The sequence below is a fragment of the Asanoa ishikariensis genome (assembly GCF_900107455.1).
Lineage (GTDB): Bacteria > Actinomycetota > Actinomycetes > Mycobacteriales > Micromonosporaceae > Asanoa > Asanoa ishikariensis.
Window position 1 is genome coordinate 2,275,758 of the sequence record NZ_FNQB01000001.1, and the last position, 57,671, is coordinate 2,333,428.

General features: G+C 70.0%; 42 protein-coding genes and 2 pseudogenes (2 of these 44 cut by a window edge). 17 read left to right on the plus strand and 27 right to left on the minus strand.

All coding sequences use genetic code 11. From position 1 onward, the window contains the following. Together rox and BLV39_RS10760 are read right to left on the minus strand one after the other, a co-directional pair. Positions 1–274, minus strand: the start of a protein-coding gene (rox, locus tag BLV39_RS10755; protein WP_090789786.1) for a rifampin monooxygenase. It extends 1,166 nt beyond the left edge of the window; only the first 274 of its 1,440 coding nucleotides appear in the window; its start codon is at positions 272–274; its stop codon lies beyond the left edge, outside the window. 44 nt (positions 275–318) lie between these two features. Continuing rightward, positions 319–1,167 (minus strand): SDR family oxidoreductase, encoded by an 849-nt coding sequence (locus BLV39_RS10760; RefSeq protein WP_090789789.1) that lies wholly within the window; start codon positions 1,165–1,167, stop codon positions 319–321. A gap of 135 nt (positions 1,168–1,302) precedes the next feature. Between BLV39_RS10760 and BLV39_RS10765 the strand changes: the two genes are divergently transcribed. Continuing rightward, positions 1,303–1,920 carry a TetR/AcrR family transcriptional regulator gene (locus BLV39_RS10765; protein WP_090789792.1) on the plus strand — a complete coding sequence of 206 codons (618 nt, stop codon included), beginning with the start codon at positions 1,303–1,305 and terminating at the stop codon, positions 1,918–1,920. Positions 1,921–2,841: 921 nt separating this feature from the next. Here the strand turns inward: BLV39_RS10765 and BLV39_RS10770 are convergent. Both BLV39_RS10770 and BLV39_RS10775 read right to left on the minus strand, forming a co-directional pair. After that, on the minus strand, positions 2,842–3,600 hold the full coding sequence (locus tag BLV39_RS10770; protein WP_090789793.1) for an NAD(P)-dependent oxidoreductase: 759 nt from the start codon (positions 3,598–3,600) through the stop codon (positions 2,842–2,844). A gap of 64 nt (positions 3,601–3,664) precedes the next feature. After that, a complete protein-coding gene (locus BLV39_RS10775) occupies positions 3,665–4,285 on the minus strand; it encodes a DUF4389 domain-containing protein (RefSeq protein WP_239083960.1) in 621 nt (206 codons plus the stop codon). A 682-nt stretch (positions 4,286–4,967) separates the two neighbouring features. Here BLV39_RS10775 and BLV39_RS10780 point away from each other — a divergent pair. The 6 genes from BLV39_RS10780 (at position 4,968) to BLV39_RS10800 (ending at position 9,135) form a co-directional block, all read left to right on the plus strand. Then, positions 4,968–5,867, plus strand: coding sequence for an ABC transporter ATP-binding protein (locus BLV39_RS10780; RefSeq protein WP_090789797.1), 900 nt, complete (start codon positions 4,968–4,970; stop codon positions 5,865–5,867). Beyond that, positions 5,864–6,667, plus strand: a complete 804-nt coding sequence (locus tag BLV39_RS10785; RefSeq protein ID WP_090789799.1) for an ABC-2 transporter permease — start codon at positions 5,864–5,866, stop codon at positions 6,665–6,667. The genes BLV39_RS10780 and BLV39_RS10785 overlap by 4 nt, the downstream gene beginning before the upstream one ends. Before the next feature lie 78 nt (positions 6,668–6,745). Next, complete coding sequence (locus BLV39_RS44085; RefSeq protein WP_239083959.1) at positions 6,746–6,883, plus strand: hypothetical protein; 138 nt, start codon at positions 6,746–6,748, stop codon at positions 6,881–6,883. Further along, the gene (locus tag BLV39_RS10790) at positions 6,880–7,251 is read left to right on the plus strand and encodes a DUF4386 domain-containing protein (protein WP_239083958.1); all 372 of its coding nucleotides are present in this window, start codon (positions 6,880–6,882) and stop codon (positions 7,249–7,251) included. Before BLV39_RS44085 ends, BLV39_RS10790 begins: the two co-directional genes overlap by 4 nt. 226 nt (positions 7,252–7,477) lie before the next feature. Further along, the gene (locus BLV39_RS10795) at positions 7,478–8,260 is read left to right on the plus strand and encodes an alpha/beta fold hydrolase (RefSeq protein WP_090791374.1); all 783 of its coding nucleotides are present in this window, start codon (positions 7,478–7,480) and stop codon (positions 8,258–8,260) included. 86 nt (positions 8,261–8,346) lie between these two features. Further along, complete coding sequence (locus BLV39_RS10800; RefSeq protein ID WP_090789801.1) at positions 8,347–9,135, plus strand: oxidoreductase; 789 nt, start codon at positions 8,347–8,349, stop codon at positions 9,133–9,135. Positions 9,136–9,169: 34 nt separating this feature from the next. Here BLV39_RS10800 and BLV39_RS10805 read toward each other — a convergent pair whose 3' ends face one another. From BLV39_RS10805 to BLV39_RS10830, 7 genes are all read right to left on the minus strand, one after another. Next, complete coding sequence (locus tag BLV39_RS10805) at positions 9,170–9,745, minus strand: ATP-binding protein (RefSeq protein WP_176984840.1); 576 nt, start codon at positions 9,743–9,745, stop codon at positions 9,170–9,172. A 138-nt stretch (positions 9,746–9,883) separates the two neighbouring features. Beyond that, a complete protein-coding gene (locus BLV39_RS42290; protein ID WP_143049721.1) occupies positions 9,884–10,417 on the minus strand; it encodes a hypothetical protein in 534 nt (177 codons plus the stop codon). 202 nt (positions 10,418–10,619) lie between these two features. Then, complete coding sequence (locus tag BLV39_RS10810; protein ID WP_176984841.1) at positions 10,620–11,420, minus strand: alpha/beta fold hydrolase; 801 nt, start codon at positions 11,418–11,420, stop codon at positions 10,620–10,622. An 89-nt stretch (positions 11,421–11,509) separates the two neighbouring features. Beyond that, positions 11,510–12,808 carry a Na+/H+ antiporter NhaA gene (gene nhaA, locus BLV39_RS10815; RefSeq protein ID WP_090789807.1) on the minus strand — a complete coding sequence of 433 codons (1,299 nt, stop codon included), beginning with the start codon at positions 12,806–12,808 and terminating at the stop codon, positions 11,510–11,512. Between the two features lie 96 nt (positions 12,809–12,904). Then, the gene (locus BLV39_RS42945) at positions 12,905–13,255 is read right to left on the minus strand and encodes a hypothetical protein (RefSeq protein WP_176984842.1); all 351 of its coding nucleotides are present in this window, start codon (positions 13,253–13,255) and stop codon (positions 12,905–12,907) included. A gap of 617 nt (positions 13,256–13,872) precedes the next feature. Continuing rightward, positions 13,873–14,484, minus strand: a complete 612-nt coding sequence (locus BLV39_RS10825) for a DUF4394 domain-containing protein (RefSeq protein WP_090789811.1) — start codon at positions 14,482–14,484, stop codon at positions 13,873–13,875. A gap of 143 nt (positions 14,485–14,627) precedes the next feature. After that, complete coding sequence (locus BLV39_RS10830) at positions 14,628–16,949, minus strand: transglycosylase domain-containing protein (RefSeq protein ID WP_090789813.1); 2,322 nt, start codon at positions 16,947–16,949, stop codon at positions 14,628–14,630. 369 nt (positions 16,950–17,318) lie between these two features. On the opposite strand from BLV39_RS10830, the gene BLV39_RS10835 reads away from it, so the two are divergent. Then, entirely contained in the window at positions 17,319–17,930 is a 612-nt protein-coding gene (locus BLV39_RS10835; RefSeq protein WP_090789815.1) for a TetR/AcrR family transcriptional regulator, read from the plus strand. Then, positions 17,927–18,724 carry a maleylpyruvate isomerase family mycothiol-dependent enzyme gene (locus BLV39_RS10840; protein ID WP_090789816.1) on the plus strand — a complete coding sequence of 266 codons (798 nt, stop codon included), beginning with the start codon at positions 17,927–17,929 and terminating at the stop codon, positions 18,722–18,724. Before BLV39_RS10835 ends, BLV39_RS10840 begins: the two co-directional genes overlap by 4 nt. A gap of 68 nt (positions 18,725–18,792) precedes the next feature. Here BLV39_RS10840 and BLV39_RS10845 read toward each other — a convergent pair whose 3' ends face one another. Then, positions 18,793–19,134, minus strand: coding sequence for a hypothetical protein (locus BLV39_RS10845; protein WP_204082928.1), 342 nt, complete (start codon positions 19,132–19,134; stop codon positions 18,793–18,795). A gap of 173 nt (positions 19,135–19,307) precedes the next feature. Then, on the minus strand, positions 19,308–20,219 hold the full coding sequence (locus tag BLV39_RS10850) for a LysR family transcriptional regulator (RefSeq protein ID WP_090791377.1): 912 nt from the start codon (positions 20,217–20,219) through the stop codon (positions 19,308–19,310). Positions 20,220–20,312: 93 nt separating this feature from the next. On the opposite strand from BLV39_RS10850, the gene BLV39_RS10855 reads away from it, so the two are divergent. Together BLV39_RS10855 and BLV39_RS10860 are read left to right on the plus strand one after the other, a co-directional pair. Further along, positions 20,313–21,050, plus strand: coding sequence for an SDR family oxidoreductase (locus tag BLV39_RS10855; RefSeq protein WP_176984843.1), 738 nt, complete (start codon positions 20,313–20,315; stop codon positions 21,048–21,050). An 80-nt stretch (positions 21,051–21,130) separates the two neighbouring features. Beyond that, positions 21,131–22,519, plus strand: a complete 1,389-nt coding sequence (locus tag BLV39_RS10860) for a hypothetical protein (protein ID WP_090789818.1) — start codon at positions 21,131–21,133, stop codon at positions 22,517–22,519. Positions 22,520–22,570: 51 nt separating this feature from the next. On the opposite strand, the gene BLV39_RS10865 is transcribed toward BLV39_RS10860, so the two are convergent. From BLV39_RS10865 to BLV39_RS10880, 4 genes are all read right to left on the minus strand, one after another. Further along, the gene (locus tag BLV39_RS10865) at positions 22,571–23,785 is read right to left on the minus strand and encodes a hypothetical protein (protein WP_143049723.1); all 1,215 of its coding nucleotides are present in this window, start codon (positions 23,783–23,785) and stop codon (positions 22,571–22,573) included. Further along, positions 23,730–24,251 carry a SigE family RNA polymerase sigma factor gene (locus tag BLV39_RS10870; RefSeq protein ID WP_090789821.1) on the minus strand — a complete coding sequence of 174 codons (522 nt, stop codon included), beginning with the start codon at positions 24,249–24,251 and terminating at the stop codon, positions 23,730–23,732. Before BLV39_RS10870 ends, BLV39_RS10865 begins: the two co-directional genes overlap by 56 nt. Positions 24,252–24,369: 118 nt before the next feature. After that, entirely contained in the window at positions 24,370–25,083 is a 714-nt protein-coding gene (locus BLV39_RS10875) for a copper homeostasis protein CutC (protein WP_090789823.1), read from the minus strand. 31 nt (positions 25,084–25,114) lie between these two features. Further along, positions 25,115–25,861 (minus strand): helix-turn-helix domain-containing protein, encoded by a 747-nt coding sequence (locus tag BLV39_RS10880; RefSeq protein ID WP_204082927.1) that lies wholly within the window; start codon positions 25,859–25,861, stop codon positions 25,115–25,117. Positions 25,862–25,925: 64 nt separating this feature from the next. Between BLV39_RS10880 and BLV39_RS10885 the strand changes: the two genes are divergently transcribed. Further along, positions 25,926–26,495 (plus strand): TIGR03086 family metal-binding protein, encoded by a 570-nt coding sequence (locus tag BLV39_RS10885; protein WP_090789825.1) that lies wholly within the window; start codon positions 25,926–25,928, stop codon positions 26,493–26,495. A gap of 11 nt (positions 26,496–26,506) precedes the next feature. Here BLV39_RS10885 and BLV39_RS10890 read toward each other — a convergent pair whose 3' ends face one another. Together BLV39_RS10890 and BLV39_RS10895 are read right to left on the minus strand one after the other, a co-directional pair. Next, complete coding sequence (locus tag BLV39_RS10890; protein ID WP_090789828.1) at positions 26,507–26,953, minus strand: nuclear transport factor 2 family protein; 447 nt, start codon at positions 26,951–26,953, stop codon at positions 26,507–26,509. A gap of 38 nt (positions 26,954–26,991) precedes the next feature. Beyond that, positions 26,992–27,483 carry a MarR family winged helix-turn-helix transcriptional regulator gene (locus tag BLV39_RS10895; RefSeq protein WP_176984844.1) on the minus strand — a complete coding sequence of 164 codons (492 nt, stop codon included), beginning with the start codon at positions 27,481–27,483 and terminating at the stop codon, positions 26,992–26,994. A 114-nt stretch (positions 27,484–27,597) separates the two neighbouring features. Here BLV39_RS10895 and BLV39_RS10900 point away from each other — a divergent pair, with 114 nt between their 5' ends. Both BLV39_RS10900 and BLV39_RS10905 read left to right on the plus strand, forming a co-directional pair. Next, positions 27,598–28,245 carry an FMN-dependent NADH-azoreductase gene (locus BLV39_RS10900; protein WP_090791387.1) on the plus strand — a complete coding sequence of 216 codons (648 nt, stop codon included), beginning with the start codon at positions 27,598–27,600 and terminating at the stop codon, positions 28,243–28,245. A gap of 43 nt (positions 28,246–28,288) precedes the next feature. Further along, on the plus strand, positions 28,289–28,714 hold the full coding sequence (locus BLV39_RS10905; RefSeq protein ID WP_176984845.1) for an NUDIX domain-containing protein: 426 nt from the start codon (positions 28,289–28,291) through the stop codon (positions 28,712–28,714). Here BLV39_RS10905 and BLV39_RS10910 read toward each other — a convergent pair. The 6 genes from BLV39_RS10910 to BLV39_RS10935 form a co-directional block, all read right to left on the minus strand. Then, the gene (locus BLV39_RS10910) at positions 28,668–31,928 is read right to left on the minus strand and encodes a Tc toxin subunit A-related protein (RefSeq protein WP_090789830.1); all 3,261 of its coding nucleotides are present in this window, start codon (positions 31,926–31,928) and stop codon (positions 28,668–28,670) included. The two genes, BLV39_RS10905 and BLV39_RS10910, sit on opposite strands and share 47 nt — an antisense overlap. Beyond that, complete coding sequence (locus BLV39_RS10915; RefSeq protein WP_143049724.1) at positions 31,906–38,691, minus strand: neuraminidase-like domain-containing protein; 6,786 nt, start codon at positions 38,689–38,691, stop codon at positions 31,906–31,908. The genes BLV39_RS10910 and BLV39_RS10915 overlap by 23 nt, the downstream gene beginning before the upstream one ends. Positions 38,692–38,708: 17 nt before the next feature. Then, entirely contained in the window at positions 38,709–46,091 is a 7,383-nt protein-coding gene (locus tag BLV39_RS10920) for a SpvB/TcaC N-terminal domain-containing protein (protein ID WP_090789834.1), read from the minus strand. 3,186 nt (positions 46,092–49,277) lie between these two features. Further along, complete coding sequence (locus BLV39_RS10925; protein WP_176984846.1) at positions 49,278–52,202, minus strand: AfsR/SARP family transcriptional regulator; 2,925 nt, start codon at positions 52,200–52,202, stop codon at positions 49,278–49,280. Between the two features lie 251 nt (positions 52,203–52,453). Further along, on the minus strand, positions 52,454–53,098 hold the full coding sequence (locus tag BLV39_RS10930) for a VOC family protein (protein ID WP_090789839.1): 645 nt from the start codon (positions 53,096–53,098) through the stop codon (positions 52,454–52,456). A 60-nt stretch (positions 53,099–53,158) separates the two neighbouring features. Then, entirely contained in the window at positions 53,159–53,455 is a 297-nt protein-coding gene (locus BLV39_RS10935) for an antibiotic biosynthesis monooxygenase family protein (RefSeq protein ID WP_090789841.1), read from the minus strand. A 124-nt stretch (positions 53,456–53,579) separates the two neighbouring features. Here BLV39_RS10935 and BLV39_RS10940 point away from each other — a divergent pair, with 124 nt between their 5' ends. Beyond that, positions 53,580–54,014 (plus strand): macro domain-containing protein, encoded by a 435-nt coding sequence (locus tag BLV39_RS10940; protein ID WP_090789843.1) that lies wholly within the window; start codon positions 53,580–53,582, stop codon positions 54,012–54,014. On the opposite strand, the gene BLV39_RS10945 is transcribed toward BLV39_RS10940, so the two are convergent. Then, positions 54,011–54,388, minus strand: a complete 378-nt coding sequence (locus tag BLV39_RS10945) for a nuclear transport factor 2 family protein (protein ID WP_090789845.1) — start codon at positions 54,386–54,388, stop codon at positions 54,011–54,013. The two genes, BLV39_RS10940 and BLV39_RS10945, sit on opposite strands and share 4 nt — an antisense overlap. A gap of 62 nt (positions 54,389–54,450) precedes the next feature. Between BLV39_RS10945 and BLV39_RS10950 the strand changes: the two are divergent. Together BLV39_RS10950 and BLV39_RS44090 are read left to right on the plus strand one after the other, a co-directional pair. Continuing rightward, a pseudogene (locus BLV39_RS10950) lies at positions 54,451–55,368 on the plus strand (RNA polymerase subunit sigma-70); the annotation flags it as partial. A gap of 40 nt (positions 55,369–55,408) precedes the next feature. Beyond that, the gene (locus BLV39_RS44090; RefSeq protein WP_090789851.1) at positions 55,409–56,236 is read left to right on the plus strand and encodes an MIP/aquaporin family protein; all 828 of its coding nucleotides are present in this window, start codon (positions 55,409–55,411) and stop codon (positions 56,234–56,236) included. Between the two features lie 144 nt (positions 56,237–56,380). Here BLV39_RS44090 and BLV39_RS10960 read toward each other — a convergent pair. Next, positions 56,381–57,671 (minus strand): annotated as a pseudogene (locus BLV39_RS10960) (alcohol dehydrogenase catalytic domain-containing protein); its annotated part runs 188 nt beyond the window's last position; the annotation flags it as partial.

A 57,671-nucleotide genomic window follows, 5' to 3' on the forward strand; every position in this document is an offset into this window, starting at 1 on the left:
ACGCATGTGCGGTGTCCGGCAGGTCGGGCGACGGCTTGAGGATGCCGGCGAACAGGCCGCCCACGGGGTACTGCTGACCGTGCGTCAGGAACCGGTCCAGCAGTCCGCGCTGGTCCATCACCTCGATGCTGCGCACGTGCAGACCGAGCGCGCGAACCTGCCGGGTCGGCTCCGGCTCCTTCTCGATCACGACCACGCGTACGCCGTGCAGTCGCAACTCACTGGCCAGCATCAAGCCGGTCGGTCCGCCGCCGGCAACGATCACGTCAAACATCAATCACCCAATCAACCAAGTGTTCGTCGTACGGGCGCAACCGGTCACGCCGGACCGGTGCCCGGGGCCGGCACAGCCTTCTCGGCGGCGCGACTGACCGCTTCCCAGCCGGCCCAGGTGTCCATGCGTCGCCTGGAGATGTCGAAGGCCAGGTCATAGACCATGCTGCCGAGAAGCAGACGTAGCGGCGGGGTATCACTGTCGACCAGCGTCATCAGCGCATCCGCGGCCAACCGGGGTTCGCTGTCGATGGATCCTTCGGCCCACTGCTTGGCCAACTCCGCGCGCAGCGGGTCGTACACCGAGTTCGGCGTGGTCGCTCGGCTGTTCGTGTAGAGGTCGGTCCAGTACCCGCCGGGCTGGACGATGGTGACCTTGACGCCGAACTCGGCGGCCTCGGCGGCCAGTGCCTCGCTGAGGCCCTCCAGCGCGAACTTGCTCGCGCTGTAGAGCCCCGTGCTGGGAAAGCCTCCGAGCGCGCCGATGCTGGAGATCTGCACGATGTGCCCGCTGCCCTGGTCCCGCAGACGCGGCAGGACGGCCTGGCTCACCCACAGCGCGCCGAAGAAGTTGAGGTCGAGCTGCGCGCGGGCCTCGGCCTCGGTGAACTCCTCCACCATGCCGGTGAACAGCGCCCCGGCGTTGTTCACCACGACGTCGAGCCGGCCGAACTCCGCGACCGCTCGGTCGACCACGTCGAAGACCGCCGAACGGTCGGTGACGTCGAGCGGCAACGCCAACAGCCGATCCGGGTGTTGGGCCGCGAGATCGCCCAGCGGTGACACGTCCCGGGCCGCCCCGACGACCCGGTCTCCGGCGGCGAGCGCGCCCTCCGTGAACGCGCGGCCGAGGCCACGGCTGGCCCCGGTGACGAACCAGACCCTGTCTGACATTTCATCGTTTCCCTTCTACGTCGAACGCTGCCGGTGCGGCGCGAAATGTTGCTCGGCCGCTTGTGGCGACACGCTACGTGCCGTGCAGTTTGACTGTCAACACGACACGTGCCGTTTCCTGCTAGAGTCGCTGACGTGCCCACCACGCCGAACCCCCTGCGCCGCAACGAGGCCAGTCGCCGGGCCATCCTGGACGCGGCGCTGCGGCTATGCGCCGAGAATGGCTACGGACGGCTCACGATCGAGGCCATCGCGGCCGGCGCCGGCGTCAGCAAGAAGACGATCTACCGATGGTGGCCCTCCAAGGGAGCCGTCGTCCTGGACGCCGTCGACGACCTGGCATCGACGGTCGCCGACCACCCATACACCGGCGACCTCGCCGCGGACCTCCGCACACAGATGGCGGCGGTCATCGCTCTACTCACGCCAGCGAGCACGTCCGCCGTCGTCGGTCTGATCGCCGAGGCCCTGCACGACGACGCGCTGGGAGACGATCTACGAGAGCGGCTGGTCCGGCCACGCATCGACGCATTCAACAGGCGCATGCACCAGGCGCAGCGTGACGGTCAGCTCGCCGCCGACGCCGATCTGGACGTCGCCGTCGATCTGGTCTACGGGCCCCTCTATCACCGGCTCGTCTTTCACCTCGGCATGCCCAACGCCGAGCAGCTCCACACGCTCGTGGCACACGCCCTCCGCGCATTCGTCCCGGCCCCACAGGACAACGACGCCAATGCACCACCGACGAGCTGAGTTCTCTGCCCAAAGCTGGGTTCCACCGGCACCGACCTGGCGACGGACTCGTCCCTGTTGCCGGGGCGCCGGTGCGTGGCCGGTCGTAGAGCCGGGGTCATGTTGTCAGCCCCGACGTAGACGTCCGTGAGCAGGGGCAACCGCCCAGACGGTGCGCAGTTGAGAGCTGTATCCCGCTAGGGGTACAGCTCCAAACTGCGCACGAGTTCTCTCACCGGAACGAGCAGCTCGAGCGCAGGGGCTACAACCGCTAGCTGGGCAACCGCCAGGACGCGCTGACGATCGCCAGGTCAGCGTTGATCGGATTCCGTTCCCATGCTTGGCGTGACCCGCCCTCGATTCGAGCCTGCACGAGCTCGATCGCGACAGTCAGCTGACCAGCAGATACCTAAGCAGGCGGGCCGCGTTTGCGGGCGCGTCTGCCTCGACCGGGGTGGATCGAACCTGCGCGCCACGATCGAGCCCTACCGGTGCGGAGCCTTCAGCCGGCGGTCCGGTCGTCGGGGTGGTGGCCGCTTTCCGGGAAGTCGCGTTCGCTCATGCGGGTAGCTGTCGTCGCGGCGGGGTCGGTGTCCGACGGCAATGCGGTCCGGTCGGTCACAGCCCAAGCGGTGGAAACACCAACCCGCCTAAATGGATGGTGTGGCGCCGCAGCGAACCCCACGATCGCTTGAGCGATCACGGGGGCGAGATGCAGGAGGCCGCGCTCGCCAAAATCGACGGCCCGACTCTCCCGGCGATGAGTTGCGCGAGCTGACCGAGTAAGCCGTCATGGTCTGTCTCTCGAGCGACGACGGCACCCGCCGCGGCTTCGACACGGATTTCTTTGCCGTGACGTCTGCTGCAGGCCGATGACCCTAACCGTTTGAGGCAATCGCGACGGCCGCCATCGACGAGCTTCACGCAGGGAATTCACCGTGATTATCTATGCCGACCGACGGCTCGTCGTCTGCTAGGCGGCGACCCGACGGACCGTTCCACCAGGTCCGACTGCAAACCGTTCGCGACGGCCGACGGCGACCGGCGGCCGACGATCGCCGGTGCTTCACGCACGAGCTCGTCGTTCGTGAGGGCGTCCACCATGAACAGGGCGAAGTCCACCCGGCGGGTCAGGTTGGTCTTGAGGATGGGGTCACCTACGTGTCGGCTCCACACAGGCAGGCCCTGGCTTTCGCCCTCCTCCAGGTCGCTGCCGCGCACGACGGTCCATCTGGTATCGCTGGCGAAGATCCGTCGGCAGGCTTCGACCTGATCGTCGAGGTCGGCGAAACGGGCGAGTTTCGCGAGCGGGCCGGCGATCTTCACGAGCGCTTTGAGTTTCCAGGAGTACCGATCCCGGCCGTCGCAGGTGATATGCCATCCGGACGAGAACACGAGGCGTGCTGCGGGCGGAGCATGGTCGAGCACGGCCTGGGCCGTTCCCGTCGAGTAACCGTGCACGCCGCGCGGGACCAACACGGTTAAAACGCCGTCGCACCCGGCAACTGCGCGCTTGATGACCTCTCGGTCGTCGGTCGCTCCCGCGAGGACGGTGATGCGCCCCTTGAACGCGTCGAGCTTGGCCACGCTGGCTTCTCGGCACACACCGACAACCTCGTACCCGCGATCGAGGGCGTGCTTGACCATGTACTGGCCGAGCTTTCCGGACGCCCCGACGATGCAGATCTTCAAGTCCTTCATGTCTTCGCTCCTCGCGCTTCCAGGGTTTCGGTAAGGAAGGTCGCGGGCGCCGGCGTCGGTGCGCTCATCGCGTCGAAACGATCACGGGCTGCTCGCCCGGATCAGTACCTCCGGTGTCGAGCCGGAACGGCGGGTAGACGTCGGTCATGAGCGACGTGTACGCGGCCACCCGCAGCACCCACCGGTTGAGGCCAAGGATCAAGCTGTACAGGCCGGCGGGATAGCGTCCGGTCACCGCCAGCGCGATCGCGGCGATGAGGACCAGGAGCCCGATGAGGCCGCTGCTGGCCCACGTGTAGTTCTGCGTGTCGGAGCGGGTGGCGAGCCAGGTGCCGCCGCCGGCGAAGAACGCGACGATCAGGTAATGCGGGATGGCCAGCAGCCACCACTTGACCAGGACCAGGCCGCGGGAGAGATGTTCGGGGTAGGGCACGTGCAGTTGGGCGGGGTAGTCGGGTACCTCAGCCAGTGTGAACGGCGGATACCGGTCGGTGCCCAGGGCACTGTAGGCGTAGTAGTTGGCGCGCCAGGTCCACCGCATGACGCCGAGATTGAAGTCGAAGAGCGGCCGGGGGTAGCGGCCGGTGAACAGGATCGCGAAGAACGCCACCACGGAGAGCACGACGAACGCGATCCACAGGAAGACGAGGGTGACGTAATGCGGGATGATCAGTACCCATTTCACCAGCCACAGCCAACGTGACAGATGTGGATCCATACGCGCGTCCACGCGTACCGGATAACTGATTGCTGCGGCCATGATGGTTCGCCTTCCACCGGCGGCTGTCGTCGCCAGGTATGGGCACGGCGTAAGACCGGTCACCCGATGGGTGACATCGATGACGATCCTGGGAACGGATCGCCTGCCAACGCTCGGCCCTCAAACTGGAGGTGGTCCCTATGGGACTGCCGAGGTTCTGGGCAGCACGCCCGGTGGGCGCTGGCCCGCCAACGAACTGACGAACTGATCCGGGAACGACCCTACGCGCAATCGGCGCGGTCACGGGTAATCCGACGGGGGTAACTACGGTTCAGCGGCAATGCGGGCGCCGACGAGTCACTTCCACTGACCAGAGGCGTAGGCTGCGGCCGTCGCCCGGATCCCCGATGGCGTGATAGTCCGCTGTCAGCGGACGCGCCCACGGAGGTCGAGAGTTCCATCCCCGGTCGGCTTCAAAGTTTCGAGCTACTTTCCCGACGCGCCAACGCGTCGCGGGATTCAGCGTGTGCCCACTGTGCACTGACGCGACGCTAGCTCAGCAGAGGAGAACGACCGTGCCCATGCACGCCCAACCTAAAAGCGGCATTGACGCCGAGCAGATCGATCGGGGTCCGCCAACCCAACACCGCGCAGCGGCCAAGCTCTTATGATCATCGTCGAGCGGCTCACGAAGAAATACGGCGGGTTCACTGCGGTCGACGACGTCAGCTTCGTCGCGAGGCCCGGTCGGGTGACCGGTTTCCTCGGTCCGAACGGCGCCGGCAAGTCGACCACGATGCGGATGATGGTCGCCCTCACCGCACCCACCTCGGGAAGCGCCACCGTCCTCGGACGCCGGTTCGCGGACCTGCCCAACCCCGGGCTCGAGGTCGGCGTGCTCCTGGACGCCTCCGCACAGCACGCCGGTCGCACCGGCCGGGAGATCCTCGCCATCGCGCAACAGACGCTCGGGCTGCCGGTCGCCCGCCTGCGCGAGATGACCGACCTGGTCAGCCTCACCGACGCCGAGGCGGACCGACGCGTCGGCAACTACTCGCTCGGCATGCGACAGCGGCTCGGCATCGCCACCGCCCTGATCGGCGACCCGGAAGTGCTGATCCTCGACGAGCCCGCCAACGGCCTCGACCCGGCCGGCATCCGCTGGATGCGGGACCTGCTGCGCGGCCACGCGGACCGGGGCGGCACTGTCCTGCTCTCCTCACACCTGCTCAACGAGATCGAGGTCATCGCCGACGACATCGTGATGATCGGCAACGGCCGGATCGTCTCGCAGGGCGCGAAGACCGATCTCCTGCACGCCGCGGGCACCGTCGTGCGCGCCGAGGACCTGAACGCACTCGATCGGGCCCTGGCCGCGTGGGGTCTGGAGGTGCGCCCGTCCGAGGACGGTGCACTGCATACCGATGCCGACGCCGTACTCGTCGGGAAAGTCGCCTTGAACGCCGGCATCGCCCTCACCGAACTGCGGGCCGCCCACGGCGCAGGCCTCGAGGAGATGTTCCTTGAGCTCACCGCCGGCACCCAGCGCGAAGGGGCAGCGGCATGACCACCACCGCGATCCCGTACGTACGGCCACCCCGCCCTGCCGTACACCCGGCGCCTCTGTCCCGACTGATCCGGGTCGAGCGGCGCAAGATGTTCAACACCCGCTCCGGCTTCTGGCTGATCGCCAGCATCGTCATCGCGACCGCGCTCGCGACCATCGCGGTCATCCTGTTCGCCCCAGACAGCGAGCTGACCTACTCGACGTACATCCAGGCGATCCGTCTCCCGATCGCTGTGATCCTGCCGATCATCGCGATCCTGTCGGTCACCAGCGAGTGGAGCCAGCGCACCGGGCTGACCACCTTCACCCTCGTGCCGCGCCGGCGCCGAATCATCGCGGCGAAGGCGATCTCATCGGTCGCCATCGGCGTCCTCGCCGTCCTGGTCGCCCTGGCGATCGGAGCTCTGGGCAACCTGGCCGGCGCCGGAATCACCGGCACCCCATTGGTGTGGAACGCATCGCCTCTCGAATGCCTGCACTTCGTCGTCGGCAGCATCCTGAACCTGATGATCGGGTTCATGCTCGGCGTGCTCATCCGCGCCTCGATCGGCGCGGTCGTGGCGTACTTCCTCTACCAGTTCCTGCTGCCCGGCATCCTGGGCCTGCTCGCCTCCAGCCAGAACTGGTTCCAGGACCTCCAACCCTGGATCGACCTGCAGTACGCCCAAAGCCGCCTGCACCTGTTCGACGGCCCCCTCACCGGTGAGCAATGGGCCAACATCGCCGTCACCGGCGCGATCTGGCTCCTCATCCCGCTGACGATCGGGCTCAGGTTCGTCGTCCGGTCCGAGGTCAAGTAACGCCGTCGCACGCTCAGATCGGAGACCGACATGACCATGACCGCCGCTCGACCCCCCACCGCAACGCCACCAGCCCCGATGACCTCGCTGAGGCGAACCGCGCTGGCCGCGGGGGTCCTCTACCTGCTCACCTTCGTCTCGATCCCGATCCTTTTCCTGTACGGCCCGGTGAAGGAAGCGAACTTCGTCCTCGGTCCGGGCTCGGACACCTCGTGACCCTGCGCAGGGACGGAGCCGGAGCCGACGCACTGGTCACCACCCAGGCCCTGGTCGCCTTGCACGACTGGATCTTCGTGCTCGGACCGGGCTTCATCCCCGCCGTGAACGCCCTGCTGCTGGGCACCCTGCTCTACCGCTCCCGCCTCGTGCCGCGCGGCCTTCCGCTGCTCGGCTTCGCCGGCGCGGCCCTGCTCGTCATCTCGGTCGCCATCACCCGGTTCACCGCCGGCGATCTGTCCGGGCCGGTACCGCTGTTCGCCATCCCGATCGCGCTGTGGGAGTTCTCGCTCGGCGTCTACCTGGTCGTCAAGGGCTTCAAGTCCTCCACCATCACCACAGGTGCGTGGTCGCCCAAGGAGGCGTAACGTCTGCCTCGTCGCCCTAGTCCCCGGTGGCGTGCCGATCCGCCAACCCGCGGACCGCACCCTTCCAGCGGTTGAGGTCTCATGAGCGGGCGACTCGATTTTCGACGGTCGTGACGGGGCTGCCCTTTGGGTTCAACGGCTCCAGCCGCTCTTTGAAAGGAACCCCGTGCCGACTGATCGAACCGTCCGCCGTTCCCGACTGCGATCGCTCGCCCTCGTCGCCATCTTGACGGTTGTCACCGCCGTCGTCCCCGGCCAGGCCGCGTCGGCGGACACCAGCGCGGCAAGCCATCAAACCAAGCCGACCGTCGTACTCGTACACGGCGCCTGGGCCGACGGCTCCTCTTGGAACGCCGTCGTGCAACGCTTGCACCGCGCCGGCTACCCGGTCCGCGTGCCACCCAACCCGCTACGGAGCCTGCCCGGCGACTCCGCCACGGTAGCCAGCTTCCTGTCCACCATCACCGGACCGATCATCCTTGTTGGACACTCCTACGGCGGCGCCGTCATCAGCAACAGCGCCACCGGCAACACCAACGTCAAGGCGCTGGTGTACGTGGACGCGTTCGCACCGGCCGCAGGCGAGACCATCTTCCCGCTCAGCGGCGCCGACTCCGCCCTGGCCGTCGACCCGACGACTGTGTTCGACTTCGTGCCCTACCCTGGCGCACCGGCCGGCGACGTCGACCTCTATCTCAAGCGCAGCGTGTTCCTGACGTCCTTCGCCAACGGTGTCGCGCCCGACACCGCCGCGCTGCTCTACGCCACCCAACGCCCGATCGCCTTCAGCGCGGGCAACGAGCCCTCCGGCACCCCGGCCTGGAACACGATCCCGTCCTGGTACCTGGTCGGCACCCAAGACAAGATCATCACCCCGGCGCAGCAACGGTTCATGGCCCAACGCGCCGGCGCCCACACGGTGCAGGTACGAGGCGGCCACCTGACCCCGGTCTCCCACCCCGGCGCCGTCGCCAAGCTCATCACCACCGCGGCACGCGCGACCGCCTGACCGCCTCACCGGTCGCCTGCCGGCCGCGGTTCGCGGTCGACGGGCGACCGGGGAGGCCCCGGCACCAATTCGCCGAGGAGTGCGTGATGGACCTACAACTGTCGGGCAAGGTCGCGGTCGTCACCGGCGCCAGCAGAGGAATCGGCCTGGCCGTAACCCGGGCACTGGCCGCGGAAGGCGTCCGCGTCACGGCCGGCGCCCGGCAACCGACCGATGAACTGACGCAACTGGCAAGCACGTACCAGGTCCACCCGGTGACCGTGGACCTTGGCACTCCCGACGGCCCGGCCCGGCTCGTCGACGAAGCGGTCGCCGCTTTCGGTGGCCTCGACATCGTGGTCAACAACGTCGGCGCCGCGCGACCACGCGTGGACGGATTCCTGTCGGTCACCGACGAGGACTGGCTCTCGACCCTGACGATCAACTTCCTCGCCGCGGTACGAACCACCAGGGCCGCGCTGCCCCACCTCTACGCCCGAGGTGGTGGCTCGATCGTGACGATCTCCTCGGTCAACGCGACACTGCCCGACCCGCTGGTCATCGATTACAGCGCCGCCAAGGGCGCACTGGCCAACTTTTGTAAGGCATTGTCCAAAGAGGCGGGACCACGCGGGGTAAGGGTCAACACAGTCAGCCCCGGACCGGTCGCGACCGCGCTCTGGCTCGGGGGTGACGGTGTCGCCGCCACCGTAGCCACCGCCACCGGCAGCACCCCGGAGGCGGTTGCCAAGGAGGCGGCCAGCGGCTCGGTAACCGGCCGCTTCACCCGACCCGACGAGGTGGCGGACCTGGTCCTCGTCCTGGCCAGCGAACGCGCGGGCAACACCGCCGGCGCCGACTTCGTCATCGACGGCGGCCTGATCACCACACGGTGAAACCGGCGACCAGCGCACCGGGATCGGACGATCCCTAGCCAGTAGGGGGCGCTGCCAACGGAACGGAGATGGAGACCCGGGTCACTGTCCCGGACGAGCCGCTCGATATCGACATGGTGTCGCATAGTCGTCGGGCAACCCACAGTCCCATCCCGCCAACGGACGTCGGCTCAGGGGGCGAGGTCCGGGTGAGGTGGGGGACAACATCGAACCCGGGACCATCGTCGCGTACCTCGCATTCAAGTGCCGCCGTCCGCCAGACATAGAGCCTGCCGACGCCGCCTCCGTGTCGGATCGCGTTGGTCATGATCTCGTTGACTGCCACGGTGAAGTCGTCGGCGCGGTGCGTGCTCAGGCCGGCGCGGCGAGCGAGTACGCCGATCTGGCGCCGGATATCGCGGATCCTGTCCGCGCCGAACCGTGCGGACAACAGCGGTTGCTCCTGGATACCCGGACCTGGCGAACGTTGACCGTTGCTCGACTTTTGGGGGGTCACGGATAGCTCGCCGCGGGCGATCTGGCCGAGCAGCGCCGAGTGCTCGGCTTCGGCCGGCTCTGGCGACCGGTCAACACCCAAGCCTGCGGATATCGGCGTTCGCTCGTCCAACATCGATCCTCCCGGCGGTTGTGACACCACCGGGGGCCAGGGCGGCGAGAGATCCATCTAGCCCGCTCAGTCACCGGCTAAATGCTGTTTGCAGAATAGCCGTGCGACAGAGTGGCCGCTTGACGGCGACCGCGATAGACCTCAACTCATAAGACAGGTTTGACACAGCATGGCGACGATGGTCGTCGCCGCGCGATCGTTGGCGCCGGTTTCGATCGTCGATGGGACGAGGAGCCAGTACGCGGTGCTCGGTCCGCGGCCGCACAGGTCGCAGGTAATCTTGATGGCCGGCCCGAGCTGTCGCGCACACGGACCGCAGAACAGGCCGCCAGGCAGCCAGGTCAGCCAGTGTTGCGCCGCGGGTGCCGACGGACGCAGGTGGATGCAGTGATCGACGCGTCCCCTCAGGGTAGTTTCACGCCATGCAGCCAGCAGTGCCACACGGGCATCGACCGGAGCGGGCGCGCTGTGGCCGACGCGTCGCTGCTCCGGTCCACCCGGGTCCAGGCGTTCTGGCGCCTTGCGGCTCATGCGGTCCTTACGCGGGCGACGAGTGCGGCCTTGCGAGGAAGCTACCGCTTCCGGGGCCACGCCGCCGATCAACGCCGCACGGCTGCCGCGAGACGGGGAACCGTACCAGCCGGCACGCCGCGCCGAGTACGGCTTGATCGTCACGGTGGTCACCGTAGCGGTACCGATTTCTATCTCTGGCTGCGCCAGTTCGGTTCAGCTGATCGGCAGCAGTCGACGACTGGTCAGCCGCCCGAGCTGTGGCTGGGCTCATTCCTGAGACCGACTTCGCGCGCGTCGTCGGTCGGGTGGCAGCAGGTCTGCCGGTCGGTGGCCAGCCCCGCGTCGGCGCACCGGAGCGTGCGACTCAGTTCGTGGGTGGATCGATCGCGTCTGACACCAGCGCCATCACCTCGTCCAGGTGAGCCGGGGTGGTCAGGTGGCCCGCGCCGGCGAACACACGAACGTCAAGGTTCATGGCCGCGCGCACCGCGGGCGCCAGCCGCTGGGGTGGCAGGAACCGGTCATGTTCGCCGACCCCGACCACGCACGGCCGCTCGGCGCGACGTGACAGCAGCCCGGCGGGCAGGGGCGGGGGAGCCAGAGTCGGGCGGCAAGAGGTCGCCATCAGCGTCATCCATTCCACTTCGGTCTCCGGCGGTTCGGTGCCGGGACCGACGAACAGCCGAAGCATGCGACGGCTGTGTTCGGCGGTGGGGCGCGACAACCAGGCGGCCGAAGCCAGCGCCATCTGCGGGTCGACCCGCAGCCGGATGAAGCCGGCCGGAGAGATCAACGCCCGCGCCGCGATGCGGGACGAGTCCGCGGACAAAGCCACAGCGGCACCCAGGGAGTTGCCCACCATCACGACCCGGTCGTCACACGTGGCGTCCAGAATCTCGTCTAGGACCCGGCCGTACCAGGCAAGCCGGGCCCGGCGCGGCCGATGAGCATCGCTGAGTCCGGGCTGACCGGGAAGATCGACCACGATGGTGGCCCAGCGAGCCGACAGCACCCGCAGCCACGGCAGAGCGACCGCAGCGTTGGAGCCTGTTCCTGGCACCATGACGACCTGCGGTCGCCCGCTGCCGGCAGACGTCAGGTGCACCAGGCCGGCGCTGGTGTCCACGATCGCCTTGGTCAACGGGAAGTCAGCTCGCGCCAGCACCTCCGAACACCATCGCCGCACTGCGTGCTGACCGCCTGCGTTTTTGTAGACCGTCGACATCACGCCGGTGCGTTCGGGCCGGTGCCGCCTCACCGCGACGTCTCTTCTTCGTACACGTCGGGTATGCCGTCGGCGTCTCGGTCGCGCTCCTCCTCGGCGCACAAGCGCCGGTAGTGGCGGTTGCGAGTGCGCAGCACGACGGCCGCCAGCGCGGCCGCCACCACCGAACCGAGCAGGATGCCAAGCTTGGCATGGTCGTCGCGCGTAGTCCCGACGCCGAACGCGAGCTCGCTGATCAGCAGCGAGACGGTGAAGCCGACGCCGCCCAACATGGCCAGGCCGAACACGTCCCACCACGAGAGCCCGTCGGCCAACTGGGCGCGGGTGAACCGCTGGACCAGCCAGGTGGACGCCGTGATGCCGATGGTCTTGCCGACGACCAGAGCGAGCACGATGCCGATGGTGACCGGATCGCGCAGGCTGGCCGCCAGCCCTCCACCCCCGGCGATGGAAACCCCAGCCGCGAAAAACGCGAACAACGGCACGGCTACTCCCGCCGACAGCGGCCGCCACCGATGTTCGAAGTGCTCCGCGAGGCCGGGACCGGCGCCGGGTGAGCGACGGACGACCGGCACCACGAACGCGAGCAGGACGCCGGCGACGGTGGCGTGGATCCCTGAGGCGTGGACCAGGATCCAGGTGGCGGCGGCGAGCGGGAGCAGCAGCCACCACGACCGGACCCGGCGCTGCACGAGCAGCGCGAAGGCGGTCAGCGGGACCAGCGCGAGCAGGAGCGGAGCCCAGGCGAAGGAGCTGGAGTAGAAGATCGCGATGATGGTGATCGCGATGAGGTCGTCGACGACGGCGAGGGTGAGCAGGAACGTGCGCAGTGCCGCGGGTAGATGGGTGCTGATCAGTCCGAGGACGGCGAGCGCGAAGGCGATGTCGGTGGCCGTCGGCACCGCCCATCCGATCGGGGCACCGTCGGTGCCGAGCTGGTTGACGACGAAGTAGATGACCGCGGGTATGGCGACGCCGCCGATGGCCGCCGCCACCGGTAGCGCGGCTCGGCGCGGATCCCGCAGGTCGCCGGCGACGAACTCGCGTTTGAGCTCGAGTCCCGCGACGAAGAAGAAGATGGCAAGCAGGCCGTCGGCGGCCCATGCGGCCAGCGACAGGTTCAGGTGCCACGCGGCCGGGCCGATCTCGGTCGCCGACAACGTGCGATATCCGCCGGACCAAGGGGAGTTGGCCCACACCAAGGCCACGACGGCGGCGGCCAACAGGAGCAGACCGCCAGCGGTCTCGGTGCGGAGGATGTTGCCGACCCGGGTCGTCTCGGCCCAACTGCCGCGCCTGAAAAGCCAGTTCTGAGTGGTTTTCGGCATAGGCGGAAGCCCTTCGTCGGTCGGCAATAACGTTGCCGACCAGGCTTCCCGGCGCTCCGTTTGTCAGTCTACGGCATCCGAGCAGGCAGGTCCGACCTAGCGATCGACGGGCGACGACGTCCTCGTTCGCGTCCCGAGATGTCGCATCCACCGCTGGCCGCGACCGAGCACGGCGGCAAGCCCCAGAAACGCCAGGTATGGCACGCCGTCGTTACGGCCGTCGACGGCCAGCAGAAATGTCGCGGCGCCGACGGCGGTCACCGCCAGCCACGCCCGCAGATCGGGCACCAGGGCCGACACGACGGCGACAGCGGCGGCTACGGCCAGCAGCCGCCCGACGGTGGTAGGCACGGCGACCGTGGCTGCGAAACCGACGGCGGCGACGGCGACACCTCCCGCGAACGCGGCTGAGATGATCGATATGTGCTCGTTCTCGTGGGCGGACATCGGACCCATTTCCAAGGGCGAGGAGGGCAGGGGCGCTCCCCTCCATGGCAGCGCATCAAGGCCCTACGCGCCACAGTCTTGACGCATCCCATACGAAGACACGTCGCGCCTCACCAGGTCGTCAGCAGCACCGAACTCGCTGTCACGCTGGCTCGCGGACCCCGGCAGTACCGTCGCCATCGTCCGGTAACGGCTCGATGGGCGCTGCTGGCAAGTCACGAGCAGAGTCCGGTAGGAGCTCTGCCGCGTCGTCGGGTGCGGGTTCGCGGGGGTCGATCGGTGGGTACCGGTCGGGGTCAAGGTTCGGAAGCGTCATCAGCCGAGTATCGGTCAGCCCTTGCCTGCGTTCGGGATTCACGCGCCGCTGCGGGCCAACCCTCGCAGGGGAATGCCGGATCCTCCTGCTGGATTCAGCGCAACGAGATGGGCGTTTTCGCGGGGGCGGACAGCGCGCAACCGTTTCGAAGGTGAGGTAGCCCTTGCGCCCGGCCTACTCAGCGGTCAAGGCGATCTCGAATAGGGCTCGCGTAAGTCGGGAGATCAACCATTTGCGGTGTGCGAGGGGGCCCGCGTGCCGGCGGTTTGGTGCGCGGACCCCTCCGTCCTGCTGTGAGCTGTTACTGGTTAAGGGGCAGCGCGAGGTCGGTGACGGTCCAGCCGTTGGAGAAGGATCCGAGGCGCCAGGCTGCTCCGTTCGTCAGAGAGATGGCGTACAGCGAGCTTCGACCTTGGGTGTTCAAGGCGGCGAAGCCGCGCAGGTCGACGGCCTTGCCGCCGTGCAGGGTCGAGTAGATGTCGAATCCGGCGTGGATGCCGGCGTTGACGCCGAGCTTGCCGACGAAGGCGAGTTGTCCCGAGTTCGCGGGAGACTGCAGGGCGACCTGGTCGAGGTTGGTGTCGATGTCGTACAGGACGGTGCCGGTGTCGGGGTTGAGGTCGTTGTTGGTGTAGGCGGCGCCGGTCAGGCCGGCGGCCGCGCCGGGGGTAGGCGGGTAGGTCAGGGTGGTGTCGTTGGTGGTCGTTCCGCCGACCACGTCGTGGCGCAGGTTCTGACCGGTGTTGCTGATCACGCGGAGCCGGTCGGCGGCCGGGTTGAAGTCGACGCCGAAGGACGTGCCGGACAGCCCGACCGTGAGCTGGCTGACTTTCGACGCCGTGGCGTTGCCGACGGACAGGAGGTAGACGCCTCCGGCGTTGCCGACGCCGTAGAGACGGCTGTTCTGGACCATTTCGCGGTCGTGTTGGCGGGTTGGCCCGCTGCGGGCGGATTCGATCGCGCTATAACCGCCGGTTTGAGTCGGGCCACATCGGGTCCACGGTTTGGTGGTGAGGTTCGCGCTGGGCTGGAAGGCGACTCAGCCCACTTGACGGGTCATGCTCTAGGGGCGACTTCCCGGGGTGCCGGCGGGGTGGTCGGACGCGTGGATGGCGTCGGCTTCGGCGTCCTGGTCGGCTCAGGCTCGGGTGTGGGCTCGGTCGACGGCGTCGGTCGCGGCGTGTCCGCCGGCTCGGGGCTGGCGGTCGGTGGAGCTGGCGTTTCCGCGCTGGGCGGCGCGGACGGCGTCTCCCCGGGGAACTTGGGCTCCCCGAACCGGTAGTCGTCGGGGTTGAGCTCCATCGCCTTGGCCGCATCCGTCATGAACTGCTGCCAGATCCGCCCCGGATGGCTCGCACCGAACACGTCGTAGCTGCCGTCTTTTGTGCGCAGCGGCTTGCCGTCCTTGGTGCCCAGCCACACGGCCGCGGCGATCGCGCCGGTGTAGCCGACCATCCATGCGTGCTGGTTCTGGGTGGTGCTCTTTCCCGCCTGCCAGGTGCCGGTCTTGCCCGCCGCGTCCCAGCCCGGGACCTTCGCGGCCTCGACCCGGCGCAGGGTCCAGTTGAGCTGGTTGGCCTGCTCCGCGTTCAGTCCCACGTCCGTCCGTGTGAGCTGCTCTTCGTAGATCTTGTCGTCCCCTTTGGACACCGACCGGACGAAGTGCGATTGTGCGCGCTCGCCGCCGGCCGCGAACGTCGCCATGCCGTTCGCGTGGTCCTGCACTGTGATGCCGTACTGGCCGATGCCGACTTCGGTGGAGAACCGGGACGCCGCGTCCGTTTCGCCCAGGGCGACCCGAACAGGTTCGGGCTTGCCCCGCTCGTTGGCCCACATCGACTCGACGCCGGCCTTGCGGGCCATGTCGATGACGGCGGGCACGCCGAGCTGCTCGGTGAGCGCGAAGTATGTGGTGTTCAGCGACGCGACGGTCGCCTCCCAGAGCGTGCACTCCGGTTGGCACGCCGCACTGCCGGAGTTGCGGATCGGCCCGGCCGCGGTGTCACGGGTGCGGCCGCTCTTCGGAAACTCCTTGGTCGCCGGGGAGTCGAACCGCTGCTTCGGCGAGATGTCCTGCCGCACCGCCTCCGCTAGGTCGTATACCTTGAAGGACGAGCCCGGCGGGTGCTGCCCGAACCCGGCGGCGTTTCCCTCGTCGTCGAAGTACCACCCCGCGTAGTCGGCCCCGAGGCCGTCGTCGCCGCCGTAGTACGCAAGCACCCGACCGCTGCCGGGTTCCACCGCCACCAGAGCGGACTGCCAGTTCTTGGGCTGTCCCCGGACCACCTCCGGTGCCTTCTCGCCGCGGATGTTCGCGGCGGCCTCGGCCGCGTCCTGCGCCCGCTTGTCGACCGTCGTCACGATCCGGAAGCCGCCGTTGCGGACGTAGTCGAACGGGCGATCCTTGAACGGCTCGGTGCCCCGCAACTCGCTCAGCACGTGGTTGACGACCAGCCCGGTGGGCCGGTCGAGGCCGGACTGACCGGCCCGGGGATCGTAGTCCCGGACCGTATCCGGGTAGGCGAGGTCAGCGCCTTCGGCCGCCGTCAGATAGCCGAGCGCGACCATCCCGTCGCGGATGTAGCGCCACCGATCGATCGAGTTCTGGCGCGCCTTGTCGTTGCGCTTCGGGTCGTAGCCGGGCTGTCCCTCGGGGTCATCCGGGTTCGCCTCCGGCTGCTTGACCATCGCTGCCAGCACCGCGGCCTCTGAGGGCATCAGCTGGCTCTCGCGTGAGGCGTCCTTGCGGGCCGTCTTGCCGAAGAACGCCTGCGCCGCCGCCTCGATGCCGTACGCGCCGCGGCCGAACGGCACGGTGTTGAGATAGAAGCCGAGGATCTCCTCTTTGCTGTGCTCGTCGTCCAGCTTCCAGGCCATGACGGCCTCGCGCAGCTTGCGGGAGTACGTGACCCCCTTCAGGTCAGCGGCGATCCTGGCGTACTGCTGGGTGATCGTCGAGGCGCCCTGCCGGTCACCGCCGGTGACGTTGTTCCACGCGGCGCGCATTACACCGCGGAAGTCGATGCCTTCGTTCGTCCAGAACGTCCGGTCCTCGGCCGCCACGATGGCTTGTTTGACGGCGTCGTTCATCTGCTCGTACGCCAGGATCGTGCGGTTCTCCGTGCCGAGCTTCGCCATCGGCGTCTTCCCGTCGGCGTAGTAGAGCGTCGTCGACTCGGGCAGCACCAACTCGTCGGGCGGCGGCACGGTGTCGACGTAGAGCGCGCCGATCGCCGCCCCGCCACCGCACATGACCAGCAGCACGGCCAGGCCGCCCACCCGCCACGTCCTGCGGCGCGAGCGCTTGCCGGCGGCTTTGGCAGGTTGGCCGGTGCTGGTGCCGGCCGGCGCCACCGCGTCGCTGGGAGTCTGGGGCATCGAAGAGCAATACCCGCTCGAGTCCTTCTCGAATCAGTTCGTAAACCAGGCTGACGCCGGACAGGTTCCGGGGGCGACCCGTGGAGACCCCACGGTGTGGTGGGCGCGGTCCTCGCCTGCCGGCATCGGGGCCGTCGCTAGATGGATCAGCAACCCGCGACCGTGGCCCCGCAGGCCCCACCAAAGGACTTGATCTCGCTCCTCAGCTGCGGCTTCGCGGTTCGTACAGCACAAGATCGTCGACCCGGATGTGGCGAGCCCGATCCCGAGGCGCCGGCCGCGCTGCGCGCATGACAGATGTGCTGGCGATGCGGCGTGTCCGTCGAAGCCGCTTGACGAGTCAGAACGCCGTGCCGCAAACTCCTAACTGTGTTAGGCGAAACGAAGCGCGATAGGAAAGCCGAACGTCGTTCGGAAACGCGGCGTGAGATCGTCGATGCCGCCTGGCGGCTCGCCCACGACAAGGGCCTCGCCCAGGTGACCTTGCGCGATGTGGCCGAGTCGGTGGGGATGCGGGCGCCGTCGCTCTACACCCATTTCAAGTCCAAGAACGACATCTACGACGCGATGTTCGGCGATGCCTGGAACCAGTACCAGGAGTACGAGGCGGCCGCCCGGGCGAGCGAGCCGAAGAACAGCCGGGCCGCGATGCGGCACTACGCCCGGGTCTACTTCGACTTCGCGGTCGCCTTTCCGGCACGCCATCAGCTGATGAGCCTGCGGACCGTTCCCGACTTCACACCGAGCGAGGCCGCGTACGCATCATCGGTTGCGGCGATGGAGCACTTCGCCGCCCGCATGCGCCAGCACGGCGTGGACGGCCAGGACGACCTCGACCTGTTCGTCGCGATCGTCGACGGTCTGGTCACCGCCCAGCTCGCCAACGATCCGGGCGGCGAACGGTGGTCCCGGCTCCTGGATCGCGCCATCGACATGTTCGCCGACAACCTCGGCATCACCAGCGAAGGGAGCCCACCATGACCACAACCCGGACCCCTGAGATCAGCCGGTACGCGCCGCGGACGGCGTCGCTCGACCGCGACCTGGCCACGCAGCTCGCGGTCACGGAATACCAACGCGGCGAGGAACTCCTGACCCAACTTTCTGCCGAGCACTGGTCCGCACCAACCGTCAACACCGGCTGGGACGTCCGGGCGACCGCAGGTCACATGATCGGCATGATGGAGATGATGGGCAGCCTTGCCCAGCTCATCTACCAGCAGATGGCCGCGCAGCGAGTGGCTCGAAGCGCCGGCGCGCCGGTGTCGATCGACGCGTTGACCGCGTTACAGGTGCGCCGCAACGCCGGGCTGACGGTCGACGAGCTCATCGGTAAGTACCGCACGCTGGTCCCGAAAGCGGTGCGCGGGCGCCAGCGGGTACCGGCCGTCATCCGGCGCCGGACGCTTCCCGAACGCCAACTCGTCGGCGGCCGGCTGGAGCGTTGGACGCTCGGCTATCTCATCGACGTCGTCCTGACCCGCGACCCGTTCATGCATCGCCTGGACATCCACGCCGCGACTGGTCTACCACCCCAGATCACCGGCGAACACGAAGGCCGCATCATCGACGGCGTCGTACAGGAGTGGGCCGAACGTCACGGCAGGCCATACACGCTGCACCTGACCGGGCCCGCGGGCGGTCACTGGTCCACCGGAACCGGCGATCCGATCCGCCTGGACGCCCTGGACTTCTGCCGCGTCACGTCCGGGCGACCCGCCGCCACGTCGAACGTCGAGCCCGCCGGACTCCTCACCACCGCGGTGCCGTTCTGACACCGCGCACTGCCCCGACAAGACCAGGCCTGCGCATCTCGGCAGAGTCGCTTGTCTAGCCAGTCCCTTCACGTGCCGGAGGCAGTTCGTTGATGTTCCGTAAGTGGGTTCACGAACACGACAGCACCGACCTCCGCCGCCCGGCACGCCTGCGCGATCTCTCGCGCCTTGCCCCGGCTCAGCAGCGTCCGCCGCGAGAACGGCACGGCCATCTTGTGCGCGCCGCCATGCGAGACACCCCGCCGCTGGACGTGCCGGCTCACGACCCGCCCGCCGTGGGCCTCCACATTGGCCGCCAACACGTCGAGCCTCGCGCCGTACGCCCTATCCTTGGCCGAGAACAGGCCTACGAGCGCCACGTCAGTGCTTGCCAGCACGGAGGTTGGTGGCTCGGTCGGATACTGCCGCACGAGGTCATGCTGTCAGACGCCACACCGGTATGGGCTCGTCGGCCTCGCTCCTGAGCTGCGGCTTGGCCGTGCGCACAGCACGCTGTCGTCGACCCGGATGTGGCGGGGTACGAACCGAGAGGCACTGCCGGCCCGAGCTGATACCCGCTGGCGAGTCGGTGCGCGGATTGCCGCTATCCAAGGGGCAGTCGACGGGCGGTGACCGAGGTCTGCCGGGAGGACTCGAGCTGTACGGCGGTCCTGATCAGGCTGGCCAGGGCTGGTGAGCGGCTGTGCGTGGGCCAGGCGATGTGGGTGACGACGGGCGGCGCGTCGGTCAGCGGGATGGCGGCGTGCTCGGGCCACATCCAGGCGTGCGCGGATTCCGGCACTACCGCGACGGTGCGGCCCAGGGCGACCAGTTGGGCCAACTGCGTCTGGTCGTGGATCTCGGGGCCCGGGCCGGGCGCGTACACGCCGTGTCTGGGCCAGCGTGCTCGTGGGAGATCGGGGAGGTCGGTGATGTCGGCCACGGACAAGGTCTTGCGCGCGGCGAGGGGGTGTCCGGCGGGCAGGACGGCGAGCTGACCCTCGGACATGAGCTCTTCGCTGTCGAACCCGGCGAGGGAGTTGTACGGCACGTGCATGAGTGCGACGTCGGCGCTGCCGTCGCGTAGCCGTGCTTCCTGGTCGGTCATACGGCACTGCAGGACCTCGACCTCGGCGGCGTCGGGCTGGGCCGCGTACGCGTCGAGGAGATTCTGGAGCAGTTCGTGAACCGCGGCGGTCTTCACCGCCAGCACCAGACGGTTGCGCGCACCACCCGGGTTGTCGGCTCCGCCGGCGCGGCGGGTGCGGCGGGCGGCGGCGGTGGCCGCGTCGAGTGTCGCGCGGCCCTCGGACAGCAGCACCCGCCCGGCAGCGGTCAGCGCGACGCCACGGCGGTTGCGTTCCAGCAGGCAGACGCCGAGGCGCCGTTCGAGCTGCTGGATCGCGCGCGACAGCGGCGGCTGGGCCATGCCGAGACGTTCGGCGGCCCGGCCGAAGTGCAGCTCCTCGGCGACAGCCACGAAGTACCTCAGCTCGCGGGTCTCCAAGGTATCCACCGCCGCAGCGTACGCCACTGATACCCACCGGGTATGACAGCGCACTGGATCGGTGTTGGCCCGCGCGCCCACCTGAGACCGAGCCTGTACGGCATGAACGAAGCGAAGATCGCGCTTGTCACTGGCGCGAACCAGGGAATCGGATATGCGATCGCCACCGGGCTCGGAGCCCTCGGACACCGCGTGGCCGTCGGGGCGCGGGATGCGGGTCGGCGCGAGACCGCCGTCGAGAAGCTGCGCGCCGCCGGGGTCGACGCGTTCGGCGTGCCGCTGGACGTCACCGGCGACCAGAGCGTCGCCGGCGCCGCGGAAATGATCGAGCGGGAGGCCGGTCGGCTGGACGTGCTGGTCAACAACGCGGGCATCTCCGGACAGCTCGGTGCGGACTGGGCGCAGGACCCGACCACGCTCGACCTCGACCTGGTCCGGACGGTTGCGGAGACCAACGTCATCGGCGTGATCCGGGTGACGAACGCGATGCTCCCGCTGCTCCGGCGCTCGTCCTCGCCGCGCATCGTCAACATCTCCAGCAGCGTCGGCTCCGTGACCCGGCAGGCTGACCCTGACATCGAGATCGGTCCGGTCATGGCGGCCTACGCGCCGTCGAAGTCGTTTCTCAACGCCGTGACCGTCCAGTACGCCCGGCGGTTCGCCGATACGAACATCCTGATCAACGCCACCTGCCCGGGCCTGGTCGCGACCGCTTTCAACGGCTTCCACGGCCCCCGCACCCCCGAGCAGGGCGCGGCTACGGCGATCCGGCTCGCCACGCTGCCCAACGACGGCCCATCCGGCGCGTTCTTCGACGACGAAGGCGTCGTCCCCTGGTAAGGGATGATCCCTGGTCGGAGATCGAATCGCGTCCAGCTTAACGTCGCGCCCCGTCCCCGGTCACTCGGGCGAAAGACCGTGTGCCGGCTGCGGAGTCGTCCGTAGGGTCGGAGCCTGTCATCGATGCGACCGAGGAGGACGCCCTGCTGGTCGACAAGACCCAACGGCCCGGGAATCACGAGACGACACGTGCCCGGGTACGCGGCCTGTCCCGCAACCCTGCTCTTCCGGACACCCTGGTGCCCCGGATCCTGGAACACCCCGCCGCCGATCTCGTCGACGTCATCCATCGACGCGAGTGGTCCGACGAACTGTTCGACGCCGTTGCCGCCCACAGCGACGTCCGCGTCCGCGAGATGCTCGCCCAAGCTGGTGGGGTCAGCGTGGAGCAGCGGACCAGAATGGTCGACGATGCGTCGTTCGGTGTGGCGATGGCTCTCCTCGAGGGGCCGTTCACCACGCGACCACAGCCGCTGCCGGTGTGGGCCTACCGGAAGTTGGCTGAACGTCCTGATGTGAAACGGATGCTGCGGCTCCTGCACCCGAACGAGTTGTCGCGCGCCGCCGTGGCGGCACTCGCGGACGTCGAGGACGAGGAGATCGCGTCCTGGGCTCGGCTCACGTCGGGCGGCCAGCCGGAACCGATGACCGTGGAGCGGCTTCGGACGATCGCCGCCGGCGACTCGGTCTGGGAGAAGGCGAACATCGCACTCGAGCCGGCCCTGCCCGAAGACGTCGTCGCCAGCTTGTCCGCGCATCCCGAACCCAGAGTCCGCACGTACGTCTCGATGCGCCCTGAACTCACCGAACAGCAACGCACCGCGATCGGTTCCGAGGTGTCCGAGAACGACCGTCTTCCCCGGCTCGCCTGGGTCCTCGAAGCCGAAGGCGAGCAGTTGCAAGCCTGTGTGTCCTCGGCGCACCCGGGGTTGCGCCGAAGCGCCGCCTGCAACAAGAGGCTGTCCGCGGAACAGATCGCGACGCTCGCCGCAGACGACGACTTCCCGGTCCGGTTGCTCCTCTGCGAGAACCAGGATGCCGTGTCGACAGACCTCGTCGTGCGCACCTATCTGGAGGCGCGGGTCATCACCCGCGGCCAACTGCTGTCGCATGCGGCGATCGTCGGCGCGGACCTGACGCGGTACGCCGATTCGCCGCACTGGGGTGCGCGTGCCCTGGTCGTCCTCGATCGCCGCGCGCCGGCCGAGCTGATCGAACGCCTGAGCCGGGACGAGCACCCTGGTGTAAGGAACTGGGTCGCCGGCGACAAGCGGCTGTCCCAGGACCGGCTGCTCGAGTTGTTCGAGGCTCCGGAGACCACCGAGGCCGCCGCCGCCAACCCGAACCTGCCCGTCGAGCTCATGGCGGCGATCCTCGAGGCGCCGATCGACGCAGACGGCCCGCCGGAGGACAAGGTCCTGGTGCTGGGACACACCATGCCGACACACGAGCCGATCCCCGAACTCTGACCGCACTGCGATGGACCTCGCGGGCCGCGAGGTCCATCGTTGCGGTGTCGGTCAACCCAGGCGAATGCGGAACCTGGTGGTGTCGTTGCCGGGGTCGAGGTCGCTGATCGACTTGTTGTTGTCCACGCCTATCACGACCAACCAGGCCCCGACTTCGCCGCCTGTGGTGTTCGCGTCGAAGCTGACCTTGATTGTCTTCTTGGCCGACTGGCCGGGTGCCAGCGGTGCTTGGTACGTCCCGTAACTGCCCCAGGCCCAGAAAGGTATCTGGCCGGCGCACTTGAACGTGCAGTCGCCGAAGCCGACCTGGAACCGCCCGGAGGAGTTTGGCCCGTTGTTCTTGACGGTGACTGTCATGGTTCCGGAGCGCTTGCCGTCGGTCGCCGGTCCGAGCGTCACGTCGGACACGCTCACCTTGAGGTCGGTCACGCTGTCCGGATCGCCGAACACGGTTGGCCCACCGAGTTGCGTGAACTTCGTGCCATTCCAGCGATACGCGCGCTGCTGGTGCTGCTCCCGACTGACCGGCGTATCGCAGCACGCGATCATGTCCGAGACATCGGCGGTGATGCCGCCCTGGGCGCGTACCCGGATGTCACGAATGTTGAGTTTGTAGCCTTCGCCGACAACCTGGCCGATGGGACGGATCTTTCCGGCGGCATCGCGGTCGAAGGCGACGACCTGGCTCGTCGGCACCTCCCCGATCTGGCAGAGGAGCAGCGCCGCGGTTTCCCGGCCTGGGTCGTCGTCGAGGTTGGTGTGAACGACCTTCGCTATCCACGCCTTCCCCTGCGAATGCGGATTCGCGGTCGCCAGCCGCACGTGCGTGGCCGGGCACAGCTCGTTGCTGAACGCCGGAATGTCGACCGCGGTGGAGCCCAGTTGCTTCAGCGTGATCACTCCGTCCGGCGTCACGGGCGACGACGGCCGGCTCGGAGTCGGCGTGGCCGTCGGTGTGGGCGACTCGACCGGCCCTGGCGTGAGCGAGTCGGCGGGTGCGGGCGGCGGGTTGTTGCCGTGTGGGTCGGCGGCGAAGGCCGCGATGGGCACGGCGATCACCAACGCGCCGAGGACGCTGAGCGTGGCCAGACGTACGGTGCGGCGGTGCTTGATGGTGGCTCGGGCCGCTGCCGCGCCCGGCGTCAGGCTCGGGTTGTCCGCCTCGGCAGCGCGGAAGTCGCCGAGGGCGTCGTTGATCAGATCGTCGAACTCAGACATTGCTCCTGCCTTCCTTGCGCTCCGCCAACTGCTTGCCCAGTGCCGCACGACCCCGGCTCAGCCAGCTTTTGACCGTTCCCTCCGCGACGTCCTCCTGCGCGGCGATCTCGGCTACCGACAGGTCGCCGATGTAGTGCAGCACCACGGCCTTGCGCAGTTGCGCCGGGATCTTCGCGAGCGCCGCGACCAGAACGATGCGGTCGGGCGACGGCCCCTCGGCGTGCTGCTCCCGCTGCCCGCGCAGAAAGTTCAGCGCGGTTTTGCGGCGGCGAAACCGGCTCGAGGCCAGGTTCCACGCGACCCGCCTGACCCAGGCATAGGGATCCTGATACGTACTGATGGTCTTCCACCTGCTGTATGCCCGGCACAACGCCTCCTGCACGACGTCCTGTGCTTCGGCGCGGTCTCCGAGGTAAGCGAAGAGCTGCGATCGCAATACCGGAAACGTCGCCGTGTAGAACTCGTCGAAGTCGCGCTGGACGTCGGCGATTGGAATTGCATCGCTGCGTGTCATCGTTCCGGTCACACTGTCCTTCCTCCCCTGTCGTCACCCGTCGTCGAGCGAGCACCTCACACACGCGTGATCGCGACGATGGGTTGCGAAGATTTCTTAGGCATCCGTTCCGCGTGACCTAAGCGGTGCGAACCGCGCAGAGTGCGGCCACCTCGTCCGGGTTGGTCTCGAAGTGGTCGTAGCCGGGCGGGACGCCGGCGCCCGCGTAAGACAGGTCGCCGGCTCGGGCGGTGCCCGCGGGTCGGCGGGGCGCCGCGTGCAGGTCGCCGACGCCGGTCGCGGCGACGACGAGCGCGGCGTTGGCGGCCCGCACTCCGCCGCACGCCATCACGGTGACCCTTGTCCGGGTGGCCAGTTCCCTGATGAGTGGCGCACCGTCGAGGGCGGACCGGCGCCGGCCCGAGGTCAGCACCCGCGTGGAACCCAGGTCCGCCAACCGGTCCAGGGCCTGACGGGAGTCCGCGCTGACGTCGATGGCGCGGTGGAACGTCGTCTCCAGCCCCTCGGCGGCGTCGACGAACCTGGCACAGGCGGCCGCGACCGTGCCGTCGCCGGCCAGCGCGCCGACGACCACGCCCGCCGCGCCGCACCGACGCGCGACGGCGATGTCCCGGACGACGAGGTCCACCTCGTCGCGCGAGTAGTGGAAGTCGCCGGGTCGCGGCCGCACCAGGACGTGCACCTCGGCCAGTTCGGCGGCGGCCTCGATGAGCGCGGCGCTCGGGGTGAGGCCGCCGTCGGACAGGCCGGCGCACAGCTCGACGCGCGCGGCGCCGGCCCTGGCGGCGACCCGTACGCCGGCGACCGACTCGACACTGATCTCGATGCGCATGAGGTCGTGCCCTTCGGGTCCGGGAGGTGGATTAGTACCGCTGCGCGTACCAGGTCGGTGGCTCGCCGAACATGCTCTTGAAGTCCCGGATGAAGTGGCCCTGGTCGGCGTAGCCGAGGTCCGCCGCCAGCGCGGCCCAGTCGATCGCCCCGCCGGCGGCCATGCGTGCGGTCACCTCGTGCAGACGGTAGCGGCGGATCACCCACTTGGGCCCGATGCCGACGTACTCCGCGAACAGCCGTTGCAGCCCCCGCATGCTCAGCCCCAGCTCGTCGGCGAGGTGTTCGACCCTGGTCACGGCCTTGTCCTTGGCGATCAGCTCGACCGCGGCCACCGCCTGGCGTACCCGGGGATCGTCGTCGTTCGGCAGGTGTCTCAGGAGGAAGGCATCCACGGTCGGCGCGTCCAGCGTCGTGGGCAGGTCCGGGCCGAACACCTCGGTCGCCGGGACGACGCGGTCGGTGATCGTCGAGACGGAGGCACCGAGGAACGGGCGGAAGCAGCCCGGCCGGAACGCGACGCCGAAGACGTGATCGCGGCCCTCGAGGACCTTGGTCTGGTAGCCGCTGGACACCCCGTTGACGTCCGCGCGGCCGCGGCCGAACGACAGGTGCACGTTCGGGTACGGCACGATCTTCTGCCGGTAGGGCTCGGCGTAGTCCCAGCGAGCCTCCCAGTACCGCTCCACCCACGGCGCGAGCGCCGGCGACGGGAGGTGGAACGCGTGCCGCTGAAACCTGGTCCACGCACTCCGCAGCTCACGAACGTCCCGCCCCACACGGCAAAGTTTATGTCGCCTTTGTTCAATACCCCTCCGGCCCGCCCCGCCTAGCGTTGCCGCTATGTCACACCTTTCCCACGCGGCGCAGGCCATGGCCGCGATCGCCCGCACCATCACCGACGACCAGCTCGCCAACAAGACACCGTGCCTGGAGTACGACGTGCGGGCGCTGGTCAACCACCTACTGTTCTGGGGGCCGTCGCTCGCCGGCGCCGGCCGCAAGGAGTCCGTTCCGCAGCCGGCGGCCGCCGAGTCCGATGTGGACCTGGCGGCCGGCGACTGGCGCGGCGGCCTGCTCGCCCTGCTGGACGACATGACGTCGTCGTGGGCGCCGCCGAGCGCCTGGGAGGGCGAGACGAGCATGGGCACGCCGCAAACGCTGCCCGCGCCCGTCATGGGCGAGATGATCGTCGGCGAGCTGGCCGTGCACGGCTGGGACCTGGCGGTCGCGACCGGGCAGCGGCTGGAACTACCCGCCGACCTGCTGGCACATCTGCACGACACGATTTCCGCCGGCGTGGAGCAGGGACGGGAGATGGGAATGTACGGACCGGAGGTCGCGGTGCCGGCCGACGCGCCCACCCTGGACCGCATCCTCGGCCTGACCGGCCGTGATCCCGCCTGGGTCTAGAGGTTGGCGCTCTAGGACGTCGGATGCTGCGGACGAAGTGCGGTCAGCAGGCTGTCGAGTTGACCCCAGGCCCGCGCGCTGGCGATGTGGTCGATGTAGTCCCGAGACTCGATGATGAGCCCGTCGCGGATGCGCATCACGAAGACGCACCGCACCGTGAACGCCTCGCCGGTCTCCTCGACGCGCCCCTGATAGGCGAACTCGGCGACAATCACCTCCGGGTCGGCGGTCTCATGAACCGTGATGTCGACCGGCTTACGGTTCAGCGTCCGTTCGACCAGAGGCGGCGCGGTGAAGTGCTCGTGTAGCTCACCGCGGCTGCGCAGCGGCGGCGGGCCGAGTGGGTGGAATGGATGCGTGACATTGGTCTGTTCGGCATACAGGTCGGCCAAGTCCTCGTACGGACCGTCGCAGACGCCGTTCACCAGTCGAAGGAAGGTTTCGCGTGGGCTTCTCATGCCGACTCCATCGACGGACCATACCGATGCGACAAGGGCTAGCCGCGCCGCGGGCCTTCCTCCGCTGCTTTGTCGAGCTGCCGGGTGACGTGGCAGGCGATCTCGCGTAGCACGGTGACCTGCTGCTCGGTGAGCCCGTCGATGATGTAGCCGCGCACCGCCGCCACGTGGCCCGGCGCCGCGGCGACCACGACGTCCCACCCGGCGTCGGTCAGCACCGCCCTGGTGTAGCGAGAGCTCTCGGGGTCCGGCTCACGGCGCAGCAGGTCCCGTTGTTCCAGGCGTTTGACGACGTTCGACAGCCGGGACAGCGAGCTGCCGATGTGGCTGGCCAGGTCGCTGAGCCGCGACGTGCGGCCCGGTGTCATGGACAGGTTGCTGAGCACGAAGTAGTCGAACAGGGTCAGCTTGCTGTCGCGCAGGAGCTGTGCGTCGAGGGCGCCGGGCAGGTTGAAGACGAGCTTGGCCAGGGCTATCCAAGCGTCGCGCTCGTTGTCGTTCAGCCACCGCGGTTCGTCCTGCACGCCCATCAGCCTACGACCTGGCTTCAGCCGTGAAGTGAGTCACGTCATATTCTGTTCAAGCTTGAAGTTTGTACGAGTAGCGTCGGCTTCAAGCTTGAACTCGAACGCTAGGAGATGGCCGTGACCCTGTTCCGCCTGGACGCCAGTATCCGTACCCACGGCTCCGCGAGCCGTGAGATCGCAGACATCGTCGAAGAGGAATGGCTCACCGCCCACCCGGGCGACTCGATCGAGCGCCGCCACATCGGCGTCGAAACCCTGCCCGCGACGGCCTGGGCGGCGGCCGTCACCGCCGGCATGACCCCGCCGAAGGAGCACACCGCCGAGCATCGGGAGGCCGTCGCCCTCGCCGCGACGCTGGTGGACGAGCTGCAGGCCGCGGACGCGATTCTGTTCGCCGTGCCGCTCTACAACTACGGCGTCTCTCAACACTTCAAGACGTACATCGACCTCGTGTGCACCGACCCGCGAGCGAACGGCGTGCCGTTCCTGGCCGGCAAGCCCGTCGTGCTGGCGACGGTCCGCGGCGGCGCCTACGGCGGCGGTACTCCGAGGGAGGGCTGGGACCACTCCACGTCGTACCTGCGTCGTATCCTCGCCGACTGCTGGGGTGCCGACCTGTCCATCGTCGAACGGGAGTTCACCCTCGTCGGCGTCAACCCCGCTCTGGACCCGTTCACCGAACAGGCCGCCCAGATGCACACCGGCGCACTGCAGGCGGCCCGCGAGGCCGGCCGCGTACTCGGCGCGCTGCCCGTGCCTGCTTGAGCACCGGCCCGAGATTGTCCTACCCCTGTGCTCCAATCCCGCCATGCATATCGTCGTCTGTGGCGCACTCGTGGAGAACGGCGCGGTCCTGCTGGTGCACCGCAGCCCGACCCGCCGGGCTTACCCGGATCTCTGGGATCTGCCCGGGGGGCACGTCGACGCCGGTGAGTCGGAGCTACAGGCCCTCGCGCGTGAGATGCACGAGGAGCTAGGGGTTCACATCGTGGCGGAGTCCTCGTCACGGTTGGGCGACCTCTATGCCGGCAGTGGCGAGGACGCCGTCCACGTGAGCGTCTGGCACATCAGCGACTGGGTCGGCACTCCCACCAACACCGCGCCACAGGAGCATGACGACATCGCATGGGTCGCGATCAGCGAGCTGGGCGGCCTTGCCCTGGTGTTCGGCGCCCTGCCGGCATTGCTTACGTTCCCTGAGCCCCCCAGGTCAGCGCTATCCACAGGTCGGTGATCGTGGGGTCGCCCAGATACAGCGTCCACGAGCCGAGTGCGGCCGGCAGCGGCTCGGCCAGCAGGCCGCTGCGTAGCCCACCGACGCTCGGATCGCTCCGCAGCAGCGTCTCGTGTCGGGATCCGGGTGGGTCGTCGGCCGCGGCGTCGTACACGGTGACGTCGCCGTTCCCGGCCGAGGCGAACAGCTCCACCGCGTGCAGCACGCGGTCTTCGGTGAGCCGGGCCCAATATGGGTAGTGCTCCTCCCGCAGGGTGAGGGCCAGCGGCGCCGTCGGCGGCTCGCCGGCCGGCGTCGTGGTGGTGAACCGGGCCCACTCGGTCGGGAACTCGTGCCGCACGGAGAGCAGCCGGGTCGACCCGACCGCCGACGCCGCGGCGATCCGCGACCGCAGTGCCGCGACCGCGGCCGAGCGCAGCGCGAGCCCGCCCTCGCGGGCCGTGTAGCGGAGGTGGAGTACGACGTCGGCGATCGTGTCGTGGTCGAACTGTGGGACGTCCGACGGCAGTTCGAGCCGCCACTGGCTGACCGCCCCCGAGCCCTCGAACGGCAGGTAGCGCTCGTCGCCGGTGCCGCCGTCGAACAGGCCGTTGTCCCCGCTCGCCGAACTGGTGACGATCGACTGCACGCCGTAGTAGTCGCTGAAGCGGTCGTCCTCGGCGGAGATCCGGTCGTATCCGTCACCGAGCGACGGGCTGGTCCGGACCGAGCTGGACAGCAGCGTCAGGGTGCAGTTCACCCCGGCGTACGGGCCGGCGACGCACGGGATGGTGACCGCCGCCCCGCGCAGCCGGCGGAAATAGTGGCCGGGCGCGTCGAGGTCGAACGTCGCCTCGCCGATGTCGATCGTGCACTGCCCGGTCGTACGCAGCTCGATCAGCGCCCGCGGGTCGAGTTGGCGCAGCGACACGTGCTTGGTCAGCTCGTACTCGCGACGGTTGAGGTCGGTGTACGCCAGCTCCATCCGGGTCACGTCGAGGTATAGCTGTTCCCCGGCCAGCAGCTCCTGCCTGCCGCCGCGGTAGTCGTAGCGGAGGAACGTCCGGTGCGGGTCGCCGAGCTCGTGTTGCAGCGCCCGCTCGGCCTTGCGGGCCGTGTCGTACGCGAGTTGGAAGCAGCGCCCGTACAGCCCCCGGGTCTCGCGCTTGAGCCAGAGGTAGAACGCCTCGTTGGCGGTCTTGCCCGTGCGCGAGTCGGTGAGGAAACGCTCGATGTCGGCGGCGTTGCGGATCTGCTGCTGGTGGTTGGTGTAGTCGCGTTCGGCCATGGCCTCCCGAAGTTGCGCGGCGCGTAGCTGCTTGAGCGTCACGTTCATCTCGCCGGCCGCGATGCCACTCTGCAGCGTCCAGTCCTGCTCGCGCCGGTCGTACCCGGCGATCCGGGCCGACTGCCCGGCGTAGTACGACATCCCGGCCGACTGGGCGCGGGCCTCGGAGGCGGTCGCCGACGCGATGGAGGCCAGGTTGCTTCCGCCGAAGGTGGAGGTCGCGCCGACGCCGATCGGGGTGGCGAAGGCGCCGAAGGCCGGTATCGCGGCGAGGATCGAGGCGGTCGTCTCGCGGGCCCCGGCCTTGTCGGCCCAGGTCTGCGCGTGGATCAGGAACTGGAGCTCGTTGGCCTCCTCCGGTATCAGGCTGTGCCCGGAAGCGACGTCGGGTGCGGCCTGCGCCGGTTCGATCTCGGCGTCGGTCACGGCAGTTGTCGGTTCGGTGGCGGAGAACCTGCCGCTCAGCAGGGAGTGCACGTCGAGCGGGTCCAACTCGGGCTTGGTGAGTGTCGCCGCGTCGGCGCCGAGGAGCCGTTGGTAGTGCCGGAACCGCTGGTAGGAGTTCGCCAGCGAGAGCTCGAGTGCCTCCCGCGACTTGATCGTCTCCTGCCAGGCCTCGTACCGCACGACCTCGGCCAGCTCGAGCAGCTGCCGTTCCTGCCGGGCCCGCAGCACCGCGAGGGTCTCGGCGTCCTTCTTCTCGATCGCGGAGAGGAGTTGCCCGCCCAGGCCGCGTACCTCCTGGCAGAGCTGGGCCGCCCGCGCCGCCAGGGTCCGGAACCGCACCAACGGCAGCGGTTGGTTGAGGCCGCTCACCACCGCGGCGACGTTCAGCCCGGCCGCCGCCGCACGGGCCAGCATTCCGGGATCGATCGGTGGCTCGAACAGCGGAAGCTGCCGGAAGACCCCTTCGATGGTCAGACTGTTCCGGATCTTGAACAGCCGGTCCGCGACGGTGTCCCAGTACGCCAGCAGCGTGCTGTTGCGCGGAACGCAGAAGTAGAGCGTCGAGCCGATGCCGGTCAGCGTGGCCAGTGGTGCCTCGGCCGACAGCGGGGTCGGCGCCGGCGCCAGGTCGAACGGCAGGTCCGCCTCGATCTCCTGGAGGGCGTTGGAGAACGCGTCGAGGTCGGCGCGCAGGCCGCGGTACGTCTGGGTCACCTGCAACCCCTTCGGCGGCACCTGTTCCGGTCGCGGCCCGAGCAGGTTGGCGGCCAGCACGTACAACTGCGTCGCCTCGTTGATCGCCTCTCCGGTGTCCTGCCGGAACAGCGAGTCGCCCCAGGCGACCAGGTTGTCCAGGTACGCCATGACCGTCTTCGTCATGTACGCGCTCGGCCGGTAACGAGCCACCACGTGTGGCGAGAACGGCCGGTCCGCCCACGCCGCGATCGCGCTCACGGTGTCGGCGAGCAGCGCCGGATCGGCGCCGGTGGACAGGTTCGTGAGGATCTCGGTGATCGACTCGACGTCGGTGGTGCGGAACGGCCGGACCTTCCAGAACCGTGCCGGGGTCGGGCCGTCGCTGTCGTCGGTCGGATCGAACACGTAGTGGAACCAGCGCTGCGCCTCCTCGTACCGGCCGTTGCGGCTGAGCTGCATCGCCACGGTGAGCGGCAGGTGGAAGAACAGCTCCCAGTTGTAGACCGCATAGCCGCCGGACGTGCTGAAGTCCAGGTCGGCAACCGGGTACGGCTCGCTGACCAGCGCCGTCGGCCCGTACTTGCGATCGGTCATCAGCGGCTCGTAGAGAGCATCCTCGGTGTCGACGCCCTGCAACCCGTCGATCGAGTCGGTCACCAACCGGTGCACCAGTTCGCCGACGTACGGATGGAAGTGCGTCCGGAACGCGTAGCGGAGCGTGCGTTCGCGGATCCGTTCGATCGCGATGTCCGTCGGCTGGTACGCGGTCGACCCCAGGTCGTCACCGTGGTGAAAGGCGGTCATCGCCGGCTCCCCTCGGGATGGTGTTGGTGACCGGCACACCCTGGTACGTGATGACGGTGGACGACGTGGTGGCCCAGTCGGGGCGTGCCGTGACGGCGAAGCGGGCGGCCGGGGACAGCGTGGCGACCCCGGCGTCGGTCCTGGCGGGGACCTGGCTGTGCAGGTCGAGCCCGGCCCAGTACTGGTCGAGGTCGAAGGTCAGGTCCGGGGTGATCGCGGGAATCACCCAACCGTCGGAGCTCGGCAGGCTCGTCTCGGTCAGGGCCGGCTCGACGTAGAAGGTGTGCTCCCCGTCGGCGTAGAAGAACGGCGCAGTCAGCCCGGCGACCTCGGCACCCGCGCCGGTGACCGGATTGTCGACGGTGCGCGTCGTCCAGTCCGAACCGACGTCGAGGATGTGTGCGGTAATGGTGTCCTTCGTGGACACACCGTTCACCGTGGTGATCCGGTCGACGTACCTGACCCAGAGCGGGTTGTCGATGGGCGGCGAGGGCGTGCCCAGGATGAATGGCTGCCACGTGGTGTAGGGCGGCTGCGGTGGGTCGTCATGAGCGCCGTGCAGCGGCGGGCTGTTCTTGTTCTCCAGCAGGAAGGACTGATTGATCGACGAAATGAAGCCGCAGCTCAGGTGGATGAGCACGGAATCGGAGGACGCGCTGACGTGAATCGTCTGGTCGGCCGCGGACCAGCCAGGATCCACCACGGCGCTGACCGGGGTGCGCAGCCCGCCGGTCGTCGGCTCGGTCCAGGTGTCCTGGTGGTACTCGGTCCAGTGCAGTCGCACATCGATGACGCGTGGGACGCGCAGTTCGTCGGCGGTCGAGGTGGCCAGGTCCTCGATGCTGCCGGCCGGCGCGCTGCCGTCGGAGCGTTCCAGGAAGGTCACCCAGAACAGGTGCAGCCGGTCGCGCCACATCGTGGCGACCAGGTGGTCCCCGTCGATCTGCGCGGTCACCGGCACCCATGGCGTCCACACGCCGTACCGGTAGGTGCGGTAGAAGTACGAGTACGGTGCGGCGAACGTGCGGGCGACGACGTGCAACGTGTTGCCGGCCGGCCCGTCGGCGTCACCAGCCTGTTCGAGGTGGACCGACCGGATGTCCAGTCGGGCCAACGGCTCCAGGCCGCGCAGGTAGGCGAACAGCGCCTCCTCCACCAGGTCCTCGGTGACGTCGCCGGCCAGCAGGGTGGTCTCCAGGTCCTGGAACAGGTGGCTCTTGTCGTCCCGGAACTCCGGTTCCAGCCAGTTCTCCGGCCAGAGGAAGATCTTCCGGTTCGCCTCCCACAACCGGTAGCGCTTCATCCACTGCCACCGCTCCGAGTCGATCAGTGACGCGGGCACCTCCGGTTCGAGGTTGAGCAGGCAGCGCTGGACGAACAACTGCACCGCGGAGATCGCCAGCCGCAGCCGGGAGGTCTGCACGACCGGCTCGGTGGCCGGGTCGATCAGGAAGAACTCGTAGAGCTGATCGGGCAGCGTGAACCCTTCCCGCTGCATGATCCACGCGACCAGGGCATCCCGGCGACGCTGCCGGAGCGAGTCGAAGATCGGCTGGGCGACCCGCCGCCAGCCGCCCGCGTCGTACCCGGCGCGCACGGCGTCGCGCAGCCGGCGGGCCACGCCGGCGTCCGGCGACGGGCTGGCCGAATCGGCCAGTGCCGCGGGGGAGATCCCGGTCCGGGTGGCCAGGGCGAGCACTGTCCACAGCCGACTCAGGCCGAGCTCACTGGTCAACAGCGGCACCGCCGCGCCGATCGTGTCGCCCCTGACGGTCGCGACCGCGCCGATGTCGAGCCGGTCGAACGCCTCCGCGACCACCGCCTCGTCGCGGCGGGTGAGCACGGCGACCCGGGCGCGGACATCGGCGAGCAGGACCTCGGCGGCGGCTTGCCGGCCCTGGTCGGCGGCCGACGGGTCGACGGCGTACGTCTGCCGGGCGTGCGCGAACAGATCGGTGAGCTCGCCGGGGACCGCGCCCATCGCCGTGCGCAGTGCGGCGTGGTCGAGCAGCCGCCGGAACTGCCCGAACAGCGCCGTGGCCTGGCCCGGGTCGTCCTCGGCCGCGGTCACCGGCAGCGCGCCCAGGGTCAGGCCGTCGAAGTCTTCCGGGTGGGTGAGGACGTGGCGCAACTCCGGCTCGGCGAGCCCGGCCGCGGCGGCCAGCCGCAATGCCTTGCCCAGCAGGACGTGCGCGCGCCGGACCCGCTCCACCGCCTCCGCGGGGCGGCAGATCAGCCGGTCCAGTGGGCCTTCCGGCAGGTTCTCGCCGAGCACCAGCACCTCGACCGCGCCACCGGAGGTCGCGGTGGCGTCGACGACCAGGCGATAGGTCGTGCCGGGCAGCAGATCGACCGCGGCGCCCGGTCGTTGACCGTCGGCCGTGGTGGTGCTCAGCAACACCGCGTCGGCGAGGTGGTCGAAACGCAGGGAGACCGTGGTGCCGGTGCTTTCGCAGGACACCAGGAAGCGGTACGACCCGGCGGTCGGCACCTCCAGGTAGGCCTCGACGTGCGCGGTCCGCGCGGCCGGATCGGCGGTCGCGGTGACGCCGCGGTCGCCTGCCGCCCGATACGCCGTCAGCAACGGCTCGTGCGGTGCGCTGCGGTCCGCGGCGAGCGCCGGGTCGGTGAGCAACGCGTTCACCAGCGCCTCGGCGTCGGCGAACTCGGCGCTGAACACGCCGAGGACACCGGCGACGACCGCGTCGTTGGTCAGCCGGTCGCGCAGGAACGGCAGGAACGCCGCGAGCAACCGCTGCCGTCGCGTGGCCAGCAACTGCTGCTGGACGGCCTCGTCCGCGCCCGGCGGTATCGGCCTGAACAGTGCGGTGAAGTCGGCCGCCGCCAGAAAGCCGACCGGCGCCAGCAGCACGGAGTCGAAGAAGCCCTGTGCGGTGGCCTGCACCGAGTCGAGCAGGTCGCCGTACCGGGCCAGCTCGTCCGCCGTGCCGCCGAAGGCCGCCAGCAGGCGGTCCTTCTCCCGCTCCACCAGCACGCCGGTGCGGACCAGGTGCTGCTCGGCGCGCACCGGGTCGTACGTGAGGGTGATCGACGGCTCCGTCGCGACCAGCGCCGGGTCCAGCGCTTCGGTCGCTGCCACCCCGGTCAGCACCGCGTCGTAGGTGATCATCGAGGTCCACATGCCGAAGAACGTGTCGACGGTGCCGGCGGGCAGCACCAGGGCCATCTTCTGGCGCAACTCGTCGTCGCCGAGTGCGGTCGGATCGGCCGGATCCGCGTGCTCGGCGTCGATCCGGTCGAGCTCCGCGGCCAGGGCCCGGATCAGCTCCAGCGGCGGGGCGGCGACCGGAGCGTACGGTCCGGCCGGGTCGTAGCGGTGCCGCAGCAGGTAGTCGAGGTCGGCCACGGCGATCCCGGCCGACCGCACGGCGGTGACCGTCGTGGCGAACGCGACGGTCACCGCCGCGTGGTCGTCGGCGAGCTCGGTGACCGCACCCGGCGGCGGGGGAGCGAGCGGGTCCACTCCGGACAGTTGCCGCAGTGCGATCAGGTCCGGGACGGTCACCTTCAACCGTCGGGCGAGCAGCGCGTACCGGTGCAGCAGCGACACCGTCGCCAGGTTCAACGGCGCCGCCTCGATGCTCGTCCCGGCGTCGACGAGGATCGCGGTCAGATCGGTGGCGGTGAGCCCGAGCGCGCCCTGCACGTTGCCGCTGTGCGTGGCCAGGCTGACGTTGCCGGTGGCGGGGTCCTCCGGCAGTGCCGGGCGCCAACGGAACGGCCGCCACGTCCCGCCGTCGAGATACTCCAGGTAGCGGCCGAGCGGCTGGTCGAACACCGCGGGGTCGAGGGGCGGGGTGCCGGGCACCAGGAACAGCTCGGCGTACCGCTGCGGGGCCAGGTCGGTCCACAGCTCGAGCAGCTCGCCGCGGTCGCCGGGCAGCGCCTCGGCGAGCGCACGCAACCGGGCGGTGCCGAGCAGTGCACTCGCCAGTGCCGGCCCGAGCCCGGTGGCGGTGCGTGGGTCGGGGTCGATGGGCAGGAAGGCGGACAGCGCCCCGTCGGTCTCGGCGAGCGTCCAGCCGATCCGCCGCCACACCCGCACCAGATGGTCGAGGGTCAGGAACGCGATCGCGTCCGCGGGGCGGCCGTCGGCGTACTGCAGCACGGTCGTCTCGAAGCCGGCGCTCCCGGCCGGGTCGGCGAGCACCAGCATCCGGGCGAGGTCCGCCGGGGCGAGGGCGGCGGCGAGCGCGGCGGCGCCACCGGCCGGCGCGACGGCCGCCTCGAACGCGGCCTGCTCGTCGTCGGTCAGCGGCGCGTGTCCGGGCGCACCCCGGTAACGCAGCAGATCGGACAGGGTGAGGCCGAGTTTCGGCAGCACGGCGACGGCGGCGAGCTCCGGGTTGACGAACCGGCTGGTGACCAGGGTCAACAGCTCCTGGTACGAGACGCCGAGCCGGCGCGCCAGCGTCACGGCGTTCGGCAGCTCAGCGAGCGCCTGCGCCTGCGCGCCCGGCCGGTAGCCGTACAACTCGTGCCAGTGTGCCTCCTGATCGGCGGTGGTGAGCAGGTCGTACTCGGCCGGGGACGGGCCCAGCCGCTCGATCGCGACGGCGGCCAGTCCGTAGCGGTGGCGCGCACGCGGGTAGAGCTCGTCGTGGCGGCGGAACGCGTCGAGCACCTGCCACAGTGGAGTGTCGAAGTGCTCCAGCAGCCGCCGGACCGTGTCCAGCCACAGGTCGAACGGCAGGGTCATCGGGTGCACCGCGCGCCGCAGCAGGTCGTACGCCTCAGGAATCAGGAACTGCGGCTCGGCGATGAGGTCCGCGGACAGCGCGGCGCCGGTGTCGCGGACCGCGCCGGGCGCGAGGACCCCGTGGGCCACGTAGTACTCACAGATCTCGTTGACCAGGTCGATGTACGGCAGCACCGTGTTGGTGTTCTCGCACGTGAGCGGGAGCTCGGCGAGGTCGGGGCGGCGGCCGTCGAGGAGCTCGAACGGGGCGCGCGCGCCGGCCGGCAGGGTGTCGGCCGGTGGGTCGAGGAAATGCAGCAGGTCGACCAGGTACGCGGCCGGGCCGAGCACCGAGCGGCAGTGGTCGCAGGCACAGAAGTCCTGGCTGCCGAACAGTTGCTCCATCGTCGGGAACGTCTCGACCAGTGCGTCGCGGCCGGCCTGCCGGCCCGCGGTCCCCGCACCGGACAGGGCGAACACCGGCGGTGCGGCGGCTAGCTGGCGGGCGGCGGTCACCGTGGTCAGGGCGGCGGTGGCGACCTGCTGCGCCTTGGCGTACGTCCGGGTGGCCTCTGCGGTCGACGCGAACCGCTCACCGTGCCGGGCCAGGAACGTGCGCATCGGCATCGCGGTGACGTCGTACGCGGACCGCAGTCCCGCGTCGAGCAGCGCCGCCATCGCCCCGTCGCTGGGGCTGATCTGGTAGACGCGGTGCAGCGTGCGGACGGTGGCGGTGACCGCGGCACGCTGATCGGCCGGGATGCCGTCGAGCAGGGCGCTGCCGTGCGCGCGCAGCATCCCGGAGACCGACGTGCGGCCGAGAGGCAGGTCGAGGGCGGCTGCCCGGTCGAGCACGGCGGCGGTGTGGCGCCGGATGGTGCCGTCGGTGTCCGGCAGCGTCAGCCGACCGGCGGCCACCGCGGCGGCGACGACGTTGGTGGGGAAGCTGATCCGAACCTTGCGGGCCAGGTCGGCGGCATAGGCGGCCAGCCGTGCGTCGGTGGTCCGGCCGGTGAAGGCCGGCGGGATCAGGTCGTCCACGGCGACCTCGGCGCTGTCAGCCACGGCGCGGACCGCCTGCTCCCAGGCCCGCGGCTCGTGCAAGCCGTGGGATACCAACGCCGGACCGAGGTGGTTGCCCTTCAGGGCGCGGACGAGCCTTTTGGTCAACGGCGCGTTGTTGAGCGTCAGCCGGCCCAGCTTGCCGACGAGCTTGAGCCGGTCGACCGGCAGGCCGGCTGTGGCCGCCGCGGCCCAGAGGTCGTCGGTGGTCCCGCCGGCATGGGCGACCGTGGCCTCGAGGTCGTCGAAGGCAGCGGCCTGGTTCTCGGAAAGCTCGGCGGCGGCGAGCATGTCGCCCTGGCTGGACAGCGTGCCGGGCGCGGTGGCGCGGAGTCGGTGGCCGCGGGCGAATCCCGTGAAGGCGGAGATGGCCTGCTGCCTGGCGGCGTCGTCGAGGTAGACGATTCCGGCCGTCGCGGCCTCTCTCAGCGCCCGGGCGACAGCCTTCGGCGCGACGCCGGCCAGCCCCGCGGGGTCATGGGGAAACCCGGCACGGACCAGCGCGTACGCGGCAGCGGGTGGCAGACCCGTGTCGTCGGTGACCTGCTCGGCGGTCGCGGCCAGGGCGACCAGGCGCGCGTCCCACCCGGTGTTCTCCTGCAGCAGGGTGAGGTCCGGCTGGTCAGCGGTCTGCCGCGCTGCCTTCAGCGGCCGCCCGGCGAGGTGCGGCCGCGCGTCGAGCAGCAGTTGGTCGTGCTCGGTCCGCGTCGGCCGGACACCGTCGGGTACGACGACGTTGAGCACGGCGCCGGGACGGACGTCGAAGAGCGTGTCCGTGAGGACCACTTCGGTGCCGCCCGGCCGCACCGTGCGCAGCTCGATGTTCAGCGGCGTCCCGGTGCTGTCGAACGGTATCCGGTAACGGCCGTCCGGTCCGGTGTCAGCCGCGCCGAGCAGAGTCGTCTGCGCACCGAAGCCCTTGCGGTACACGCGCACCGGCACATCCGCCGCCACCCGGCCGTCCGCGAGCCACACACGGCCGGCAATTCCTGGTTGCGTCACGGTGACCTCCAAAGGGCTTACGGAAGGTCATTCCGCATGACCCGGACGTAGTAGTCGGCGACATCGTTCGCGCTCCAGTGGAGGTTCGGAATCCAGTCGCCCTGAGAGAGCATCTTGGCCAATGGCCGCAGACCGTCCTCCGCCATGTCGGGATTGACATGCTGGGTGAGCTCGTAAAGCTGGCGGGTGGTGAACCCGTTCTGGTACTGCCGCTCGGTAAGAAGTGTGCGAAGACTCAAAATTTCGTAGAACTCGTGGGTCAGGGCCGACACGATGGACTCCTCGCTCCAGAGGACGTCCCTTCGAAGCATCACGTGCGACAAGCTATTAGCGGTCCAAACCGCCCCCTGCTCCATCGCGGCAGGGCTGTAAGTGGCGGGCACCTTCATGCTTTCGACCGCATGAACCGAGAAGGTGACGCCCTGGGGAATCTCCATCGTGATCTGTTTCCCGGGGCCGCGGCCGTAGATCTCTGGCAGGACCTGGTGAATCTTCGTCGGGGCCGCGTCCACCCATTTCTGGAAGATCTGTAGGGCCTGGGCCACGGTGAACTCAGAGCCTCCGGCTGCTGGTCCGGTGGCCGCCTTCGCGGGATACATGCGTTGCTGCATCGACGCGAAGTCCGGCACAGCGGCTGCCAGATCGTCCAGAACCGCACGGGATCGGCCGAGCGCGGTCTCCATACCCGTCGAAGCCGCCTGGCGCACCGCGGCAGGGCGAGCGGCGGGTGCCGCTGGAGCGGTGAGACCGGACCCGGCCAGCGAGACGATGTTCGTCACCCATGACACCGATCCCTCGAACGTCATGTCGACGTAGACGGACGAGTCGGCGCCGGTGATGCCGACCGAGACGTCGCCGAGCGCCTCGTTGACGCCGGCGAACGGGGAGTTCCCCACCGCCGCGTTCACGAGCCAGTCCCGAGCCGAGTCACTCCACTCCTTGAGCTGCGGGCCCGCCCATTCCGCGATGTCGTCCGAATATCCTCGCGAGGAGTCCCACTCCCACGACTGCCTGCCCCCCGGGTCGACGGCGTGCACCGGACGGCCGCGCACGTACGCGTAGCGGTTCACCCCGTCCGCCAGCCCCGCCGGATCGGCCGCGGTCCAGCGACCGAGCCACGGGGCGTAGTAGCGCGCGGAATGGTATTCCAGACCGGTGGACTCGTCGCGTTCCATTCCGGTGAAGCGATACCGTTTGACCGCCGCGCGAGCGGCCGGATCGACGGCCTGGTAGGACGTCGATCCGTACGGATGGTATTCCTCATAGGAGATGACCTCGCCGTCGGCGCCGAGCTCCAGGCACGCCGAGCCGAGCTGGTTGCCGAGCTGGAATCGGACCAGCAGTTCGGTGGTTCCGTCGTCGCCGAGTGTCCGCCGCTCCGCCAGCGCGATCCGCTTCGTGCCGTCGAGCACCGAGAGCGACAACCGCTCCAGCGTCACCACCGTGCCGGAACCGTCGTATTCGCGGTAGACCTCGAACCCGCCGACGTAGATGCGCTCGCTCTTGCGCGTCGGCTCCTGTGCCGGTCCCGCCGACCGCAGCGTCACCCAGCGGACCCGCTGCCCGCCGCCGTCGTAGCCGAACCATGTCGTCTCCGGCAGCCCGGTGTGCACCACCTGTCGCGCGGTCGCCCGTAGCTGGTCGGCGTGGTCCCACACCATCAGCGGCAGGTGGGGCATCGAGGTCATGGAGCCGTGCTGGTCATACGAATAGGTCTCCGCCGGCCCGGACCCGACCACGGTCGAGGCCAGCCGGTTGTCCGCCTGATAGGCATACCGGCGGGTCCAGCCCGGGTGTGCCGAATCCGACCCGAGGTGCTGGACGGCCAGGATGTTCCCGGTGGCGTCGTAGTCGTACGTCTCGGTGTAGCGGCCCATCGCGAGACCGTCGCCGGGCTGATCGTGGCCCACCGCGCCGATGTCGTACGGACCTGGCGGCACGGGTCCACCCAACTGCCCGAGGTGCTCTCGCCCGGTGGCCGCGACCAGCCGGTACGTCGCGTCGTAGGTGTAGTCAGCGCTCGGCTCGACCACCGTGTTGCGGAAGAACGCCGTCTGCTGGGCCGTGTCGGTGATGCGGAGCGTGTTTCCCACCGCGTCATAGGTGTACGCGAGAGATTGCAGCGATCGACCCGCCCGCACCGTGCGCGTCGACACCAGGCGCTGGGTCGTTCTGTCGTACTCGTGGGCGGTCACCGCACCGTTGCCGTATGAGATCCGCTCTCGTTGGCCCTTCGCGGTGTAGGCGATGCTCATGACGTAGGACTCCCAGTCCTCCGTGCCGGCGAGTGCCACGTCCACCCCGGCGAGCAGCCCGCCCTCGTCGTAGACCGGCCGCACCCGCGAGCCGTCCGGCGCCGTGGTCAGCACCGGCCGGTCCAGCGCGTCGTAGGCCGTCACCGTCGCGAACGACTCCTCGCCCAGCGGCACCGTGCCGTCCCAGTCCGGCAGCACCACTGGATCGGCGACCAGCCGCCGGGCCACCGCGACCGGGTTCCCGGCGAAGTCGTACGCCTGGGTCGTGACCGTCCCGGCACCGTCGCAGACCCGGTGTACGCGGCCGAGCGCATAGGCCGCGGCCGCCGCCGCGCGATCCAGCGACTCGCCGTACTCGGTCCGTGCGACGAGTGCCTCTGCCTCGCCTCCGTCGTCCAGGTACGTCGCGGCCGGGCGCAGCAGCGCGTCGTACGTGGACCGGTGCCGAAGTCCGCGGCTGTTCCACGCGTACCGTGGCCGCCCGGTGGCGTCACCGAGCGCCCACCGCTCGCCGGCGTCACTGCTCGCTGTGTGCAGCACCCGCCCAGCCAGGTCGTAGGCGTAGCGCTCGGCGGACCGCCCGAGCGCGTCGACGACCTCCCGCCGGTTGCCTTCGACGTCCAGCACCACCAGGATCGGCTGGAGCAGGTCGGCGGGGCCGCCCGGCACCCGGTTGTGTGCCACCGCGAGCACGGCTCGGCCCATCGGGTCCAGATACTCCTGGGCAGGGGTGTCCGCGTGCGCACCGGCGGCCGGGTCGGTGGCATGCGCGGTGTGCCACGTCGGCAGCACGTCCTCGACCGGCAGCCGGGCCAGGTGGCCGCCGACGTCGGAGTCGGTGCGCGGGTCGGCGATCAGCACCGTGTCGCAGCCGTCCCAGGAGTCCTGCCGCCAGGGGTCGAACGCGACCTTCGCCCAGGTGTGGTCCGGGTGCACCGTCGCGACGACCCGCCCCACCGGGTCGTAGCAGACGATCGGGCTGACCCCCGCCCGCACATCCGGTTCGAACAGGTGCGTGGCCGTGAAGAACGGCTCGTACCGTCGCACCGGCAGGCCCTTGTTGTTCACGATCGTCCAGCCGGACGCCACCCAGCGCCCGCCCGCGGCCAGCGCCTTGGTCTGCAGCGCACGGCCGAACCCGTCGGAGTACGCCAGCGCCTGGGCGATCCGGGTCGGCTCGCCGTCGTACGACTCTCGGGCCAGGGTCGCGGACACCGGCGCCCGCGGCTGCGCCTCACCGCTGGTCCGGGCGTACGCGAAGAGGTCGTACACGAGGCGGGTGCCCGCGCCGCCGAGCAGTGCCGCCGCCGCGCCCACCGGATCGGCCAGGTAGGCCGCCACCGTGGTGTCCGCCGGGTCGGGGTCGACACCCTCCAGTGTGGAGCCACGCGGATCGCCGGGCCGGCCCCGCCGGGCGGTCGCCGCGACCATCCCGAGCGCGTCGAACAGCGCCTCGGAGACCGCGCCGTTCGGGTCGGTGACCCGCACCGGAGCGAGCACCCGGTAGTCGTTGGCCGCTGTCACGGTGTTTCCGAGCGCGTCGGTGACCTCGACCGGCAGCAGCCGGTGCCGGTCGTAGTCGACCGTCGTGGTGTTGCCGTGCGGATCGGTGAACCCGGCCGGCAGGTAGAAGTCGGTCGCGGCGGACGCGCCGAACACCGCCTGCCCGGACGGCGCCCACCACGTGCCGTCGTCGTCCGGCAGGTAGCCGCACTCGTCGCGGAGCACCGCCGCCGGGTCGGTCAGCAGCGCGACCCCGTCGCGGCGCAGCACCGTGTCGAGCAGGGCGTCGGTGACGGCGAGCTGCTCGGTGCGGTACGGCAGGCCGAGTGACTCGAGCGTGCCCAGCGGAAGCGGCCCGGACAGGTCGTCGGACCGGTAGCGCACCCGGGAACGGCGGATGGTGCGGCGGCCGGCCGGGACCGCGCCGTCGGCGAGCGCGCGCAGTGCCTCGGGGCGCAACAGCGCGGGTGGCGCCGTCTCGATCCCGGTCAGTTCCTCGGCGTGCGACTCGGCGATCAGCGGAGACCGGTACGTCGCCGCGTCGTCGACCGCGTTGGTGAACCGGTTGGAGGTGACCACCACCGCGGGCGTCTCCTGCGCGGCGAGAACCGCGTCGGCCGCCCAGGACGGCAGCCGCGGGTCCAGGCCCGCACCGGGACGCCGCCGCGGATACGCCACCGACACGCCCCGGGTCACGTTGCCGTACCCGTCCACGTCGAGGGCGACCTCGTGCCCGACACGTGGGTCGGGGTCGCGCGTCCGCTCGTAGGACGCCGTCACGGTCTCGGCCGGGCGGCGCAGGCAGACCGCATGCCGCTGGCCGGCGGCCGGTTGGAGCAGTTCGACCGCGTACGAGGTGGTCGTCACCGTGTACGGCAGGTCCTGCTCGGCCGACCCGTCGAGCGCGTAGACCTCCTGCCGCAGTGGCGACCCACGCAACGCGCGGTACGCCTCACGCAGTTCTTCGGTGTCCGGATGATGGGGCAGCCGCGTACCGTCGGAGAGCAGTATCGCTGTGGCCAATGTGGACGGTGCCGGGTTGGCGAGCTCCGGTTCCGTCCAGAACTCGGGCGCGTACGCCGCCGCGAGGTCACCGCCGGCCACCTCGGCGAACGCGCCGGTGTGCGTCCAGATGCGGGTCAGCACCGGCGGCACGTGCGAGGCCGGATCGAGGTTGGCGGTCAGGTCCACCGGCGCGATCGCGGACAGCTCCTCGGTGTCCCACTGCTCGGTCATCCCGAACCCGCGGAACTCACGGTCGATGCCGTCGAAGTAGCCGTGGTGGTAGGCGAACCGCCGGACGAACCGGTTCCCGCTGATCCGATCGAGCGTCTCCACCCGCTCCACCAGTTGCACCGGGAACGGCAGCCGGGTCAGCCACGGCCGGCCCGCGGCGGCGTCGGCCAGGCTGAACCGGGTGGACGACGCGTACCGGATCACCGTCTCGGCGCCGAGGTTGTTGACCACCCGCTCCAGCAGATGCGGTTTCACCCCGCCGGTCAGGTCGGCGTAGCGCATCGCGCGGCCCGCGTCGTCCGGGTGCGTCGACGACCAGACCAGGCATGCGGTGCCCGCGCCGAGCAGGTCGACCGTCTGGACGGTCTCGGTGGCCTGCGGCGGCGGCAGACCGGGCAGGATTCCGTACGCGACGAAGCCGTTGCCGTTGTCGTTGAGGTGGAGCCGGATCCCGTCGGAGGCCAGGTACAGGATGTCCGTGACGCCGGAGCCGAAGACGTCGGCCAGCCGCAGCCGGTCCGGGTCGAACAGCTCCGCGCTCTCGAACCAGGGCGCGCCGTCCATGGCGACTTTCGCGCCGAACCGGCCGTAGCCGAGATTCGGATAGTAGCAGAGCTCGCCGTTGCCGATCCGGACGAGGTCGGCCAGCCCGTCGCCGGACATGTCGGCGAGATGCACCGAGTACGACCGGCCGGACAGCAGCAGTCGGGGCCCGGCGTCGTCATCCACCCCGGTCGGCAGCGTGATGCCCGGGCCGAACCCGTGGCATCCGGCCGACGGGTACCAGGTCAGGCTGTCGCTCTCGAGGACCAGGATGTCGGCGAGCCCGTCACCGTCGATGTCGACCAGGGTGACGTCCGGTGCGTCCAGGTCGACCGCCGGTGGGAAGGGGAACGGCTGCCAGGGCTCCCACCCGCCGTCGACGGTCCGGGTCAGCCGGCCGTGGGCTCCACCACCGGAGGTGACGACGTCCAGCCGGCCGTCGCCGTCCAGGTCGAGCAGCCGGGGCCGGGCCGGCGTCGACACGGCCGGCGAGGGCATGCCGGGAACCTCCCGCATCGCGCCCAGCCGCCCGGCGCCCAGGTTCGGCGTGTAGTACCAGGCGTCCGTGCCCGTGGCGAGCACGCCGGCGATTCCGTCGCCGTCCAGGTCCACCCACCGGTGTCCCTCGGCGGCCGATCCCGCCGGCAGGTTGCCCGCGTTGACCTCGTGCACCTCGCCGCGGAACTCGCCGGGGCTGTACGCGAGCTCGAGCGGCGGCAGCGCGGCGTCGTGATAGCCGCCGGCGTCCCGGCGTCGGTAGCCGCGCTGCGTGACCGTGGTGAGGAACTCGCCGGCCGCGCCCCGGTCGGTGTAGCCGAACTCGGTGGCGCGGACCAGGCAATCGGTGCCCACGGCCGGCTCGTCGGGAACGTGATGGAAGACCAGCACCCGCCGGCACAGCCGGTAGCCGCGGACCTCGAAGCCGGCGCGGTAGGAGGAGAACGGGTGTGCGCGGGCCGGCAGCGGGCGGTCGGCCGCCGGCGTGGGAACGTCCGCGCCGTGGTCGCCGTAGTCGAACACGACCTCGAACAGCCAGCCGTCCGGCTCCGGCTCGACTCTTGTGGAGTTCCGGTTGCCGTAGCGGATTCGCTTGAGGTAGCGGTTGGCGGCGCGTTGGGCGGAGGTCCGGTGCCGTTCGTGGGCCTTGCCGAGGTCTACGCCGTCGTCGCTGTCGGCCAGGTAGTCGTACACGATCGCGTTGCCCGTGCCGTCGTCGCTGCGGCACAGCAGCCACGAGAAGACCCGGCCCGGGTCGTCCGGGTCGGCGATCCGGGCGTCCGGCCGCTCGCCGTATCGGTGCGTGACGTTGTCCCGGCTGGTCGAGCGCCAATGCACGTCGCCGTCGGAGCGCCTGGTCCAGCGCTCGATCCGGGCGAACAGTCCCTCGGTGCGCGGCCGGAACCGGTCGATCCGGAACCCTGGCGCGTGCGGCGGGTCTGTCGTGGTGACCGGCCGCCAGCCACCTCGACCGTCCGGCTCCAGCACCGGGACCAGATCCTCGGCACCGGAGAGCAGGAAGACATCGCTGTCGTCGTAGCGGGGCAGCCCACGGTCCGTGCGCCGCGAGATCATCGGTGCTGACAGCGCCCAGCCCGGCCCGAACGGGCCGTCGCCGTACCCGGAGTCGTACGCCAAGGTCAGCGCCGGCCCGAACCCCGACCGGCCCGGGCTGGTGGCGATCGGCACGGTGAGGCCGGCAGTGCCGGTGAACGCATTGGTGCCGAAGGTCTCGCCGATGCCCCGGATCGCGCCACCGGCCGGCGGCAGGCTGACAGCCGGCGCGGCAAGCTGGGGGACCGGCGGGGCGAAACCGCCGCCGATCGTGGCTGCGGAGGCGCTGGCCTCCTCGTGCCGTGCCGCCATCCGAGACCTCCGGTGTTACTCGACGATGTTCGACCTATGCGCCGGGGTGCTCAACCCCACCAGCCATCGGCTTTCCGACAGACGACCGTCGATCCCATACGCGCGTGTATGGCGGGCATGTGGCGGACTCCCGCAAGGTCGCCGGACCGGATCAGCGATGTCAAGGATGGGAGTCAGATGCCAAGGCTTTCCCGTTACGTCTCGTGGCGGTTCAGGGAAGGGAAAAGGCCGCTCTTCGCGCTGGTGGTCATGAGTGTGCTGTTGTCGCTGGCGGCGGTGACGGTCCTGCCCTCGGCGGCGGCGGCCGACGACTGGTACCGCGACCCCTGCTGGAATGCCCAGCCGACGCACACGGTCCTGTCGTGGGCCGAGAACGAGTTGGAGGAGGAACCTTCGGCACCCAAGGTGCGCTTCGGAAATGCGCTCAAGGCCGACGTCGGGCAGTACACCGTGAACTGGACACAGACTAGGACCGCGTCCATCACAGTCGAGGGGTCGCTGGACCTTGGCAAGATCGTCGAGCTGAGTCTCAAGGCCGGCTACCAGACGCAGGTCAGCGTGCAGATGACGCTGTCCCTGAGCTTTCCCGTGGCGACCGAACGCGGCGAGTTCGTGACGTTGACCCCGTACACCTTCTACGAGTTCCGGAAGGTGATCACCGTTTGGTCGCGGGACGACGCCAGTCGCTACTGCAGCCTGTCCGCCACGGTGGCGCGGATCCCCGTGTCCTCCGGCGTGTGCCGGGTACCGGCGAACTCCACGCTGGCCGAGGCGTGCCCCGACCCCTTCACGCGTCAACCGGGACGGGGGCCGGGCACCGGGGGCACCACACCGCCCACGCCGCCGGGCCCGCAGCCGGTGACGGATGTTCGCGGTCTCGCCGACGGGACCGTGCTGGCGACGACCGACACCAGACGGATCTACAAGATGGTCGGTGGGGCTCCGGTCTGGCAGTCGACCTGCGACGACGGGATCTGTGAGCCACAGTCCCGTCCGACGACGCAGGCGGTGGTCAACGCCGGTCCGGCCACGCCGCGCAACGGCGCGTCCGCCATCGACCAGCGCGGTCAGGTATATCTGTTCGTCGGGGGTGCGCCGCTCTGGCAGGACTCGTGCGCCGCCCCGGTCAACTGCGGTGCACCGGTCAAGGTGTCGAACTGGTCGATCGACGCCCGTGACCACATGAACCAGCGACCCACCGACGGCAACCTCGTCCAGGCCGTGGCCGGCACCACCGACCTGCCGGTGGCCGCGACGCTCGGCGGCGCGCTCGTACCCTTCGCCAACGAGCAGGAGGTCATCGAGACCGGCCACGGCACCGGCTGGCGGAGCAAGGTCCAGGCGATCACCTCGAAGAGCTACCACGCTCTGGGCTTCGACCCGGCCAACGGCACGCTGATCCAGGGCGTCGCCGGTGGTGTCTCCACGCCGGTCGCCGCGCTGGCGGGCTCGGCGATCATCCCGTTCGCGAGCGAGCAGGAGGTCGTCGACTCCGGACACGGCACGAACTGGCCCAGCAAGGTCCGTGCCGTCCCCGCCCGGTTCTTCCACGCCCGCGCCCGGGTCCCCACCGACAACACCCTGATCCAAGGCGCCAGTGGGGGCGTGGCCACGCCGGTGGCGGCCATGGTCGGCGGTGCGCGGATCAACTTCGGCAGCCCGCAGGAGCTCATCGACGCCGGGTACGGGACGGACTGGCCGAGCAAGGTGCAGATCATCCCGACCCGGGTCTTCAACGAGATCCGCGCCGACGTGCCGGCCGACGGGACCCTGATCCAGGGCATCATCGGGAGTACGCCGGTCGCCAAGATCGTTGGCGGTGCCGTTGTCCCGTTCGCGACCCCCGAGGAGGTCGTCGACGTCGGCTACGGTGCCGAATGGCGGTTGCACGTGCGGGCGGTGCCGCCGCGGGCGTACAACGCGCTGCCGACCGTCCCGGCCACGAAGACCCTCGTACGTGGAAGGTCGGGCGGCTCGCTGACGGCGGTCGCGCAGGTCGTCGGCGGTGCCCGCATCCCGTTCGGCAGCGGCGCGGACGCCACGGCGGTGGCCGGCCCGAACTGGGGCCAGTTGGTCAGGGACATCCCGAGTCGCGCGTACGCCGCCATGCCGCTCACGCCGGCAGACGGGACCCTGCTGGTGAACGAGGGCGGTGTGCTCTACCGGGCGCTGCAGGGCAACGTCGAGCGGGCGGCGAGCTGTCCCGAGTCGACGGCGTGTTCGACCAACCTGCCGCTGGTGCTGGACCGGCAGTTGCACGGAATCCGCGAGTACGGGCCGGCGGGGTTGGCGTGGGCCGACGTCGACGGTGACGGCAAGGCCGACTACTGCCGTCGGGTCGGCACGGTCAACCACCAGGACAGCAAGGTCTCCTGCACGCTGTCGACCGGGTCGGGCTACGGCGCGACGGTGACGTCCGGCGTCACCGACTGGGGTTACCTGGTCGGGCGGCAGTGGGCTGACATGAACGGGGACAGGAAGGCCGACTTCTGCCGGCTCGGCGGCAACGACCTCCGCACCGACGCGTACGCGCTGTGCACGCCGTCGTCCGGCAGCGGCTTCAGCGCCACCGTCGTCTCCGCGCGGATCGACGCCGGGCACTCCGCCGGGCGGGCCTGGGCGGATGTCAACGGTGACGGCAAGGCCGACTTCTGCCGGGTGCGCGGCGGCACGAACCACACCGACGCGTTCGTGTCCTGCACGCCCTCGACCGGCGCCGCGTTCGGCAACGACATCAGCTCGACCAACCTGGACTGGGGTGCCGCGGCCGGACGGGCGTTCACCGACTTCAACGGGGACGGCAAGGCGGACTTCTGCCGGGTCGTCGGCACCGTCAACCACACCGCGGCGTACGTGAGCTGCACGGTCTCCCGGGGAGGCGACTTCGGGGCGACGTACTCGTCGCAGCCGACGGACTGGGGGTTCGGTGCCGACCGGGTCTGGGCCGACGTCAACGGCGACAAGAGGTCCGACTTCTGCCGCCGGGTGGGCTCGATCGCCGAGCCGAGGGTGGCGTGCACGCTGTCCACGGGCACCGGCTTCGGCACGACCGTCGTCTCCGCCCTGGCGGACTGGGGCCAGCCCGGCAGCCGTTCCTGGACCGATGTGGACGCCGACGGCAAGGCGGACTTCTGCCGGGTCCGTGGCACGGTCAACCACACCGACGCGAAGCTGTCCTGCCTGCTGTCAACAGGCAGCGGCTTTGGCTCCGAGGTCACCTCGGGGAACGTCGACTGGGGTTTCCACACCGGCCGCGGCTGGGCGGACGTCAACGGTGACGGCCGCACCGACTACTGCCGGCGGGTCGGTGGGAGCGTCACCGATACCCGGGTTTCGTGCAGCGGTTCCACTGGCAGCGGATTCGCCGCGAGCATCGCGTCGGGCGTTCTGGAGTGGGGCCACGCTGACTAGCTGATCCAGCTTGTGGAGTTTCACCCGGACGGCCTCGCCGTCCGGGTGCCCAAGCTGATCCAGGATGTCGCCGGCCTCGCGCCACGCGGCCCGCGCGGCGCCGAGGTCACCGGCGTCGCGCTGGGCGTCGCCGAGATGCGTCAGCACGTCGGCGAGGCAGTACCGGTCGCGGGCCTGACGGAACAGGGCCACTCCGTGGTGGAAGCAGGTGACCGCCCGGTCGTGGTCGCCGAGGCGGCTGTGGATGTAGCCGAGACTGTCCCAGGCGTACGCCTCACCGGCTGTGTGGCCCAGGTCCTGGAGCATTTCCAACGCCTCCTGACACAGGGCCAGGGCATCGGCGGGTGCGCCGATGAGGGCGCGGTACCAGCCGACCGCGTTGAGGCTGTTGGCCTCCCCGGCCCGATGGCCGGCCCGCCGGAACAGCTCCAGGGCGGACTCGGAGTGGCGCAGCGCCTCGAAGTGGTTGCCCTGCTGGCCGCGTACCCAGGCGAGGTTCCGGTGTGTGTGCGCCTGGCCGATGTGGTCGCCCGCGTACCGGAACAACTCGAGCGCGGCGCGGTAGTGCGCGGGCGCCTCGTCGAGCTGACCCCCGCTGGCGTACGCGAGCCCCAGGCCGCGCCGCGCGGACGCTTCCGCGACCGGATCGGCCAGCCGTCGCGCCGCTCGCAACGCGGCCCGCTGGGCGGTCACCAGGTCCTGCCAGCAACCGTGCCGGTCCAGATAGTTCGTCAGCGTCCCCGCCATTTTCCAGGCCTGGATCTCGTGACCTGCGGCGTCCGCGAGCTCGACGGCGTGCAGCAGGTTGGCGTGTTCGGCCCGGAACCAGGTCAGCGCCTGTTCCGGGCTGTCGAGGCGCTCAGGCGTGACACCCTCGGCCGCCGGCGCCGGGCTGTCCGTGTCCCGATGCGGGTTCAACCGCAGCGCCGCGGCGTGGGCGGTGTGGAGGTAGTGGTCGACCAGCCTGCGCTCGGCGGCCAGCCGGAGCTGCTGGACAGGTGGGTCGCCGGCCAGCTCACGGGCGTACGCCCGCAGCAGGTCGTGACAGGTGTACCTGCCGGGCAGGTACTCGGTGAGCAGGTTCGCGCCGGACAACTCCAGGAGCAGCCGGCGCGTGGCGGTCGCGTCGATGCCGGCGAGGCTGCCCAGGGCCGGTGCGCCGATGTCCGCGCCGGCATGGACGCCGAGCAGGCGGAACAGTTCGGCCGCCGCCGGGCTCAACGCGCGGTACGACCACAGGAAGACACACCGGAGATCGGTGGCGGCGTCCCCGCCCGCGAGCGATGCCAAGGCATTGGCGGAGGAGCGTAGCTGGTCGGCCAGGCTCGTCAGGGAAAGCTGCGGGTGGGCGCAGGCGTAGGCACCGACGATGGCGAGCGCGAGCGGCAGGCGCGCGCACGTCTCGACGAGCGCGGCGGCGGCCTGCGGCTCCGCCGACACCCGATGCTCCCCGACGCGGCTGCCGAACAGACGCCCGGCCTCGTCGGCGTCGGGCAGGTCCACCGACACGATCCGCGCCCCGTCCGTCGCCGCGAGACCCAAGAGCCGATCGCGGCTCGTGACGACCGCCAGCGACGTGGGCGCTCCGGGCAACAGCGGACGTACCTGCTCGGCGTCGCGGGCGTTGTCCAGCAACAGAAGCACGCGCCGGTCCGCCAGAACGCTCCGATACAGGCCCGCCTGGCCCTCCGTCGTGCTTGGAATGCGGTGTGGTGCCACGCCCAGCGCCTCGAGCAGGACCCGGATCGCTTCGGCGGACGTCAACGGCGGCCCTGAGGGGTCGAAGCCGCGAAGGTTGAGGAACAACTGCCCGTCAGGAAAACGAGCGGCCGCGTCATGCGCCCAATGCACCGCCAGAGCGGTCTTGCCGACTCCAGCCGTACCCGTGATCGCAAGAATCGGTCGGTCTTTAGCGCCGGTGTCGAGCTGACGCAGCAACTCGGCGCGGCCGGTGAAACCGAAGACGTCCGCGGGTAGCTGCCGCAGGGGAACCGACGGCGCGCCGACCGTGGACAGCTCCAGATCGGGGTCTGCGGCCTCGATCCGTTCCCGAAGCTCGACCAGCGCCGGCCCTGGCCGCACGGCCAGCTCCCGGTCCAGCGACCGGCGACTCTGCTCGTAGGCGGCCAAGGCCTCCGCCCTGCGCCCGCAGCGATACAGGGCGAGCATCAACTGCCCCCACGACCGCTCCCGCAGTGGATGACGGGCGGTCCAGCTCCGCAGCTCCGCCACGAGCTCGACGTGTGCGCCGAGCCCCAGCCGCGCGTCGAAGGCTTCCTCCGTCGCGGCGATGCGCAGTTCTTCCATCCGGCCGGCCTCCAGCCACACGGCCTCCGGCAACACGAGCCCGTCGAGGACCGGGCCACGCCACAGAGCCAACGCGCGCAGCAACGAGTCGGCGGCGGCCGCGGGCCGCCCGTCGGCGTGGTGACGCCGCCCGTCGGCCGCCAGCCGTTCGAAGACGGCGGAGTCCAACTCATCCTGGTCGACCCTCAGCAGGTAGCCACCGCGGGCCGTGACGATCCGCTCCCGCCCCGGCAGGGCCGCGCTGTGCAGCGTGCGCCGCAGGTCCGAGACGTACGACTGGAGGTTCGCGGCCGCGGACGCGGGTGGCCGCTGCGACTGCGACCAGAGCGAGTCGATGAGCGCGTCGGACGTCACCAGCGTGTTTGGCCGCAGCAGAAGAATGGCCAGAAGCACTCGGGGCTTTCTCCGGACCGGAGCCACCATCCGGCCTGACTCGTCACGGACTTCCAGCGGACCAAGCACACGAAAATCCAACGGATACCCTCGCCGGCTACACGCATGGACAGTCCGCAGCAGCGTAGCCGACGATCGATCTGATCTATGTCGCTAACGCGTATTGGTCCGACTCCCATTGCATAAGTCGATCATTAGCGCGCGAATATGTTGTCATATATAAAATCGGTCGGTTCCTTTTTGGCAGCTGATCACGGACCGTCGGCACCATCGGGCCACGCGCTGACGCACACGCGGTTGCCGGCGCGGTCCGCGAGGATCCAGCCGGAGGAGTCGTCGACGATCCGCCCACCGGCCGCGAGCGCGGCGGCGATACGCTCCTTGACCTGTTCGCGAGCGACGGACACGTCGACGTGCATCGCGTGCCGCAACGGCTTCGCCGGGTCGAGCTCCTGCATCCAGACGGTCGACCCATGACCGAGCGGATCGACGGCGTTGTCGTCGGACGCCGCGGCGTACCCGAGCACAGCGCGCCAGAAGCCGACGTCGAGCGTGTCCGGCCGCGCCGCCACAGCGAGTTGCACCTCCTGCGCACGCGCGCGGTCGGCGACGGCTCCGTGCTCCCGCGCCACGGCCGAGACGGATCGAGCAAGGTGGGCGTGCTCTTGCTCGAGCTGCCACACGTCGCGGGTCAACCGCACGCTGAGCTGGTCTTCGGCGACCGTCATCAGCACCCGCGCGCCCTCGATCCCGGGGACCCGCGCCACCGCCTCAGCCAGCCGCGCCGCCTCGACGAGCGACGGGACGCGAAACACCGCGGCTGCCCCGCCGTGCAACACCACCCAGTCGCCGACACCCTCCGCGGCGAGGAACTCCTGCCATCCTTCTTCGCTCATGGAGACGATCGTCTCCCGGCGGGGCGGACCGGCGGAAGCTCCTGAACGGCACGCTGACTGTCACGCGTTCTGGACGACCTCGAACTCCAGCAGGCTCGAGCCGGACGCGACCGGCTTGGCGCGGGCGCCCGCGTGTGCTTCCTTGGCCGGGCCGTTGGACCACGCCTGGAATGACTCTTCGCTGTCCCACTTGGTGTAGACGAAGTAGCGGGTCTCGCCCGACACCGGACGCAGCAGCTCGAAGCCGAGGAAGCCGGGCTGGTTCTCCACCGCGTGCAACCGGGCGGCGAACCGCCGCTCCAGCTCCGGGCCGGCGCCCTCGGGGACCTCGATCGCGTTGATCTTCACTACTGCCATGCACCTACGGTAGTCGTATGGACGGCGGCAACTACCAGGGCCAACGCCTTTTGAGTGCGGCTGTCGCGGCGTTCGCGGTCCTCGACGGCTTGGGCTTTCGGGTGGGTGAGGCGCACCTGGACGCCTGGCGGGGTGCTGGAGAGTCGCCTCGAACGCATCGTGCGGGCGCTTCAGGCACAAGCACCAGAGATGCCGCGCGTTGCGCGCCGGCCACTACGGCCGCGGCCTGCGGGTGCGGCAGGCCGTCGCGACCACGGCCGGCCGGCTTCCGGCCCGCTGGGTCATCCACACCGTCGGGCCGGTGTGGAGCCCCACCGAAGACCGTTCCCCGTTGCTGCGCGCCTGCTACCAGAACTCGCTCGTCGTCGCGGCCGAGCTTGGCGCGCGGTCGGTGGCGTTCCCGCTGATCTCGTCCGGCGTGTACCGCTGGCCCAAGGAGGACGCGGCCGCCCAGGCGCTGACCGCGCTGCGGACGCCGCCGCCGTCGATCGAGCTTGTCCGGCTCGTCCTGTTCGACGACGACGCCCGGCACGCCGCCGAACGAGTCAGGCAGCGCTAGGCGCCAGCGCCGGCCTGCCGGCGGCGGAACTCTTCGAACGGCAGCCGGTCGAAGATGAAGCGGTTGTGGACGATCTTTCCGTCGCGGACGGTGACACATTCGGCTGCCGGCGCGCTCGCGGCCGGGATCGTCTCCGTGTCGTACATGAGCAGGGCCGTCGTGTCGTCGCCGAACGCGGAGATCAGCTCCGCGCGGACCAGGAACTGTTCGGCGAACGGCCGCAGGAACTCGCGGTACGCCTGGATGCCGGTGAGCCGCCCGGCCGGGGCGTCGAGCACGACGTCGTCCGCGAGGTAGGTCATCGCCGCGGTCAGGTCCTTGCCGGTCCACGCGCGGTGGTGGGACAGGGCGATCTGCAATGCTGAGCTAGTCATGATCTCTTCCTCGATCTCGATGTGGTGCCTGTAACGACACCGACGACCCGGAGAACGGAACGGCTGTGACGCAGGTCACTTTCGAGGATCTGGTGGCGACGCACCGGCGCGAGTTGTTGGTGCACTGCTACCGGCTCCTGGGCTCGGTCACCGACGCCGAGGACGTACTTCAGGAGACCCTGCTGGCGGCCTGGCGCGGCCTGGACGGCTTCGAGGGTCGCGCGTCCGTGCGGTCCTGGCTCTACCGGATCGCCACCAATCGCTGTCTCAACGCGCTCCGCGATCGCGGCCGGCGGATCCCGGCCGAGCCGACGCCGCCGTTCGAGCCACCGGAGCCCAGTCGGCGTGGTGACGTGAGCTGGCTGCAGCCGTACCCGGACGCGTTGCTGCCGGACACCGATCCCGGCCCTGAGGCGCGCTACACCAACCGGGAGGCGATCGAACTCGCGTTCATCGCCGCGTTGCAGCGGCTCACCCCCCGGCAGGCCGCGGTGTTGGTGCTCTGCGACGTGCTGGGGTATCCACTCGACGCGGTCGCACCCATGTTGGACACCACGCCGATTGCCGTGAAAGGCCTGCTGCAGCGGGCCCGCGGTGCGATCGAACGACACCGTGAGGCGCCGCCCGCCGCTGGGTCCACACAGGAACGCCGGCTCGTCGACCGCTTCGCCGAGGCCTTCGCCGGCGACGACATCGACACCCTGGTCGGTCTGCTCACCGACGAGGCATGGCTGGCGATGCCGCCCGCCCCGCACGAGTACCACGGCCCGGTGGCGATCGCCTCGTTCCTGCGGGCCAGCGCCGCCTGGCGCCTCAGCCAGGGGCTACGAACCCGGCTGAGCCCTGTCCGCATGAATGGGCAGCCGGCGTTCGCTTCGCGACTTGTCGGAGACGCGTTCGAACGACCCGGTGGGCTGATCGTGCTCACGCTCGGCGGGGACGGCGTACGCGGAATGACCTTGTTCCTCCACGACATCTGAGTCGCCCCGAAGGGGACAAAGGGGAAATAAAGTAGGTCTCATGACCACGCCGAACGACGCTCAGCAGGCCGAGATCGGGCTTCGGTCGTTCGGGCGGCCCAACTCGGTCGTCAGCCAGTTCGACTTCTGGAACGACCGCTACGAGGGGCGCCGGCTCTTCTCGGAGGTGCTGGGAACCTTCTTCCTCGTGCTCGTCGCCGTCGGTGGCGGCCTGGTCAACGCCCGCTTCGGAGGCGATGCCGTGCCGGCCGCGGCGCGGGTCGTGGCGCCGGCGCTGATGGTGAGCGCGATCATCCTGTTCATGGGTACGGTCTCCGGCGCGCACCTCAACCCGGCCGTCAGCATGGCCTTCGCGCTGCGCGGTGACTTTCCGTGGAAGCGGGTCCCCGCGTACATCGTGGCCCAGTTCGTCGGCGCCGCCCTCGCCACGCTGCTGTTGTGGGCACTGGTCGGCAAGCACGGCACCGCCGGCCTCACCCTCCCTGGCGCCGGCATCTCCACGACGACGGCGATGATCTGGGAACTGGTCCTGACCACCGGGCTGGTCAGCATCATCCTGGGCACGGCGTCCGGAGCCCAGCAGATCGGTCCGCTGGCGGCGATCGGTGTGGGCAGCTACATCGCGCTGGCCGGGCTTTGGGGAGCACCGGTCAGCGGCGCGTCGATGAACCCGGTCCGCTCACTCGGCCCGGCGCTGGTGCTCACCCACTGGACCTCCTGGTGGGCGTACCTCGTCGGACCGGTGGCGGGCGCGACCATCGCCGTCGGCTTCGCCCACGTGCTGCGCGGCCGCGGCGGCGGACGAAGCGGCGTCGAAGCCGCGATGGGCACCCTCGGCGCGCACTGGCACTCGAACCCCCGGAAGTGAAGCCGTGCGGAGCAGCTCCTCCTCGGCGGCCTGGCTCCAGTGGATGCGGTCCAGGCGTTCTCCGACGTCGGGCACTACGCCCCGCAGTTCCGTCAGCGCGGTCAGCGGCAGTGGCCCGCGAAGGTTCGGGAAGATGACCACCTTGCCGCCGAAGCGCCCCTCGGCGACCGCGCGCAGCGCGTCCGGCGCCGCGTCCAGCCCGCCGATCGCGGCGACCGACCGGTTCGGCTGGACCGCGCCGCTCTCGATGCGGTCGCGTGCCTGGCACAGGTCGGCGACCGTCGACCCGCTCGTCCCGACGGCCCGCACGCCGCGGTGCGCGACCGCGGTGAGATCCCACGCGCAGCGCGTGCCGCGGGGGAGCCCGGCGAACAGGTTGATCACTCCGCCGTCGGCCAGGTGCTCGAACGCCGTCTCGACGGCCGTGGCGGCCGGGGCCGTCACCACGACGTCGTCGAACCCCGCACCGCCCGTCACGTCGTTCAGCTTCTTCGCGAACGTCTCGGCGTCGCCGCACTCGCGCTCCGAGAGGAACGTGAGTACGTCCGGCGCGATACGACCGAACCCGCGCCCCGCCCGCCCGCTGCGGTCGGTCGCGACGATGCTCGCCGGTCGCCCGTCCCGTTGGAGCGCGCGCCGCATGTGCATCCGGCCCATCGGACCGCCGGCGCCCACGACCCAGAGGCGTCCGCCGGGCGACAGCTCGGTGCGGATCGGCGCGTACGCCGCCGCCAGGTCGCTCTGACCGGTGCCGAACAGGGCCAGCCCGTCGTAGTGCAACCGTCCGACGTCGACCCGCACGGGGTGGGCCAGCGGCTCTGCGGTGACGATGGCGCAGGTGCCGTTCGGCGCGAGCGCGTCGATGGCGCGCTCGACGCGTTCGGCATCCGGGCCGAGAACGACGACATCGTCCACGACGTCCTCCGGTGCCCCGGCGACGACCTCGATGCCGGTGGCGTGCGCCCACCCGCGTACCCGTTCGGCGAAGGCGGTGTCACGGACGTCGAGGTGCACCCGGCGTGGGCGCCAGCCGGCCGCCTCGCCGAGCTCCACCCCGGCGCCGTCGCCGGTCAGCCAGACCGTGCCACCGGCCAGCCAGGTGGTGCGGTAGGTGACCGCGTAGGCGGCCTCGACGCAGGCCCACGGCTCGGCGAGCGCCGCCTCGGCGTAGCCCGTGCTCGACCGCACCGGCACGAGGTAGGGCAGCATTTTCGGCCCGAGTACGGCGTACTGGGCGAGACCGCCGCGCAGGTCGTACCCGTAGCCACGGGCGACTCCGTCCACGGTCATGCTGCCCTGGACGATGAAGCGGTCACCGGGTGCGTAGGTGCCCCGCAGCTCCGGACCGACGAACGCCACCGTGAGGCATACCTCGTGCCCGGGAACGACCGGGAACTCGCGTACCCGCGGATGCTCCAGGCCGAGTCGCGCGATC

Excerpts from the sequence above, each read along its gene's own strand:
- BLV39_RS10920 (WP_090789834.1), bottom strand. The coding sequence starts at position 46,091 with ATGGCGGCACGGCACGAGGAGGCCAGCGCCTCCGCAGCCACGATCGGC.
- BLV39_RS10800 (WP_090789801.1), top strand. The coding sequence starts at position 8,347 with ATGGACCTACAACTGTCGGGCAAGGTCGCGGTCGTCACCGGCGCCAGC.
- BLV39_RS10935 (WP_090789841.1), bottom strand. The coding sequence starts at position 53,455 with ATGGCAGTAGTGAAGATCAACGCGATCGAGGTCCCCGAGGGCGCCGGC.
- BLV39_RS10760 (WP_090789789.1), bottom strand. The coding sequence starts at position 1,167 with ATGTCAGACAGGGTCTGGTTCGTCACCGGGGCCAGCCGTGGCCTCGGC.
- BLV39_RS44090 (WP_090789851.1), top strand. The coding sequence starts at position 55,409 with ATGACCACGCCGAACGACGCTCAGCAGGCCGAGATCGGGCTTCGGTCG.
- BLV39_RS10890 (WP_090789828.1), bottom strand. The coding sequence starts at position 26,953 with ATGAGAAGCCCACGCGAAACCTTCCTTCGACTGGTGAACGGCGTCTGC.
- BLV39_RS10830 (WP_090789813.1), bottom strand. The coding sequence starts at position 16,949 with ATGCCCCAGACTCCCAGCGACGCGGTGGCGCCGGCCGGCACCAGCACC.
- BLV39_RS10895 (WP_176984844.1), bottom strand. The coding sequence starts at position 27,483 with ATGGGCGTGCAGGACGAACCGCGGTGGCTGAACGACAACGAGCGCGAC.
- BLV39_RS10885 (WP_090789825.1), top strand. The coding sequence starts at position 25,926 with ATGTCACACCTTTCCCACGCGGCGCAGGCCATGGCCGCGATCGCCCGC.
- BLV39_RS10825 (WP_090789811.1), bottom strand. The coding sequence starts at position 14,484 with ATGGTCCAGAACAGCCGTCTCTACGGCGTCGGCAACGCCGGAGGCGTC.
- BLV39_RS10855 (WP_176984843.1), top strand. The coding sequence starts at position 20,313 with ATGAACGAAGCGAAGATCGCGCTTGTCACTGGCGCGAACCAGGGAATC.
- BLV39_RS10780 (WP_090789797.1), top strand. The coding sequence starts at position 4,968 with ATGATCATCGTCGAGCGGCTCACGAAGAAATACGGCGGGTTCACTGCG.
- BLV39_RS10870 (WP_090789821.1), bottom strand. The coding sequence starts at position 24,251 with ATGACACGCAGCGATGCAATTCCAATCGCCGACGTCCAGCGCGACTTC.
- BLV39_RS10910 (WP_090789830.1), bottom strand. The coding sequence starts at position 31,928 with ATGACCGCCTTTCACCACGGTGACGACCTGGGGTCGACCGCGTACCAG.
- BLV39_RS10945 (WP_090789845.1), bottom strand. The coding sequence starts at position 54,388 with ATGACTAGCTCAGCATTGCAGATCGCCCTGTCCCACCACCGCGCGTGG.
- BLV39_RS44085 (WP_239083959.1), top strand. The coding sequence starts at position 6,746 with ATGACCTCGCTGAGGCGAACCGCGCTGGCCGCGGGGGTCCTCTACCTG.
- BLV39_RS10875 (WP_090789823.1), bottom strand. The coding sequence starts at position 25,083 with ATGCGCATCGAGATCAGTGTCGAGTCGGTCGCCGGCGTACGGGTCGCC.
- BLV39_RS10770 (WP_090789793.1), bottom strand. The coding sequence starts at position 3,600 with ATGAAGGACTTGAAGATCTGCATCGTCGGGGCGTCCGGAAAGCTCGGC.
- BLV39_RS10840 (WP_090789816.1), top strand. The coding sequence starts at position 17,927 with ATGACCACAACCCGGACCCCTGAGATCAGCCGGTACGCGCCGCGGACG.
- BLV39_RS42945 (WP_176984842.1), bottom strand. The coding sequence starts at position 13,255 with ATGTCCGCCCACGAGAACGAGCACATATCGATCATCTCAGCCGCGTTC.
- BLV39_RS10905 (WP_176984845.1), top strand. The coding sequence starts at position 28,289 with ATGCATATCGTCGTCTGTGGCGCACTCGTGGAGAACGGCGCGGTCCTG.
- BLV39_RS10805 (WP_176984840.1), bottom strand. The coding sequence starts at position 9,745 with ATGTTGGACGAGCGAACGCCGATATCCGCAGGCTTGGGTGTTGACCGG.
- BLV39_RS10785 (WP_090789799.1), top strand. The coding sequence starts at position 5,864 with ATGACCACCACCGCGATCCCGTACGTACGGCCACCCCGCCCTGCCGTA.
- BLV39_RS10930 (WP_090789839.1), bottom strand. The coding sequence starts at position 53,098 with ATGAGCGAAGAAGGATGGCAGGAGTTCCTCGCCGCGGAGGGTGTCGGC.
- nhaA (WP_090789807.1), bottom strand. The coding sequence starts at position 12,808 with ATGCCGAAAACCACTCAGAACTGGCTTTTCAGGCGCGGCAGTTGGGCC.